This is a genomic window from Zoogloea sp. (assembly GCF_030157465.1).
Classification (GTDB): Bacteria; Pseudomonadota; Gammaproteobacteria; order Burkholderiales; family Rhodocyclaceae; genus Zoogloea.
On the sequence record NZ_JAOAUU010000131.1, the window covers coordinates 1 to 56224 of the forward strand.

Consider the following 56224-nt stretch of genomic DNA (forward strand, 5'->3'; position numbering starts at 1 on the left):
TCAAGGTGGCCGAAGCCGCCAAGGTCATCGAAAACACCCAGCGCGACCTCAACATTGCGCTGATGAACGAACTCTCGGTGATCTTCCACAAGATCGGCATCGACACCGTCGAAGTGCTCAAAGCCGCCGGCACCAAGTGGAACTTCCTGCCCTTCCGTCCGGGCCTGGTGGGCGGCCACTGCATCGGCGTCGATCCGTACTATCTCACCCACAAGGCCGACATGCTGGGCTACCACCCGCAAGTCATCCTGGCCGGCCGTCGCATCAACGACAGCATGGGCAAGTACGTCGCCGAAGAGACCGTCAAGCAGATGATCCAGAGCGGCCACAACATCAAGGGCGCGGATGTCATCGTGCTGGGCCTCACCTTCAAGGAAAACTGCCCTGACCTTCGCAACAGCAAGGTGATCGACGTGATCCGCGAACTGCAGAGCTACGGCTGCAACGTGATCGTGCACGACCCGGTGGCCGAATCGACCGAGGCCCAGCACGAATACGGCGTCAGCCTTACCGCCTGGAACGACCTGCCGCGCGCCTCGGCGATCGTGGCGGCGGTGGCCCACACCGAATACGCCGACCTGGGCGTGGGCCAGCTGTGCGAAAAGCTCGTCCCCAACGGTGTGTTCACCGACGTGAAGAGCTGCTACGACCCGGCTGCGCTGGAAGCGGCAGGGGCGAAGGTTTGGCGGCTGTAAGCGGCAACCGGCGTAGCATGGTGCGCATGAAGAAGATTCTTTCTGTTGTTCTGCTGGGCATTGGCCTGGCGGGCAGTGCGCACCTTGCGACGGCGGCAGAGGCAGATGTCGCCGATGGCCGGCAACTCGTCGAGCTGGCGCTTGCCTACGAGCATGGGGAAGGCGTGCCCCGTGATCCCGAGCGGGCGGCGGAGCTGTATTGCGATGCTGTCCGATCCGGCAGCGCCGAGGCGATGTACAACCTTGGCTGGATGTATGCCAATGGCCGCGGTGTCGGGAGGGACGACGGATACGCCGCAACCCTGTTCGAAATGGCCATGGTCAAAGGGCATGGCGGGGCTGAGAAGGCCCGTCGCCTGGTTGGCGATTACACCGGTGCGGTACCGGAGTGCCTGAAGGCACGTTCGGTCGAATGGGCTTTCAGTACGCGGGATGGCTGGGATACGCAAAAATATCTGGCCTCGCTTCCCGAGCGCAAGAAGCGTGTGGTCGAACTGGTCACCATGCTGGCGCCGCGGTTTTCCATCGAGCCCCGGCTGGCGCTGGCCATCGCCACGACCGAATCCAATTTCGATTCCAATGCGCTGTCGCCCAAGAATGCGATGGGCGTTATGCAGCTGATTCCTGAAACGGCCAGCCGTTTCAATGTGAAAGACAGTTTCGATCCGGTCGAGAACATCAAGGGCGGCCTTGCTTACCTGCGCTGGCTGCTGGCCTACTACCGCGGCAACGTGGCCCTCGCCGTGGCCGGCTACAACGCAGGCGAAGGCGCGGTGGATCGCTATCGTGGCGTTCCCCCGTACAAGGAAACCCAGAACTACGTGAAGCGTATCCTGGCTTTCTTTCCCCGTACGGAACACCCGTTCGACGCCCGGGTTGTGGGGGCGTCGCCGGCTTTGCAGGCACTCAAGGTGGTCAGCCCGTGATTCATTTCCCGGCGACGCAGCAGCGAATGCGCCGCGTGTTCGTTGCCGGGTTGTGTGGTTTTGCGCTGTTTTCGGCCGTGCCTGCACAGGCTGATTTTTCTGATACGGTTGCCGAAATCAAGCGTTCGGTGGTGGCTGTCGGAACGGTTTCAGTGCTTCGCAATCCGCGTTTTCGCTTTCTGGGCACCGGTTTTGTCGTTGGCGACGGCAATCAGATTGTGACGAATGCCCATGTGGTTCAGGCGGCACCGGAGGGCGACGAGAACGAGAAGCTCGTGATCGTCTTTCCGAATGCCGAACGTACTTCTGAACGGTTCATGGCGAAACCGATCAGGAAGGAAATGTCCGACCCGGATCATGATCTGGCGCTGCTGCGCTTTGACGGTCCGCCAATGCCGGCCGTGCGTCTGGGTGATTCGGATGCCGTACGGGACGGGCAGGATGTGGCCCTGACAGGCTTTCCCCTTGGTGGAAGCATTGGCATCGTGCCGGTAACCCACAAGGGCATCATCTCGGCGATTACTCCAGTAGGGCAGCCGCTTCCTTCCTCGCGCCAGCTGGACAGCCAGGCGGTGCGCCGGTTGTCCGGCGGACGCTATTCGGTGCTCCAGCTGGATATCGTTTCCTACCCGGGCAACAGCGGAAGTCCTCTTTACGATGCCAATACCGGCGAGGTGCTGGGCATCCTCAACATGGTGTTCATCAAGGGCAGCAAGGAAGCTGCGCTGACGAACCCGTCGGGTATCTCCTACGCAATTCCCGTGTCGTTTCTCAAGCTGTTGATCAAGCCCTGACGGCTGGCGGGTGCCCAATCAGTAAAAAGGCCCGGGGTCGATCGCGACGCTGGGCCTTTTGATTTCAGCGGTGCAGAATTCAGGCGATTTCGTCCATCGGCACGCAGGCACAGAACAGGTTGCGGTCGCCGTAAACGTCGTCGATGCGGTTCACGCTCGGCCAGAACTTGTTGTCACCCACCCACGGCAGCGGGAAAACGGCTTCCGTGCGGGAGTAGGGGCGAGTCCAGTCACCAATGAAGTCGGCCTGGGTGTGCGGGGCGTTCTTCAGGGGATTGTTGTCGGCCGGAATGCGTCCTTCCTCGATGGCGCGGATCTCGTTCCGAATGCCGATCATTGCAGCGATGAAGCGGTCCAGCTCGCCCTTGTCTTCGGATTCGGTCGGCTCGACCATGATGGTGCCGGCCACCGGGAAGGACATGGTCGGGGCGTGGAAGCCGTAGTCCATGAGCCGCTTGGCGATATCGACCTCGGAGATGCCGGTTGCCGCCTTGATCGGGCGGATATCAAGAATGCACTCGTGGGCGACGCGCCCCTGGCTGCCTGTGTAGACCACGGGGTAGTGGTCCTTCAGCTGGCTGGCCACGTAGTTGGCGTTGAGGATGGCCACTTCGGTGGCGCGGGTGAGGCCGCGACCGCCCATCATCGTGATGTACATCCACGAGATCGGCAGGATGCTCGCCGAGCCGAACTGGGCGGCGGATACCGCGCCCTGGCCGGCGTTGGGGCGGCTATCGGTGCCGGTGGCGGCGACCACGTGGTCGGCCATGAAGGGGGCGAGGTGAGCCTTGAGACCAATCGGGCCCATGCCCGGCCCGCCACCGCCATGGGGGATGCAGAAGGTCTTGTGCAGATTCATGTGGCTCACGTCGGCGCCGATGATGGCGGGGGAGGTGAGGCCGACCTGAGCATTGAGGTTGGCGCCGTCCATGTACACCTGGCCGCCGTACTGGTGCACGGTGGCGCAGATCTCGCGGATGGCTTCCTCGAACACGCCGTGGGTGGACGGGTAGGTGATCATCAGCGCGGCCAGTTTGTCAGCGTGCTGTGCGGCCTTGGCCTGGAGGTCGGCGAAGTCCACGTTGCCGTTTTCGTCGCAGTTGACCACCACCACGTCCATGCCGCACATCTGGGCGGTAGCCGGGTTGGTGCCGTGGGCCGACTTGGGAATCAGGCACACCGTGCGGTGGTGGTCGCCGCGGGCTGCGTGGTAGCGGCGGATCGCCACGAGGCCGGCGTATTCGCCCTGGGCGCCGGAGTTGGGCTGCATGCAGATGGCGTCGAAACCGGTGATCTCGCGCAACTGGGCGGCGAGGCCGTCGATCATCTCGAGGTAGCCGGTGGTTTGATCCGCCGGGGCGAAGGGGTGGATGTCGGCGAACTCGGGCCAGGTGACCGGGATCATTTCGCTGGTGGCGTTGAGCTTCATGGTGCATGAGCCCAGCGAGATCATCGAGTGATCCAGCGCGAGGTCGCGGTTCTGCAGGCGCTTGAGATAGCGCAGCATCTCGTGTTCGGTGTGGTGGGTGTTGAACACCGGGTGGGCGAGGATGGCATCGGTGCGCAGCAGGGCTTCGGGCAGGTTGCCGCCGCGGGCGGCGACGGTGGCGTCGAGCGCGGCAATATCGGCTGTGGCGCCAAAGGCCTGGAGGAGCGCGGCGATGTCATCAATGGACGTTTTTTCGTCGATGGAAATGCCGAGGGCGTGGCCATCGATGTGGCGGAGGTTGTAGCCGGCGGCCTGGGCGGCGGCATAAATGGCCGCGCTGCGTGTACCGGTTTCCACCTGCAGGGTGTCGAAGAAGGTGTTGCTGGCGAGGGCGAAGCCCGCCTGCTGCAGGCCTTCGGCCAGTGTGGCGGCGAGGCGGTGGACGCGCGCGGCAATGGTGCGCAGGCCTTCCGGGCCGTGATAGACGGCGTACATGCCGGCCATGTTGGCCAGCAGCACCTGTGAGGTACAGATGTTGGAGTTGGCCTTTTCGCGGCGGATGTGTTGCTCGCGGGTTTGCAGCGTCATGCGCAGGGCGGTCTTGCCGCGGGCGTCCTTGGAGACGCCGATGATGCGGCCCGGCATGGAGCGCACGTGGGCTTCGCGGGTGGCGAAGAAGGCTGCGTGCGGGCCGCCGAAACCGAGGGATACCCCAAAGCGCTGGGTGGAGCCGAGGGCGATGTCGGCACCCATTTCGCCAGGCGACTTGAGCAGCACGAGAGCCAGCAGGTCGGAGGCGACGGCGACGACTGCGCCTTTGGCCTTGAGGCCGGCGACCGGGGCCGAGAGATCGGCCACAGTGCCGCTTTCACCCGGGTATTGCAGCAGTGCACCAAACACTTCGTGATGGGCGGCTTCGGCAGCGGGGCCGACGATCAGCTCGAAACCGAAGTAGCCGGCACGGGTGCGGACCACGTCGAGGGTTTGGGGGAACACGCCTTCGTCGACGAAGAAGGACTGGCTCTTGACCTTGGAAATGCGCCGGGCCATGGCCATGGCTTCAGCCGCGGCGGTGGCTTCGTCGAGCAGCGAGGCGTTGGCGAGTTCGAGGCCGGTGAGGTCGATGACCATCTGCTGGAAGTTCAGCAGGGCCTCCAGGCGGCCCTGGGAAATTTCGGCCTGGTAGGGCGTGTAGGCGGTGTACCAGCCCGGGTTTTCCAGCACGTTGCGCTGGATGACCTTGGGCGTGATGGTGTCGTAGTAGCCCATGCCGATGAGGGACTTCTTCAGCACGTTCTTGCCGGCGATGGCCTTGAGGCGTGCCAGCGCGACGTGTTCGGGCGTTGGTTCGCCGAGTGCCAGCGGTGCGGGCAGGCGAATGCCGGCCGGTACGGTTTGCTGGATCAGGGTGTCGAGGGAATCGACACCGATGGCGGCGAGCAGCGCCGGCAGCTCGTTGGCACAGGGGCCGAGGTGACGGCGGATGAAGTCGTCGCCCTGTTCGAGCGTGGCGAGCGGGGCGGAAAGAAGGGTCTTCGACATGGGGGAACTCGGTTCTGGATTACGACAACAGCGGGGCGGGAGCGCGCTGGCCGGGCGCTCCCGCGAAACAGGCGCTCAGGCGATGGCGGCTTCGTAGCCGGCAGCGTCGAGGAGGGCGCTGACGTCGGCAGGGTTGGCCGGCTTGATCTTGAACAGCCAGGCGGCGTAGGCGTCGGCGTTAACCGATTCGGGCGCATCAACGGCATCCTGGTTGTTGGCGATGATTTCGCCGGCGACCGGTGCGTAGATGTCCGAGGCGGCCTTGACCGATTCGATCACCGCAACGGCTTCGCCGGCGGTAACGGCGCGGCCGGCTTCCGGCAGCTCGAGGAAAACCACGTCGCCGAGAGCTTCCTGTGCGTGGTCGGTGACGCCGATGGTGAGGGTGCCGTCAGCTTCGGTGCGAATCCATTCGTGGGAAGCGGTGTAACGCAGATCGGTGGGGGTCGTCATGGTGTGTCCTTGTTCAGGTCGAATTGGAAGGGATGGCGTAGCGGAAAAATTCCGGAAATCAGATTAGGCCTTTGCCATTGCGGACGAAAGAGGCTTTAACCGCCCGCGCCTTGAGGCGTTTGCCGCGGATGTCCACCTCGACGCTGTCGCCAGGCGCCACGCCAAGGGGCAGGCGGGCCATCGCAATGGATTTTTCGAGGGTGGGCGAGAAGCTGCCGCTGGTGGTTTCGCCTTCGCCCTGGGCGGTAAACACTTTTTGATGAGAGCGCAGCACGCCTTTGTCTTCGAGCACCAGGCCGAGAACCTGCCGCTGGGCGCCCTTGGCAACGAGGGCGGCCTTGCCGAAGAAGTCGCGGCTTGGGTCCTTCAAATCGACCGTCCAGGCGAGGCCGGCGTCGAGGGGCGACACGGTTTCGTCCATGTCGTTGCCATAGAGGGCCATGCCGGCTTCGAGGCGCAGGGTGTCACGGGCGCCGAGGCCGCAGGGGGCGACACCGGCGGCGGCGAGGGCGGCCCAGATGGACGCGGCCTGCTCGTTGGGCAGGGTCAGCTCGAAACCGTCTTCGCCGGTGTAGCCGGTGCGGGCGATGAAGAATTCGCCGAAGGCTGCGGCCTGGAAGGGCTTGAGGCTGCTCGATGCGGCTTCGGAGCCTGGAATGGCGGCCCAGGTTTTGGTACGGGCGTTGGGGCCCTGAACGGCGATCATCGCCAGGTCACGACGGACGGTCAGCGTAGCCCGGGTGCCGGTGGCGGCGAGGCGTTCCTTCATCCAGGCCACGTCCTTGTCGGCGGTGCCGGCATTGACGACGATGCGGTAGGACGTATCGGAAAGGTAATAGACGATCAGGTCGTCGATGACGCCGCCGTCGGCGTTGAGCATGCAGCTGTAGAGCGCCTTGCCGGGTTCGACCAGCTTGGCCACGTCGTTGGCGATGAGCCCGCGCAGGAACGCCTTGGCGTCGACCCCGTCGAGATCCAGCGCCAGCATGTGGGAGACATCGAACATGCCGGCGTCACGACGCACGGCGTGGTGTTCCTCGATTTGCGAGCCGTAATTCACCGGCATGTCCCAGCCGGCAAAATCGACCATGCGGGCGCCGGCGGCAACGTGGGTGGCGTGAAGGGGGGTGTGCTGAGGCATCTGGCTCTCCGGTGGGCAGTCCGTACAGTGTAGAAAAGCAATGGGGCCGACGCGACATTAAATCGCATCGGCCCCATCTGTCCTTTGTACCTGAGAGATTGCAGCGATGAAAGTCATCGGCTGCGTGCCCCTTCGGTGGATGCGGCCGGCACGTGGGCGGGCGGCATCACTCTCCAGATTGTTGATTTGTCGGCGGTCCTTTTGCCTGAGCGGTTCCGGGGGTTGCGCCTTCGGCGGCTCGCACACAAAACACGGGGCGAGCGCTCTCCCGCACGACGGCGCGCACCATACCATCCGGGGCGAGGGACGGCAAGGGTCTGCTACACTTGTACGGATGACGCCGTCCCGAAGTCGCTTTCTCAGCATCCGCGGTTTGCGCTACCACCTGCGCGAGTGGGGGCAGGAGGGCGCTCCGAAGCTCTTCATGTTGCATGGCTGGATGGATGTTTCGGCATCCTTTCAGTTCGTGGTGGACGAGTTCGCGGCAGACTGGCACGTGATCGCCCCCGACTGGCGGGGCTTCGGTCAGACAGAATGGCGCAGCGATGCCTATTGGTTTCCTGATTACCTGGCTGATCTGGATGCGATCCTGAGCGCCTGTTCACCCGACGAGGCAGTTACCCTGATCGGCCACAGCCTGGGCGGCAACGTTGCCTGTCTGTATGCCGGTGTCCGGCCTGCGAGGGTCGCCCGCCTGATCGCGCTGGACGCGTTCGGGCTGGCGGACAGCAGTGCCGAAGTGGCGCCTGGGCGACTCGAGAAATGGCTGAATGAACTGAGCGCGCCGGTGAGCTTTCGTACCTACCCCGACCGAGCCGCGCTGGCGGCGCGACTGAAGGCGGACAATCCACGCCTGGCCGACGCAAAGGCAGCCTTTCTCGCCGAACACCTGGGCGAACCCGACGGGCAGGGCCGTATCCGTCTCGCGGGGGATCCGGCCCATCGGCGCGTCAATGCCGTTTTGTATCGGCGCGCCGAGGCGGTGGCAGCGTGGAGGCGGGTCAGTGCGCCAACCCTCTGGATCGAGCCTGCCGAGCCGGAGTTGAGGCGCAAGCTGGGGGTGAGTGATGAAGCCCATGCCGAAGCGCGTGCGAGCTTCCAGGATTTCCGGGAGGTTCAGGTCGCCGACAGCGGCCATAACCTGCACCATGATCAGCCGGGCCGTGTGGCCCGGATCGTAGAGGCTTTCTTGTTGTCCAAGGAATCATGAACGCACTCAATGCCGATCTGCACTGCCACTCCACCGCCTCGGACGGCACGTTGGCGCCTGCCGCCGTGGTGCGCCGCGCCCATGCCAACGGTGTCGACCTGCTGGCACTCACCGATCACGACGAACTTCTCGGCCTCCCGGAGGCCATGACCACCGCGGCCGAACTCGGTCTGCGCTTCGTGCCGGGCGTCGAGGTTTCGGTGTCGTGGCTCGATCAGACCCTGCACATCGTCGGCCTGGGCTTCGATCCGTCCAATGGGGCGCTGATCGAGGGGCTCGGCAAGGTGCGTGGTGGTCGCGATGGACGGGCCGTGCTCATTGCCGCGGAGTTGGATCGCATCGGCATCCGCGGCTCTCTCGAGGGAGCGCTGAGCTATGCCGGCAATCCGGCTCTGGTGAGCCGTGCCCACTTCGCCCGCTATCTTGTCGAAATCGGAATTTCGAAGAACGTGCACGATGTCTTCCTGCACTATCTTGCGCGCGGCAAGCCGGGTTATGTCGAGCACGTCTGGGCAACGCTGGAGGATGCGCTGGGCTGGATCAAGGGCGCCGGCGGGCTGGCGGTTATCGCCCACCCCGGCCGCTACCGGCTGAGCCACGCCGAAATGGATATTCTCTTCGACAAGTTTCGTGACCTGGGCGGCGATGCCGTCGAGGTTTCCTGCGGCGCCCATGATGGCGGCCAGGTGCTGGCTTTTGCGCGCCTGGCGCGCAAGTTCGGCCTGATGGCGTCGCGGGCATCCGATTTTCACGGCCCGGAAGACAGCCCGATCGACCTCGGGCGTGCGCCTCCCTTGCCTCAAGACCTCACTCCGGTGTGGTCGCAACTCATCTGAACACTTCTTTTTTAGAATCATGGCCCAGTTCTTTACGCTTCATCCCGAACAACCGCAGCCCCGCCTCATCAAGCAGGCAGCGGAAATCATGCGCAGCGGTGGTCTCGTCGCCTTTCCCACCGATTCGGCCTATGCCCTCGGCGGCCATACCGGAGACAACCCGCTGCTGGCCCGCATCCGGCGCATCCGCGGGGTGGATGAACGGCATAATTTCACGTTGATCTGCCGCGATCTCTCCGAGATCGCCACCTACGCCAAGGTGGATAACGCCCAATATCGGCTGCTCAAGGCCACGACGCCCGGCCCCTACACCTTCATTCTCGAAGGTACGAAGGAGGTTCCACGGCGCCTCCTGCACCCCAAGAAGAAGACCATCGGCCTGCGCGTGCCGGATCATCCTGTCGTCGCGGCGCTGCTCGCCGAGCTGGGCGAGCCGCTGCTCAGCTCAACCTTGCTGTTGCCTGAAGAAGACCATCCCCTCACTGATCCGGAAGAAATCCGCGACCGGCTCGAGAAGGAAGTCGACCTCATCATCGAGGCCGGCCCCTGCCGCGGCGAGGCCACCACGATCATCGATCTCACCAGCGGCAGCCCCGTGCTGGTGCGCGAAGGGCGTGGCAGCCTGGCGCCTTTCGGGCTCTGAGCTGCGCCTGTTTTTTCAACTGTTCAGGAACGGATTGCGCGCGGCGGATGCCGGCGCGCCGGACTGATCGGCCAGGTCTGCTAGAATCGCGGCCCCCGCACGGACCTTTCCCATGCAAGAACTCATCGCAACCCTGACCATCTGGGCGCTCCCCGTGCTGTTTGCCATCACGCTGCACGAGGCCGCCCATGGCTACGTCGCGCGTTATTTCGGCGACTCCACCGCCGAGCGGGCCGGGCGGATCAGCCTCAACCCGCTGCGCCACATCGACCCGGTAGGCACCATTCTTGTGCCGGGCCTCATCCTCGCGATGAGCAGCCTGGTCGGCGCCGGCGCGATGCTGTTCGGCTGGGCCAAGCCGGTACCCGTCAATTTCGGCCGGCTGCGCAAGCCCAAGGCAGACATGCTGTGGGTGGCTGCCGCCGGGCCCTTTGCCAATCTGCTCATGGCGATCGGCTGGGCGCTGCTTTTCAGGCTCGCCTTTGCGGCCCCTGACAGCGCCTACGCGCTGCCGCTGGCCAAGATGGCCGATGCCGGCATCCAGATCAATGCGGTGCTGATGTTCCTCAACCTCGTGCCGCTGCCGCCCCTCGACGGCGGACGTATTGCCGTCAGCCTGCTGCCCGCCGGCCCGGCCTACAAGTTTGCGCAGATCGAGCCCTATGGCTTCCCGATCCTGCTGTTTTTGCTGTTCACCGGTATCCTTGGCGACATTCTCGGGCCGCTGGTGGCCATTTTCCGTTTTGTTCTTGCAACCGTTTTTGGACTCTGATATCCCATGTTCGCTGAACGCGTCCTCTCCGGCATGCGCCCCACCGGGCGACTCCATCTCGGCCACTACCACGGCGTCCTTAAAAACTGGGTCAAGCTGCAGGCCGAGTATCCGTGCCTGTTTTTCGTGGCCGACTGGCATGCGCTGACCACGTCCTACGACAACCCCAAGATCATCGCGGACAGCGTCTGGGACATGGTGGTCGACTGGCTCGCTGCCGGTGTCGATCCCTCCCAGGCATCGATCTTCATCCAGTCCCGGGTGCCCGAGCACGCCGAACTGCACCTGCTGATGTCCATGATGACGCCGCTCGGCTGGCTTGAGCGCGTGCCCACCTACAAGGATCAGCAGGAAAAGCTCGAGCACAAGGATCTGTCCACCTACGGCTTTCTCGGCTATCCGCTGCTGATGAGTGCCGACATCCTGATCTACCGCGCCGACAAGGTGCCGGTGGGCGAGGACCAGTTGCCCCACGTCGAGTTCACCCGCGAGCTTGCCCGGCGCTTCAATCACATGTATGGCCGCGAACCCGGCTTCGAGGAGAAGGCCCGCGAGGCCGTCAAGAAGCTCGGCTCCAAGCGCGCCAGGCTTTACGAGGAATTCCGCACCCGCTTCCAGCAAAACGGCGACGATGAGGGGCTTGCCCTCGGCAAGGCCTTGCTTGAAGAGGCCCAGAGCCTGTCTCTCGGCGACCGCGAACGTCTCTACGGTTACCTCGAAGGCAGCGGCAAGATGATCCTCGTAGAACCCGATGCGCTGCTGACCGAAGCGGCCCGCATGCCGGGGCTCGATGGCCAGAAGATGTCCAAGTCTTACGGCAACACCATCTTCCTGCGCGAGGAATCCGAGCCTCTCACCAAAAAAATCCGCACCATGCAAACCGACCCGGCGCGGGCGCGGCGCACCGATCCGGGTGATCCCGAGAAGTGCCCGGTGTGGCAATTCCACGTCATCTACTCCGACGACAGCACGCGAAACTGGGTTACCCAGGGTTGCAAGAGCGCCGGTATCGGTTGTCTCGAGTGCAAGCAGCCGGTGATCGACGCGGTGCTCAAGGAGCAGGACGTCATGCGCGAGCGGGCCCAGCCCTATCTCGACGACCCGAGCCTGGTTCGCAGCATCGTCGCCGATGGCTGTGACCGGGCCCGCAAGCTGGCCCAGGAAACCATGCGCGAAGTTCGTGACGCGATGGGGCTGAGTTACAACTGATGTCGCAGCGGGTGCCCGGTCATCGATTTATGCCTTGGATGCGGGAACCCGCCGTGTTAGCCTGCCGCGCTGGATTTGTGTGGTGACTACCGCCATTGTCGATCCGGTTTCGCCGGCCGCGCCGCTGGAAGTGATCCTCGGCCGTATGTATGGCCAGCCGATCTTCGACATGCCGAAGGATCTCTACATCCCGCCCGATGCGCTGGAAGTGATCCTGGATGCCTTCGAAGGTCCGCTCGACCTGCTGCTCTACCTGATCCGCAAGGCCAACATCAACGTCCTCGATATTCCGATGGTGCCGCTGACGGCCCAGTATCTGGAATACGTGGAAGCGATGCGCCAGCATAATCTGGAACTGGCCGCCGATTATCTGCTGATGGCCGCCACGCTCCTCGAGATCAAGTCCCGCATGCTGCTGCCGCGCCCGTCCCGGGCGGACGAGGCGGAAGAGCTCGATCCGCGTGCCGAGCTGGTGCGGCGCCTGCTCGAATACGAGCAGATCAAGCTGGCGGCCGCGCGTCTTGACGGGCAGCCCCGTATTGAGCGGAATTTCGAAGCGGTCGGGGTTTTTGTCGCCGAAAAGGTCGTGGAGCGTCTGCCGGGCGTGAGCCTGCATGACCTGCAACTGGCCTGGCTGAAGATCGCCCGCCAGAGCCGCCTGAAGCGGCATCATACGATCCAGCGGGAAGAGCTGTCGGTGCGTGAGCACATGACCCTGATCCTGCGAAAATTACAGGACGACGCCTTTGTGGTCTTCGAGTCGCTGTTCGATCCCGCCCTGGGCGTGGCCAGTCTCGTGGTGAGCTTTCTTGCCACGCTGGAGCTGGTCAAGGAGCGCCTGGTGGTGATTACCCAGAACGAGGCCTTTGCGCCGATTTACGTGAAGCGTGCCCATGGTGCAGCCGGAATCGAATAAGGGTTTCAAGCTGGTGCTGGAAACAGCCTTGCTTGCGGCCCCGGCTCCGCTCACGGTGAGCGAGTTGCGTCGCCTCTTCGAGGACGATCCGGGCTCCGATGAGGTTCGTCGTGTGCTGGGCGAGCTTGTGGAAGACTGGCAGGGCAGGGGGGTGGAGCTTGTACAGACGGCTGGAGGCTGGCGCTTCCAGACCCGGATCGAGTACCAGGTCTACCTCGACCGCCTCAAGCAGGAACGACCGCCGAAGTATTCGCGCGCAGTTCTCGAAACTCTGGCGATCATCGCCTATCGTCAACCGGTTACCCGGGGTGACATCGAGGACATCCGCGGCGTGGTCGTTTCGACAAACGTATTGAAAACCCTCGAATCGCGAGGGTGGGTGGACGTGGTGGGCTACCGGGATACTCCCGGCCGGCCGGGGTTGTACGCCACGACCCGTAAATTCCTGGAGGATCTCGGTCTGCGCAGTCTGACCGAGTTGCCTCCGCTGACTGAAATCGAAAGGATCATGGATCTTGTCGACCTCCCAAAAACCGAAGAACCGCCCGTTCAGGGCTAAGACCGGCAAGCCCGGTGGCAATGGTGCCAACCCGGGTAGTGCTGGAGCAGGGTCGCGCCCTGGTGGCGGTGGTCAGGGGCAGCCCCAGGGTGGGCGCCGTGGCCGTGGCAGACCCGAGACGGAGGGTAATCGCGCCGATCGCCCCGCGCGTGAGTCGAACGGTGAGCGTCAGCCCAAGAGCAATGCCTCTGCCATCGGTCTTTCCGATCTTGGTGGTGGTCGCGGCAACTGGCGTGCCCGTCGGCAGGGTGGGGCCGCAAGTCTCTCCGGCACCGACGGCGGGTATCCGCTGGCCAGTAGCGAGCTCCTGCCGCCGGCCGAAGGCGAGCGCCCGAAGAGGCCGCAGGATACGACCTACACCGAGCCCCAGCGTCTGCACAAGGTGCTGGCGGCCGCCGGTATCGGCTCCCGACGCGAAATCGAGGAGTGGATCGTTGCCGGCCGGATATCCGTAAACGGCGAGCCCGCCGATGTGGGCCAGAAGGTCGGTCCCGGCGATCGGGTACGCATCAACGGCAAGCTGATGCCGCTGCGCTTCGCGCCGCGGATTCCCCGGGTCGTGCTGTACCACAAGCCTGAAGGCGAGATCGTGTCGCGCGACGACCCGGAGGGGCGTCCGACTGTCTTCGACCGTTTGCCCGTGCTGCGCAAGGGGCGCTGGATTGCGGTCGGGAGGCTCGACTTCAATACCTCGGGCCTTCTGCTGTTCGTGAACGACGGTGATCTTGCCAACAAGCTCATGCATCCGCGCTATGAACTCGACCGGGAGTACGCTGTGCGCATCCTCGGCGAACTCGATGAAGCCCAGCGCAACGCGCTGCTGGCCGGTATCGAGCTGGAGGATGGGCCGGCAAAATTCAATACGCTGGTCGACGGCGGTGGCGAGGGTTCGAATCACTGGTACAGGGTTACCCTGTCCGAAGGCCGGAACCGTGAAGTGCGCCGGATGTTCGAGGCGATGGGCCTTACCGTGAGTCGCCTGATGCGTGTTCGTTACGGCCCGATCGTGCTGCCGTCGCGCCTCAAGCGCGGCATGTGGGAAGACATGACCGAAGACGAAGTGTGCGTCCTCGCAGGGCTCCCGAAGCCGGTCAATCCTGGCGGAAAGGGCAGGCGCACGACTCGCCAGCCGCGCAGTACGACACCGCGTTAGGTGTGCCATACAGGTCTGAAATTGCGCCCGCTGCGGCGGGCTGCTATAATCAGCGCGTTTTATCGGTTCGAAAGAGCCGACATCCGGTCAAATATTCAACAGGGATGGGCGTTTCGCCCATTTTTCATTTGTGGGCGAGAAAATGGATCTTCTGAAACTAATCGAACAGACCGCGGAAGGCCTCGGCTACGAGCTAGTTGATTTCGAGACATCGCCCCGGGGCCGGTTGATGCGGGTGTTCATTGATTCGCCGAACGGCATCACGGTGGATGACTGTTCCGCAGTGAGCAATCAGCTTACGCGGATTTTCGAAGTCGAGAACGTCGATTACGACCGCCTTGAGGTGTCTTCGCCTGGTCTGGACCGGGCACTCAAGAAGCCGGCCGATTTCGACCGTTTCGCCGGGCAGGAGGTGCAGGTCCGCCTCACCATGCCAATTGCCAATCAACGTAATTATGCCGGGGTGCTGCAGGGTCTGAAAGACGGCGTGGTCACCCTGGAAACGGAAAAGGGATCGATGGAGATCCCGTTTGAAGATATTGAGAAGGCCCGCCTGGTTCCCAGGTTTTAAGGAATTTGGAGGTTTGCAGGTATGAGCCGCGAAATTTTGTTGTTGGTCGATGCGCTGGCGCGCGAAAAGAACGTTTCGAAGGAAATCGTTTTTTCTGCGCTGGAGTCCGCGCTCGCTCAGGCGACCAAGAAACGCATTAACGACGAAGCCGATGTGCGCGTCGCCATCGACCGGGAAACCGGCGATTACGAGTCCTTCCGTCGCTGGCAGGTGCTGCCCGACGAAGATGTTGAAAACGATGAAGCCCAGATGGGGCTGATCGATGCCCGTGAAGAGTATCCGGACATCCAGGTTGGTGATTACGTTGAAGAGGGGCTGGAGGCGATCGATTTCGGTCGCATCGGTGCCCAGGCCGCAAAACAGGTCATTTTGCAGAAGGTTCGCGACGCCGAGCGGGAGCAGATTCTCAGCGACTTCCTCGAGCGTAAGGAATACATCATCTCCGGCGCCATCAAGCGCATGGAGCGTGGCAGCGCGATCATTGAAGTGGGACGCCTGGAAGCCGTGCTGCCCCGCGAGCAGATGATTCCGAAGGAAAATCTGCGTGTCGGTGACCGGGTCAAGGCCTATCTGCTGCGGATCGACCGCGGCGCCCGTGGTCCGCAGTTGATCCTTTCGCGGACCGCGCCCGAGTTCGTGATGCGCCTGTTCGAACTTGAAGTGCCCGAGATCGATGACGGCCTGCTGGAGATCAAGGCCTGCGCCCGTGATCCCGGCCTGCGCGCCAAGATCGGCGTCAAGTCGAACGATCCGCGGATCGATCCGATCGGTACGTGTGTCGGTTTGCGCGGCTCCCGCGTGACTGCCGTCCGTAACGAGATCGGCGGCGAAAATATTGACATCGTGTTATGGTCGCCCGAAGCGGCCCAGTTCGTGATTGGCGCCCTGCAGCCCGCGGAAGTTTCCTCCATCGTCGTCGATGAGGAAGCCCACGCGATGGATGTGGTCGTCGACGAGAACAACCTGGCTATTGCGATTGGTCGCAACGGCCAGAACGTCAAGCTTGCTTCCGAGCTGACCGGCTGGACCATCAATCTGATGACCGAAGCCGAATCGGAGCGCAAGTCCGAGGCGGAACACAGCTCGGTACGCCAGCTGTTCATTTCCAGACTGGACGTGGACGAGGAAGTAGCAGACATCCTGATCGACGAGGGTTTCTCGTCGCTGGAAGAAATTGCCTACGTTCCGCTGGCTGAAATGCTGGAAATCGAATCCTTCGACGAAGAAACGGTTAACGAGCTGCGCAACCGCGCCCGCAACGTGCTCCTGACCGAAGCCATTGTCACCGAAGAACAACTGGAAAGTGTCGCCGAGGATCTGCTTGGCCTCGAAGGCATGGACAAGCCCCTGGCAGCGAAGCTTGCCCAGGGTGGCGTACATACCCGCGACGAACTGGCTGATCTGGCGGTGGATGAACTGATGGAAATGTCGGGGCTGGATGAAGAGCGGGCCAAGAATCTGATAACCAAAGCGCGTGCGCACTGGTTCGAGTAATACCCCGGAGGGTTAATATGGGACAGACAACCGTTACACAATTTGCCGGCGAACTTAAAATGCCGGCCTCCGTGTTGCTCGAGCAGTTGCAAAAGGCTGGCGTTGACAAGGCACGGGAATCCGATCTGCTTTCTGAGCAGGATAAATCCCGTTTGCTCGACTTTCTCCGTCGCGCTCATGGAGATACCGCAGCAAAATCCAAAATCACGCTGACGCGCAAGGAAACCAGTGAGATTCGGGCAACCGACTCCACGGGGCGTGCCCGCACGGTGCAGGTCGAGGTCCGCAAGAAGCGAACCTTCGTGAAGCGCGATGAAACACCCGCGTCGGAGACCGCCGTCAGTGCAGCGGCTGAAGAAGTGGCGGTGCAGGCTGCCGTGCAGGAACTCGAGCCGGTTGTCGTTCCTGTGGTCGAGCCGATCGAGCCCGAGGTGGTGGTCGCTGCTCCGGAAGTCGAGCCTGCGGTCGAAGTTGTGCCCGAGCCTGAGCCCGTAGTCGTTGCCAAGGAGCCGGAACCGGAACCGGAACCCGTTCCGGAACCCGAGCCTGCTCCGGCTCCCGTCGAGGTGCCTGAGGTCAAGGTTGCGCCCAAGGCGGAACAGAAGCCTGCCGAGCCTAAAGCTGAGCGTCCGGCAACCCCGGTGCGCCGCGTCGTGGCTGGTTCGATCCTGAGTGTTGAAGAAAAAGCTGCGCGGGAACGCGAAGCCCAGCGCCACTCCGAACTGGCGGCCCGTCAGGCTGCGGATGTCAAGGAAAAGCAGGAGCGTGAAGCTCGCGCCCGTGCAACCATGCTGCAGCGCGCCGAAGACGAGAAGCAACGTCTGGCCGCTGTCGAAAAGGCCAAGGTCGAGGCCGAAGCTCCGCCCAAGACGGGTACGCTGCACAAGCCTGCCAAGACTGAAGACAAGGGCGTCCGCAAGGAAGTCAAAAAAGTCGTCAGCAAGGAAGCGCCCGGCGACGCCAAGCGTCGCGGTGGAATCAAGACCCGCGGTGATACGACCGGCGGTGCCGGTGGCTGGCGTGGCGGCGGCCGCAGTGGTGGCCGCAGTGGCGGTCGTCACCAGGACACCACTGCCTTCGTTGCTCCGACTGAGCCGATCGTGCGCGAAGTGCACGTGCCGGAAACCATCTCGGTTGCCGATCTGGCCCACAAGATGTCCGTCAAGGCCGTCGAGGTCATCAAGGCCCTGATGAAGATGGGTTCCATGGTTACCATCAACCAGGTGCTGGACCAGGACACGGCGATGATCATCGTCGAGGAAATGGGCCACAAGGCGCTGGCAGCCAAGCTGGACGATCCGGATGCTTTCCTTGAGGAAGACGTCGAGCATAAGGATATTCCGCTGGAGCCCCGCGCTCCCGTGGTCACCGTCATGGGTCACGTCGACCACGGCAAGACGTCGCTGCTCGACTACATCCGTCGCGCCAAGGTCGCCGCAGGCGAAGCCGGCGGCATCACGCAGCATATTGGTGCCTACCACGTGGAAACCGATCGTGGCATGGTTACCTTCCTCGACACCCCGGGTCACGAGGCCTTTACGGCGATGCGTGCCCGTGGCGCCAAGGCAACCGACCTTGTCGTTCTGGTGGTTGCAGCCGACGACGGCGTAATGCCCCAGACCAAGGAAGCCATTCACCATGCGAAGGCGGCCGAAGTGCCCTTGATCGTGGCGGTGAACAAGATTGACAAGCCGGGTGCCAACCTTGAGCGTGTTCGTCAGGAACTGATCACTGAAGGCGTCGTGCCGGAAGCCTATGGCGGCGATACGATGTTCGTCGAAGTGTCGGCGAAGACGGGGCAGGGCATCGACAGCCTGCTCGAAGGCATCCTGCTGCAGGCTGAAGTGCTCGAACTCACGGCTCCTCGCGAAAGCATGGCCAAGGGACTGATCATCGAAGCCCGTCTCGACAAGGGGCGTGGTCCGGTGGCAACCCTGCTGGTCCAGTCCGGCACGCTTCGGCGTGGTGACGTGGTGCTGGCTGGTGCGACTTTTGGTCGTGTCCGTGCGATGCTCGATGAAAATGGCAAGCCGATCGACGAGGCTGGTCCTTCCATTCCGGTGGAAATCCTAGGCCTGTCCGAGGTGCCGGGTGCCGGTGATGAAGTCGTGGCGCTGGCCGACGAGCGCAAGGCGCGGGAAATCGCGCTGTTCCGTCAGGGCAAGTTCCGTGACGTAAAGCTCGCCAAGCTGCAGGCAGCCAAGCTCGAGAGCATGTTCGAACAGATGGGCGAGGGCGAGGTCAAGACCCTGCCCCTGATCATCAAGGCCGACGTGCAGGGCTCCCAGGAAGCGCTGGCCCATTCGCTGGTCAAGCTGTCCAACGAGGAAGTCCGGGTTCAGGTTATCCACGGCGGCGTCGGGGCAATCAGCGAGTCCGACGTCAACCTTGCCCAGGCCTCGGGTGCTGTCATCATCGGCTTCAACATCCGTGCCGATGCCAATGCCCGCAAGCTGGCAGAGACTTTTGGCGTGGATCTGCGCTACTACAACATCATCTACGATGCAGTGGATGAAGTTAAGAGCGCCCTGTCCGGAATGCTGGCGCCCGAAAAGCGTGAGCAGGTTCTGGGTCTGGTCGAAATTCGCCAGGTCTTCACGATCTCCAAGGTCGGCACGATCGCCGGTTGTTACGTACTCGAAGGTCTCGTCAAGCGTAACGCGCAGGTTCGCGTGCTGCGCAACCACGTGGTCATCCATAGCGGTGAGCTTGAATCGCTCAAGCGATTCAAGGACGACGTCAAGGAAGTCAAGTTCGGCTACGAGTGCGGTCTGCAGGTCCGGAATTTCAATGATCTCCAGGAAAGCGACCAGCTCGAAGTGTTCGAAATCCAGGAAGTTGCGCGGACCCTGTAAGCCATGCCCAAGGAGTTTTCCCGTGGCCAGCGCGTGGCTGAGCAAGTCCGCCGCGAACTGGCCGAGCTGATCCGGCTCGAAGTTAAGGATCCTCGCGTCGGTTTCATTACCCTGACCGACGTGGAGATCACGCCGGACTACGCACACGCAAAGATATTCTTCACCTCGATGACGGGGCAGGAAGGGCTCGACGAAATCCTCAGGGGTTTGCGTAGGGCCAGCAGCTTCCTGCGTCGCGAGCTTGGCAAACGTATCCGTATTCATACGCTGCCCGAGCTGCATTTCGTCTACGACCCTTCTGTGGAAACCGGCAACCGGATTTCCGCGCTCATCGACAAGGCCATCGAGGCTGATCGTCACCGTGCCGACGAGACCGGCGATGTGGCGGATGAAGGCGATGCCGGTGGAGCGGAGCCGGATTCGTCCCGTTGAGATCCAGGCGCTGCGTTTGCAGCGCCTTTTCAGGAATTTTCCCGTTTGGCCAAAGCTCCTCAGCGACGCACTCCGCGTCGTGTCGTCAATGGCGTCCTGTTTCTGGACAAACCTGTCGGCATCAGCTCCAACAATGCCCTTCAGAAGGCCCGCTGGCTCTTGAACGCAGCCAAGGGCGGCCATACCGGCACGCTGGACCCGATGGCGAGTGGCTTGTTGCCGCTCACTCTTGGGGAGGCCACCAAGTTCTCCCAGACCTTGCTCGACGCAGACAAGGCCTATGACGCGACCGTGCTGCTTGGCGTGACAACGACGACGGCTGATGCCGAAGGCGAAGTGCTGGCCCGCTGCCCGGTTGACGTTTCCGACTCCGACATCGAACGGGCGCTGGTGCAGCTACGGGGTGATATCGAACAGGTTCCACCCATGTATTCGGCCCTCAAGCATCACGGGAAGGCACTCTACGAGTACGCTCGGGCCGGGGTCGAGATTCCCCGCGAGCCGCGTCATGTAAAGATCCATCGATTTGAATGTCTCGGCCGCGACGGTGACAGCCTCATGGTCCGGGTGGAGTGCAGCAAGGGCACCTATGTGCGTACCCTCGCCTCCGATCTCGGCGCCATGCTGGGCTGTGGCGCCCATCTCACCGCCTTGAGGCGCACGCGCATCGGCCCTTTCGTTATCGACGGCACGGTGCCGCTGGCGGATATCGAGGCCATGCCTCCCGAAGAGCGGGACAGCCTGCTTGCTCCTGTCGACTCGCTACTGGTGCATTTGCCGCGGCTCGATCTCGATGCGAACCAGACCCGCAGTTTCACCCATGGCCAGTCGGCGCAGGGCTGCATTGGTGCGGCGGGGGAGATGTTTCGGGTCTATCATGATGAAGGTTTTCTTGGCGTGGGAAGTCTCGATGACGCCGGCGCGCTGGTGCCGACACGCCTGATTTCGACCAGCAACCAATGAAATGTCTTGAGTAATCGGGCATCCGTTCGATATAATCGCGAGCTTCGCAAGGCTACAACTAACCGAGTTAAACAATGGCAATCTCCACTGAACAAAAAGCGCAAATCGTTGGTGACTACCAGCGCGCCAAGGGCGATACCGGATCTCCGGAAGTGCAAGTCGCTCTGCTTACCGCCCGCATCAACGATCTGACCGGCCACTTCAAGGCCAACGTCAAGGATCACCATTCCCGTCGCGGTCTGCTGATGATGGTTAGCCAGCGTCGCAAACTCCTTGACTACCTGAAGCGCAAGAACGTCGACAGCTATCGTGAGCTGATCGCTCGCCTTGGCCTGCGCAAGTAAGCGGATAGAAATAGCTTCGTTACTGAACGTGACAATCCTGCCAGTCGTGCAGGTTTGGTCATGGGCACAGCCGGTGTAAGCCCACGTGGCTTCGCCGGCTTTGTCACATCTGTGCGCCAGAGAAAACGGCGCTTTTACCTCGGCTACACGTGCGGTTGTGGTTTGCCGCCTGCCGATTGAATGAAAGGACATCCTTTGCCTACTGCAATCAAGAAAACTTTTACCTACGGCTCCCACACCGTCACCCTGGAAACCGGCGAAATTGCCCGTCAGGCTCATGGTGCTGTGCTTATTACCATGGACGACACCGTGGTGCTGGCGACCGTGGTTGCGGCGAAGAACGCCAAGCCGGGCCAGGATTTTTTCCCGCTGACCGTTGATTACGTTGAGAAGTTCTACGCGGCCGGCCGTATCCCCGGTGGCTTTTTCAAGCGGGAAGGTCGTCCGACCGAGAAGGAAACGCTGACTTCCCGACTGATCGATCGTCCGATCCGCCCGCTGTTTCCGGAAGGCTTCTACAACGAAGTGCAGGTCATTGCCCAGGTGGTGTCCCTGAATCCGGAAGTTGACGCCGACATCCCCGCGATGATCGCTGCGTCCGCGGCGCTGGCGATTGCCGGCATCCCGTTTGCCGGCCCGATCGGCGCCTGCCGCGTGGGCTACAACAACGGCGAGTACATCCTCAACCCGACCGCCACCCAGCTGCAGACCAGCAAGATGAACCTGGTGGTTGCCGGTACCGAAACCGCGGTGCTGATGGTCGAATCGGAAGCCCTCGAGCTGTCTGAAGAAGTGATGCTCGGCGGCGTGGTGTTTGGCCACACCCAGATGCAGGCTGCCATCCAGGCCATCAACGAGCTGGTTGAAGAAGCCGGCAAGCCCGAGTGGGACTGGCAGGCCCCGGCCAAGAACGAGGCCCTGATTGCCCGCGTTACCGAGATTGCCAGCGCCAAGGTTGACGAAGCCTTCCGCATCACTGCCAAGCAAGCCCGTTCGCAGCAGCTGTCGGCGATCGGCAAGGAAGTGCACGAAACGCTGGCTGCTGAAGGTGTCGTATTCGACGCCAACACTGTCAACAACATCATTTTCGACCTGGAAGCCAAGGTCGTCCGTGGCCGCATCCTGAGCGGCGAGCCGCGTATCGATGGTCGGGACACCCGCACCGTGCGTCCGATCGACATTCGTGTCGGCGTGCTGCCGCGTACCCACGGTTCCGCGCTGTTTACCCGCGGCGAAACCCAGGCGCTGGTTGTGACCACCCTCGGCACCGGCCGCGACGAGCAGATCATCGATGCAGTTGCCGGCGAGTACCGCGAGCGCTTCATGCTGCACTACAACTTCCCGCCGTTCTCCACGGGTGAGTGCGGTCGTTTCGGTTCGCCGAAGCGTCGCGAAATCGGCCATGGCCGCCTCGCCAAGCGTGCCTTGGCCGGCGTGCTGCCGAGCAAGGAAGCGTTCAGCTACACCGTTCGCGTGGTGTCCGAGATTACCGAATCCAATGGCTCCAGCTCGATGGCTTCCGTGTGCGGCGGCTCCCTGGCCATGATGGATGCGGGCGTTCCGCTGTCGGCTCCGGTGGCTGGCATCGCCATGGGCCTGATCAAGGACGGCGGCCGTTTTGCCGTGCTGACCGACATCCTTGGCGACGAAGATCACCTCGGCGACATGGACTTCAAGGTGGCGGGTACCGAAAACGGTGTTACTGCACTGCAGATGGACATCAAGATCCTCGGTATCACCAAGGAAATCATGCAGGTCGCCCTGGCCCAGGCCAAGGAAGGCCGTCTGCATATCCTCGGTCTGATGCAGGACGCCCTCGGCGGTGCCCGTGGTGAGGTTTCCGACTTCGCTCCGCGCATGATCACGCTGAAGATCAACCCCGAGAAGATCCGTGACGTGATCGGCAAGGGCGGTGCCGTGATTCGTGGCCTGCAGGAAGAAACCGGCACGATCATCGAAATCACCGACGACGGCAACGTGACGATTTCTTCCGTGAGCTCCGAAGGTGCCCAGATCGCCAAGAAGCGCATCGAGGACATCACCGCCGAAGTGGAGGTGGGCAAGGTCTACGAAGGCCCCGTGCTGCGTATTCTCGATTTCGGCGCGATCATCAACATCATGCCGGGTCGTGACGGTTTGCTGCACGTCTCCCAGATCGCCAACGAGCGCGTCAATGCCGTGTCCGACTACCTCAAGGAAGGTCAGGTCGTTCGCGTCAAGGTGCTCGAGACTGACGAAAAGGGTCGTGTCCGCCTGTCGATGAAGGCGTTGCTGAACGAACAAGCCCAGTAATCCGGGTTTGGTTCTTTGCAAAAACGGGCGCTTGGGCGCCCGTTTTTATTGGTGAGTGCGTTTCACCCGAATGTCGTCGCACGGTTTGGTGAGGCGGCCGATTTTCGCGGGAACCGCGGCAGGAAGTGGTCGTCAGACCGGAAAGGGCTCATGCTTTGCCCGGTATTGCAAAAATCAATTTCATTCCTGGAGGCTTTGATCGCTGATGAGCCGAGCTGCTTCGCTTACTCCGTCTCCGTGGGTTACCCGTTTTGCGCCACTGATTGCTGCCGATGGCGAGGTGCTTGATTTTGCCTGCGGCAGCGGCCGGCATGCGCGCTGGCTGGCGAGCAAGGGATTTCGCGTCGAAGCGGTGGACAGGGATGCGGTGGCGCTGGAGCTGCTGACGGGTACGCCCCATTTGACGACCCGTGAAGCAGATCTGGAGGAGGGGCCGTGGCCCTATGCCGGTCGCCATTTCGATGCGATCGTGGTGACCAATTATCTTTATCGGCCCCGTCTGCCTCTGTTGCTGACTGCGCTGAACCATGGTGGCGTACTGATCTACGAGACTTTCATGGTTGGTAACGAGCGCTTCGGCAAGCCGAGCAACGAGGCGTTCTTGCTCCGCTCCCACGAGCTCTTCGAGCGCGTCGCGGACGCGTGCACCGTACTTGCCTACGAGCAGGGTGAAGTCGCGGAGCCCAAGCCGGCGGTCATTCAGCGCATCTGCGCGGTTAAGGGGCACAACCCTTCCTTGCGCCTGCCATGAGAGGCAGAGCGAAATCGTCCGAGCGTTTCGCTCGAGGTGCTTCGGGGTTGATCAGGGCTCAGCGCAGCAGCGGCTTGAGTTCGCGCCAGATGGTATCGAGGATGAGGGGCTGGGCGTCGGCAACCGGATGGATGCCATCCTGCTGGAAATAGGCGCGTTGGTCGGCGAAGCCTTCCATCATGAAGGGCACGAGGCGCAGCTTGTTGGCCCTGGCCAGATCCTGGAAGGCTTTTTCGAAGCGGGTGGTGTAGTCCGGGCCGTAGTTGGGCGGCATGCGCATGCCGATCAGCAGCACCTTGGCGCCGGCCTGGCGGCTTGCGTCGATCATGGCCTGGAGGTTGGTGCTCATGGCCGCTACGGGAAGCCCGCGGAGCCCGTCATTGGCGCCCAACTCGATGACGACCAGCGAGGGGCGGTGGGTTTGCAGTGCCGCGGGTAGCCGGCTGCGTCCGCCGGCGGTGGTTTCGCCGCTGATGCTGGCGTTGATGACCTTGTGGGGAAGGCGCGCGTCAGCGATCTTTTTTTCAAGGAGGGCCGGCCAGGCCTGCTGGGGGCGCAAGCCGTAGCCGGCTGACAGACTGTCGCCCCAGACCAGCACGGTTCCTGCAAACGCCGACGCACTGGCAAGCAGCAAGCCTGCCAGTGCGTAGCGGAGAAGGGCCGCAATGGTCATCGGGCGGGTTGTCGGCCGTTCAGGCGGGCAGCTTGTCGGCGCAGTGGCCCTGGATTATCTGCATCAACGGCGGGAAGACCTTGGGTGTGGCGGCGACGATGTTGCCGCTGGCCAGGTAGCCGGATTCCCCGGACAAATCGCTCACCAGACCGCCGGCTTCACTGATCAGCAGGCTGCCGGCCGCCATGTCCCAGGGCGACAGGCCGAACTCCCAGAAACCATCGAGGCGACCCGCTGCGACGTATGCCAGGTCGAGTGCTGCCGCGCCGGGGCGACGCAGGCCGGCAGTTTTCTGGGTGAGTTCCTTGAAGATGGCCAGGTAGGTGTCGATGTTGGCGAACTGGCGGTAGGGGAAGCCGGTGCCGACCAGGGCCTCCTGCAGACGCAGACGCTTCGAGACGCGGATGCGGCGATCGTTCAGGAATGCGCCGGCACCCTTCGATGCGGTGAACATCTCGTTGCGGTTCGGGTCGAAGACCACCGCCTGCTCGACCACGCCCCGCCGGGCCAGTGCGATGGAGATTGCGTATTGGGGAAAACCGTGGAGAAAGTTGGTGGTGCCATCGAGGGGATCGATGATCCACTGGTACTCGGTGTCGGCCTCCGGGCCGGTCTCGCCGGACTCTTCTGCTAAAATGCTGTGGCTCGGATAGGCATCACGGAGTACCTGGATGATGGCTTCTTCAGCCGCCCGGTCTACTTCGGTTACGAAATCGTTGGGCGATTTTGTCTCGACGCGTAGCAGATCGACGTCGAGCGAAGCCCGGTTGATGACTGTGGCCGCACGGCGTGCGGCTTTGATGGCAATGTTCAGAGTGGGATGCATGGGTGTCTGGCAAGGTCTGCCGGCCCGGGCATGAATGGCCCACCGGTCGACTCTAATTCGGGAAACCGCATATTTTAATATGAACAACGATGGCGCGCTTGAGCGCGTGCGTGTCGTCCTCTCTCGGACCAGTCATCCAGGCAATATCGGAGCAGCGGCCAGGGCCATGAAAACCATGGGCCTGTCGCATCTTGTGCTGGTGAGTCCCCAGGCTTTCCCTGATCCTGTTGCCACCGCCCGTGCGGCGGGTGCGGACGACATCCTTGCCAATGCGCGGGTCGTCGGCAGCCTTGCCGAGGCGCTCGAGGGAACGGTTTTCGCTGCGGCGATGACCGCCCGGCGGCGTGAAATGGCGGTGCCGATGAAGTGGGCGCGGGAAGCGGCGGTCGATCTGGTCGAGCGGGCGGCGCATGGTGATGTGGCGCTGGTCTTCGGCAACGAGACGATGGGGCTTTCCAACGAGGACGTGGCCCTGTGTCACATGCCGGTCAAGGTGCCGGTCAGTGAAACCTACTCGTCGCTCAATCTCGGCGCGGCCGTGCAGATCCTCTGCTACGAGCTGCGCATGGTGGCGCTTGATCCCGGGCAGGCGCCGGGGCTGGAGTTCGAACCGGCGACCCACGAGCAGATCGAGGGTTTTTACGGGCATCTTGACAGGGCGATCACGGCCAGCGGCTTTTTCAATCCCGTGAATTCCAAGCGCCTGTGGCCGCGTTTGCGCCGGATGTTCGGGCGCATCCGGCTCGAGAAGGATGAAGTCAACATCCTGCGCGGAATGTTGACCGCCTTCGAGAAAAACTCAAAGTAGACTAAAATAGTCGGGATTAAAAACAAGAATTCCCCGTGCCTGCTGGCCGGGGCGAGAACAAGCACGAGTTAATTTCGGGGAGTCCTCTCTCATGTTCAGTCGTCTGCGTGAAGACCTGTCCAACGTTCTTGAACGGGATCCGGCTGCACGCTCCAGGTGGGAAGTGCTCACCTGCTATCCGGGAATGCACGCCCTTTGGCTGCACCGCTTCGCCCATGCCGCCTGGGTTCGGGGCTTTCGCTGGGTCGGGCGGTTCTCCAGCCACATCGGGCGAATGCTGACCGGTATCGAGATTCATCCGGGCGCGGTCATTGGCCGGAGGGTGTTCATCGACCACGGTATGGGCGTCGTCATCGGCGAAACCGCCGAAATTGGCGATGACTGCACGATTTACCAAGGTGTGACCCTCGGCGGAACGTCGCTTTACCGCGGCACGAAGCGCCATCCGACCCTTGGTCGCGGCGTTGTGATCGGCGCCGGTGCAAAAGTGCTGGGCGGTTTCGAGGTCGGCGATGGCGCCAAGGTCGGCTCCAACGCGGTGGTCGTCAAGCCGGTGCCGGCGGGCGCCACGGCGGTCGGCAACCCCGCGCGGGTTATCGATGCGGACAATGACGCCGCCGCGCAGGCGCGTGCGGCAAAGGCCGAGCAGATGGGTTTTACCGCCTACGGCGTGACGCGCGACATGGACGACCCGGTGTCCAAGGCGCTGCATGGCTTGCTCGATCACGCGGTCGAGACTGACCGCAGGATTCGCGTTCTGCTCGACAAACTGACTGAGGCGGGTATCTGCGTCGACGATGCCGTCAAGTCGGAGGATGCCTTCGATCCGCTCGGCCTTGGTAAAATGGTCGATTGAGCACGCTGGGTGTGCGCTTTGCCTGAAAATAGTTGATCGTTTTTGTCGGGTTTGGTAATCTTGACTGAAACGTTCAACTATTAACCAGTCAGGACCGGGAGCCCCCATGAGACTCACCACCAAAGGTCGTTTTGCTGTCACAGCAATGATTGATCTGGCGCTGCGCTGTGCCGAAGGGCCGGTTACGCTGGCGGGTATCGCGGATCGCCAGAAGATATCCCTGTCCTACCTCGAGCAACTTTTCGGCAAGCTGCGCCGCTTTGAGCTGGTGACCAGCGTGCGCGGCCCGGGCGGCGGTTATGCGCTGGCGCGCGAGACGGCAACGATCACGGTGGCGGACATCATCGCGGCCGTGGATGAGCCTCTCGATGCCACATCCTGCGGCGGCAAGGAAAACTGCAAGGACGAACATCGCTGCATGACCCACGATTTGTGGACCAACCTCAACCGGCGCATGTACGAGTACCTGCATTCGGTGACGCTGGCCAATCTGGTCGAACAGCAGCACGCAAAGGGCGGTCCGGTGGCCGTGCTGCACGACGAGCGCCCCGCGACGGCCTCCCGCGGCGCCGCCAAGCTTCCGCTGACGGCCTGAAACGGCTGGAGAGAATTCATGTTTGCGCCGGTTTACCTCGACCACAACGCCACCACGCCGATTGATCCGGCTGTGCGCGAAGCCATGCTGCCATGGCTGGGCGAGCGTTTCGGCAATGCGTCGAGCCGTCACGAATACGGCCGTGCGGCGCGCAAGGCCATCGACGAGGCGAGGGCGCAGGTGGCTGTGGCAGTCAATGCCCATCCCACCGAAGTCATTTTTACCAGCGGCGGCTCCGAGGCCAACAACCTCTTCATCAAGGGCGCCGCAGCCTCGATGAAGCCGGGGCTGGTGGCGGTCAGTGCCGTCGAGCATCCCTGCGTGCGCGAGCCCGCAACGCAGCTGGTGCGCAGTGGCTGGCGCTGTGTGGAAATCGGCGTCGATACGGATGGATTGATTGATTTGCAGGCCTTTGAAGGCGTGCTGGCTGAAAAGCCGAAGCTGGTTTCGGTGATGCTCGCCAATAACGAAACCGGCGTTATCCAGGATGTCGCCGCTTTGGCTGCCGGGGTGCGCGCGAAGGGCGGCTGGATGCATTGCGATGCCGTCCAGGCGCTTGGCAAGATCGATGTGGATTTTCGGGCGCTCGGTGTGCATGGCCTCAGCGTGTCGGCCCACAAGATTTACGGCCCGCTGGGTGCGGGCGCGCTGATCGTCGATAAGCGGGTCGAGCTGGCTCCCCTGATCGCCGGCGGCGGGCAGGAGCGCAATCTGCGTTCCGGCACCGAAAACGTCATGGCGATTGTCGGTTTCGGCAAGGCCTGTGAGCTGGCTGTGGCTGCCCGTCAAGAGCGCTCGCAGCGTCTGGCAGGCTTGCAGCTGCGGCTGGAAGCCGGGCTGGTGCAACTGGGTGGAAAGATTTTTTCGGCGGCGGCTCCGCGGCTTTCGAATACCAGCTTCTTTGCCTTCGAAGGTGTCGATGGCGAAACGCTTGTCGGCAAGCTCGACCGGGCCGGTTTTGCGGTGGCGAGCGGTTCGGCCTGCTCCAGCGCGAACCCGGAGCCTTCCCATACGCTCATGGCGATGGGTGTGGGCGAAAGTCTCGCGCGGGCGGCGGTGCGTGTCAGCTTTGGGGCCGGCAGCACGCAGCAGGATGTGGATGGATTTTTGAAGGCGCTCGGCGAGAATCTCGCCAGCCTTCGAACGCTGGCCGCGATCGCGGTCTAAGTTATTGGAACGATTTAAATTTTTGCAGCACGGAGAAGATGAAGATGCTCAAGTTTCCGATCTACCTCGATTACTCGGCGACCACGCCGGTGGATCCCCGCGTGGCGGAGAAGATGATTCCCTACCTCACGGAGCTGTTCGGTAACCCGGCATCCCGCAGCCACTCGTATGGCTGGACGGCCGAGAAGGCCGTGGAAGAGGCACGCGAGGAAGTGGCAAAGCTGGTGAATGCCGATTCCAAGGAGATCATCTGGACCTCCGGTGCGACCGAATCCAACAACCTGGCGATCAAGGGCGCGGCCCATTTTTATTCGGGCAAGGGCAAGCACATCATCACCCTCAAGACCGAGCACAAGGCGGTGCTGGATACCGTTCGCGAACTCGAGCGCCAGGGCTTCGAGGCAACCTATCTGGACGTCAAGGAAGACGGCCTGGTGGATCTCGACGTGCTCAAGGCGGCGATCCGTCCCGATACGGTGGTGATTTCAGTGCTCTTCGTGAACAACGAAATCGGCGTGATCCAGCCGATCGCCGAGATCGGCGAGATCTGCCGCGAGAAGGGCATCATCTTCCATGTGGATGCAGCCCAGGCCACCGGCAAGGTGGAGATCGACCTGTCGAAGCTGAAGGTCGATCTGATGTCTTTCTGCGCCCACAAGACCTACGGCCCGAAGGGCATCGGCGCCCTGTACGTGCGTCGCAAGCCCCGCGTGCGCCTCGAGGCGCAGATGCACGGCGGCGGCCACGAGCGCGGCCTGCGTTCCGGCACCCTGGCCACTCACCAGATCGTCGGCATGGGCGAAGCGTTCCGTCTGGCCCGCCTGGAAATGGCCGAAGAAAACACGCGCATCGGCGCGCTGCGTGATCGCCTGCTCACCGGCCTGACCGCCATCGAGGAAAGCTTTGTAAACGGCGACATGGCGCACCGTGTGCCGCACAACCTGAACATCAGTTTCGCCTACGTTGAAGGCGAATCCCTGATCATGGCGGTCAAGGACATTGCAGTGTCGAGCGGTTCGGCCTGCACCTCGGCCAGCCTTGAGCCTTCGTACGTGTTGCGCGCCCTTGGCCGCAACGACGAACTGGCCCACAGTTCCATCCGTTTCACCATCGGCCGCTTCACGACGGCCGAGGAGATCGACTATACAATCGACTTGCTGCAGCGCAAGGTCGGCAAGCTCCGCGAACTGTCGCCCCTCTGGGACATGTTCAAGGAAGGCATCGACCTTGATACCGTGCAGTGGGCGGCCCACTGACAGGAGAGCAAAAATGTCATACAGCGAAAAGGTTCTGGACCACTACGAAAACCCCCGTAACGTCGGTGCTTTCGGCAAGGAAGACGACGGCGTGGGTACCGGCATGGTCGGCGCTCCGGCCTGCGGCGACGTGATGAAGCTGCAGATCAAGGTTGGCAAGGATGGCATCATTGAGGATGCCAAGTTCAAGACTTACGGTTGTGGCTCGGCCATTGCGTCGAGTTCGTTGGTCACCGAATGGGTCAAGGGCAAGACCCTCGACCAGGCGCTGGACATCAAGAACACCGCTATTGCCGAAGAGCTGGCCCTGCCCCCGGTGAAGATCCACTGCTCGATCCTGGCCGAGGATGCCATCAAGGCGGCGGTCGAGGATTACAAGAAAAAGCACAACGGCTGAAAGGAACGCAATCATGGCAGTTACCCTCTCCGACAAGGCTGCAAAGCACATCGATAACTTCATCGCCAAGCGCGGCAAGGGCGTTGGTATTCGCCTCGGCGTGCGCACGTCGGGCTGTTCCGGGATGGCCTACAAGCTGGAATTTGCCGACGAGGTGCTGCCGGAAGACGTGGTGTTTGAAAGCCACGGCCTGAAGGTGATGATCGATCCCAAGAGCCTGCCTTACATGGACGGCACCGAACTGGACTTCGTGCGCGAAGGGTTGAATGAAGGTTTCAAGTTCAACAACCCCAACGTGAAGGACCAGTGCGGCTGCGGCGAGAGCTTCACCGTCTAGGATGCTCGATCTCAAGCAGGACTTCTTCACTCTGTTTGGTCTTGAGCCGGTCTTCGCAATCGACATGGAGCGGCTGGAGCAGGCCTACCTGGATATCCAGGGCAAGGTTCATCCCGATCGCTTCGCCCATCTTCCTGACGTTGAAAAGCGTTTGTCGATGCAGTGGGCGACCCATGCGAACGAAGCCTTCCGCACGCTGAAGAGTCCGCTCTCGCGGGGGCATTACCTGCTCGAGATGCGCGGCGTCGATCCCGCCTTCGACACCAACACCGCCATGTCCGCCGAGTTCCTGATGGAGCAGATGGAGTGGCGCGAAGCCCTCGGCGAGGCGCAGGACGCGGCGGACGAAGACGCGCTCGAGGATCTGGCACGGCGCATCCGGCACAGCAGCAAGACGCTGGTCGATGAACTGGGCCGGCAACTTGATGTGGCAGGCGATCTTGAAGGCGCCGCGGATACCGTCCGGCGCATGAAGTTTCTCGAAAAGCTGCAACACGAAATCAATGACGCCTTGACGGCGCTGGAATCCTGATGGCTCTGCTGCAAATTTCCGAACCCGGCATGTCCACCGCCCCTCACCAGCATCGGCTGGCGGTGGGGATCGACCTTGGTACCACCAACTCGCTGGTGGCGACGGTGCGCAATGGCGTAAGCCTGTGTCTGCAGGACGAAGACGGCAAGGCGCTGCTGCCGTCCATCGTGCATTACCTCCCGGACGGCCAGATCGTCGTCGGCCGCAAGGCCCAGGCGACGCAGGCGGTCGATCCGCGCAATACGATCATTTCGGTCAAGCGCTTCATGGGGCGCGGCCTGAAGGACGTGTCCCACGTTGAAACCATGCCCTACGACTTTGTCGATACGGAAGGCATGGTGCGTTTGCGTACCGTGCAGGGCGTCAAGAGCCCGGTCGAGGTTTCTGCCGAGATCCTCAAGGAATTACGCCTGCGCGCCGAGCGCAGCCTGGGCGATGAACTCACCGGTGCGGTGATCACCGTGCCGGCCTATTTCGACGATGCCCAGCGCCAGGCCACCAAGGATGCCGCCCGGCTGGCGGGCCTCAATGTGCTGCGCCTGCTCAACGAACCGACTGCGGCGGCTATCGCCTACGGTCTCGAGAACGCTTCGGAAGGCGTCTACGCGGTCTATGACCTGGGCGGCGGAACCTTCGACATTTCGATCCTGCGCCTCTCGCGCGGGGTTTTCGAGGTAGTCGCAACCAGCGGCGATGCGGCTCTTGGCGGCGACGATTTCGACCACCGGGTGTTCTGCTGGATTCTCGACAACGCGGGCATCTCGCTGCCGTCCGACCGGGATTCCCGCCGCATGCTGATGAAGGCGCGGGAGGTGAAGGAGCGTCTGAGCCTCGACGAATCGGCGCCCGTCCGCATGACCCTCGATAGCGGTGACGAGATCGATCTCGTCATCGAACGCCAGGTTTTTGTGGACATCACCCGGCCGCTGGTCGAAAAGACCCTCCGGCCCCTCAAGAAGGCGCTGCGTGACGCAGGTCTCGAGGCGTCCGACGTGAAGGGCGTGGTGATGGTGGGCGGCGCGACGCGCATGCCGCACGTGCAGCAGGCTGTTGGCGAATTCTTCGGCCAGACACCGCTTACCAACCTCGACCCGGATACCGTTGTGGCCATCGGTGCGGCCATGCAGGCCAATGTGCTGGCCGGCAACAGGGCCGCCGAAGAAGAGTGGCTGTTGCTCGACGTGATTCCCCTGTCTCTCGGCATCGAGACGATGGGCGGGCTGGTCGAGAAGATCATTCCCCGCAATTCGACCATTCCCACTGCGCGGGCCCAGGAGTTCACCACCTTCAAGGACGGCCAGACGGCCATGTCCTTCCATGTGGTGCAGGGCGAGCGCGAACTGGTGGCAGATTGCCGTTCGCTGGCCCGCTTCGAGTTGCGCGGCATTCCGCCGATGGTTGCCGGTGCGGCCCGCATCCGCGTCACCTTCCAGGTGGACGCCGACGGCCTGCTGTCGGTGTCGGCGCGGGAAGTCTCGACCGGTGTCGAGGCGCGGGTAGAGGTCAAGCCCTCTTACGGCCTTGCCGACGACGAGATCGCCGACATGCTGAAGGCAGGCTTCGAGCACGCCCAGCAGGACATGGAGCGGCGTGCTCTCAAGGAGCAGCAGGTCGAGGCCGAGCGGGTCATCGAGGCCACGGAGCAAGCGCTGGCCGTCGATGCCAGCCTGCTCGACGACGCCGAGCGGGCGGCCCTCGACGCAGCTATCGCCGCACTGCGTAGCGCCGCCCAAGGCCAGGATTCGCGGGCCATCAAGATTCAGCTGGAAGCCTTCAACCGGGCATCCAACGAATTCGCGTCCCGCCGCATGGACAAGAGCATCCGCCAGGCCCTGACCGGCCACAAGATTGACGAAATCCGGATCTGAACCGAGCAATGACTACACTGATTGTGCTGCCCCACGTTGAGCTGTGTCCCGAAGGTGCCGTGATCGAAGCCGAACCCGGCCAGACGATCTGCGACAGCCTGCTGGCCAACGGCATTGAAATCGAACACGCCTGTGAAAAATCCTGTGCCTGCACAACCTGTCACGTGATCGTGCGCGAAGGCTTCAACAGTCTCGAAGAGGCCGAGGAGCTCGAGGAAGACCTTCTCGACAAGGCCTGGGGCCTGGAGCCCCAGTCGCGCCTTTCGTGTCAGGCCGTGGTTGGCGCCACGCCGCTGACCGTCGAGATTCCCAAGTACTCCATCAACATGGCCCGGGAGGGCAAGCACTGATGAAATGGACTGAAGTTCAGGAAATCGCGATCCAGCTGTCGGATGCCCATCCGGATGTGGACCCGACCAAGGTGAATTTTGTCGACCTGATGCGCTGGGTGATGGCGCTGCCGGATTTCAACGACGATCCGAAGCATTGCGGCGAGCGCATTCTCGAGGGCATTCAGCAGGCCTGGATCGAGGAAATCGAGTAATGAGCGTTGAGGCCTCGCCCGCAGATATTCTGGGTTTCGAAGTCCGGGGCATCAAGGGCGAGCCGATCCGGTTTGGCGATTTTGCCGGGAAGGTCGTGCTGGCGGTGAATACTGCCAGCCGTTGCGGCTTTACGCCCCAGTACGCGGGGCTGCAGAAACTGCATGAAACCTTCGGCCCGCGTGGGCTGGTGGTGATAGGGTTTCCGTGCAACCAGTTTGGCGCGCAGGAGCCCGAAGGCGAGGCGGGCATCGCCCGTTTCTGCGAGTTGAATTACGGCGTCGATTTTCTGCTCACCGAGAAAATCGAGGTCAATGGGCCGGGCGCCCATCCCTTGTTTCGCTACCTGACATCGGCGTGTCCCGGTGTGCTGGGGACGCAGCCGGTCAAATGGAACTTCACGAAGTTCCTTATTGACAAGGCGGGTGTCCCGGTCAGGCGCTACGCGCCGACGACATCGCCCGCCGCTCTGGCGGATGACATCGAGGCCTTGCTTTAGCGCTTTGCCTTTCAGCGGGCCGTCGGATCGGACGGTTCGTTCAGCGACAGCCAGTACAGCCCGAGCTGGCCCACAGCCTGCAGGAAACGTTCGAAATCCACCGGTTTGCGGATGTAGCTGTTGGCTCCGAGGCGGTAGGCTTCGAAGATATCCTGGTGTTCCTTGGAGGTTGTGAGCACCACCACCGGCAGGAGCGCAGTCCGCTCGTCGGCGCGGATGCGGCGGAGGACTTCGAGCCCGTCGATGCGCGGGAGCTTCAGGTCGAGCAGGACAAAAGCCGGCATGATCAGGCTGTCACGGGACGAGAACTGCCCTGTACAGAAAAGGTAGTCCAGCGCCTCCACGCCGTCCCGGGCCACGACGACCTGATTGGCAATCTTGTTTTTGCTGAAAGCCCGGAGCGTGAGAGCCTCATCGTCAGGGTTGTCCTCTACGAGGAGGATGGGACGATCGGTCGCCATAAGTGTTCCTTGACCCTTTTTTATGTTTTTGCCTGATTTTTTGTTTTGAGCTCAAATCTGGTGGTTTTGGGCTCAGGCAAGATCATAAGTACGGCAGGCGATCGAATAGGTTGACCGATTTCTCACAGGCTGTCGGGTTTTACAACAATTGACCCGCTTGCAGGACAAATATCTTGTCCTCGCCACCGGGGGCCGAAACCCATGTCGGTGCAAGGGTCGGGAACGCTCCTTCGACGATGTCCCGGTTGTGGCCGACTTCGATGGCGAGCACGCCGTCGGGCTTCAGGAAGCGTGGTGCATCGGCCAGCAGCTTGCGCACCAGATCGAGTCCGTCTTCACCGGAGCCGAGCGCAAGGCCGGGTTCGTGGAGGTATTCGGCCGGCAGCGATTCCATGGATTCGCGGGTGACGTAGGGCGGGTTGCTTAGGATGAAGTCGAAGCCTTGTTCGGGAACTGCGGCGAAGCCGTCGGACAGCACGAGCTTGATGCGGTCTTCGAGGCCATAGGCGGCGATGTTTTCGGCCGCCACGTCGAGTGCGTCCTGGGAGATATCGACGGCGACGATCTCTGCATTGGGGAAGGCGTGGGCCATCAGGATCGCGAGGCAGCCCGATCCGGTGCACATGTCCATCGCTGCGGTGACTTCTTCTGGATCCTGGATCCACGGGCTGAAGCCGTCCTCGAGCAGCTCGGCAAAGTAGGAGCGGGGGATGATGACCCGCGGGTCTACCTTGAAGCGGAAGTCGCCGAGCCAGGCTTCGCCGGTGATGTAGGCGGCGGGCAGGCGTTCGGTGGCGCGCTTTTCGATGACTTCCAGAATCTCCTCGCGCTCGTCACCGGGGATGCAGGCGTCGAGGAAGGGTTCGAGCCTGTCGAGGGGCAGGGACAGGGTGTGCAGGATCAGGTAGACGGCTTCGTCGTAGGCGTCGGTGAGGCCGTGGCCGAAGAAGCAGCCGGCGCGGTTGAAGCGGGTCACGGCGTAGCGCAGCCAGTCGCGAACGGTGACGAGTTCGGCCAGCGGGCCGTGCTCGTGTTCGTGATCGTGTTCGTGTTCGTCTTCGAGGTGGTCTTCGTGGGTCATGCCTTGTCCGATGCGGTCAGGAGGTTTTCGAGGGTGCGCCGATAGATCGCCGAGAGCGGTTCGATGGCGTCGAGGGCGATACACTCGTTGAGCTTGTGGATCGTGGCGTTTACCGGGCCGAATTCGACCACCTGCGGGCAGATGTCGGCGATGAAGCGGCCGTCCGAGGTGCCGCCGGTCGTGGAGAGTTCGGGCGTGATGGCCAGGGTGCCCTGGATGGCCGATTCCATCGCCGCGACCAGGTTGCCGCGGGGGGTCAGGAAGGGCCGGCCGCCGAGGGTCCAGGCGAGGTCGTAGTCGAATCCGTGGCGATCGAGGATTTCATGCACGCGGCGCTTGAGTTCGTCGGCGGTGTGAACCGTGGCGAAACGGAAGTTGAACATGACGTCCAGGGTGCCGGGAATCACGTTGGTGGCGCCGGTGCCGGCCTTGATGTTGGACATCTGCCAGGAGGTGGGCGGGAAGTATTCGTTGCCTTCGTCCCAGGTTTCGGCAGCCAGTTCGGCCAGGGCCGGGGCGGCGAGGTGGATCGGGTTTTTGGCCAGCTGCGGGTAGGCGATGTGGCCCTGGATGCCTTTCACCGTGAGCTTGCCGGAGAGGCTGCCGCGGCGGCCGTTCTTGATGGTGTCGCCGAGGGTGGTGCTCGAGGTGGGTTCGCCGACGATGCAGTAGTCGAGGGTTTCGCCACGGGCGCGCAGGGTTTCGACGACCAGGGTGGTGCCGTGGGTGGCGTCGCCTTCCTCGTCGGAGGTGAGGAGCAGCGCAATGGAGCCGGGGTGCGCCGGATTGGCGCTGACGAAGGCTTCGATGGACGTGACGAAGGCCGCCAGCGAGGCCTTCATGTCGGCGGCGCCGCGACCGAACAGGAAGCCGTCGCGTTCGGTGGGCACGAAGGGGTCGGAGTTCCAGTCGGCGAGCGGGCCGGTGGGGACGACGTCGGTGTGGCCGGCAAAGACGACCAGCGGGCGGCTGGTGCCGCGGCGGGCCCACAGGTTGCTGACGCCGCCGCCGTCGATGCGTTCGCAGACGAAGCCCAGCGGTGCAAGGCGCGCGGCGATGAGTTCGAGGCAGCCGGCATCTTCGGGGGTGACCGAGGAGCGGGCGATCAGGTTGCGGGTGAGTTCCAGCGTGGGGCTTCGGGATGCGTTCATGCGGTGTGGTTTTCAGTCGTCTTCGTCGTTCAGTTCGAGGGTGAATTCGCGGAAGGAAGAGCCGTCCGGCTGGGTGCTTTCGAAGTCGATGGAGGACGAGGGCGTGCGGCCGGATTTTTCGCCGCCGCCGCTGCCGGTGCTGAACTGGGCGTTGTTGATGAGCCAGGACAGGTTGGTCGGCGAGTCGGAGTTGCCGAGCGCCTCTTCGAGGGTGATCACCTTGTCCTTGTAGAGGCGGAAGAGATCCTGCTCGAAGGTGCGCGAGCCCTGGGTCAGGCTTTGCTCCATCGCTTCGCGGATACCCGAGATTTCACTGCGCTCGATCAGCTCGGCAACTTGCCGGGTGTTGAGCAGGATTTCCACGGCCGGGACACGCCCGCCGTCCGGCCGCTTGACCAGCCGCTGGGAAACGATGCACTTGAGCGTTGCGGCCAGGTCGAGGGACAGCAGACCCCGCCCGTCGAGCGGGAAGAAGCTGAAGATCCGGTTGAGGGCGTGATAGGCGTTGTTGGCGTGCAGCGTGGCGAGGCACAGGTGGCCGGTCTGGGCGTAGGCCAGCGCGGCCTGCATGGTTTCGCGGTCGCGGATTTCGCCGATGAGGATGCAGTCGGGCGCCTGGCGCATGGCGTTCTTCAGCGCGTTGTGCCAGTCGTTGGTGTCCTGGCCGATCTCCCGCTGATTGACGATCGACATCTTGTGCTTGAACAGATATTCGATCGGATCTTCGATGGTCAGGATGTGACCGGAGCGGTTTTCGTTGCGGTGATCGAGCATCGACGCGATGGTCGTCGATTTGCCGGAGCCGGTGGCGCCGACGACGAGGACCAGGCCCCGCTTTTCCATGATGAGTTCGTTGAGCACCGGCGGCAGGCCGAGGGTGTCCAGGCGGGGAATGTCGCCGGCGATGTAGCGCACGACGATGGCAATGCTGCTGCGTTGCCAGAAAATGTTGACCCGGAAGTTGCCGAGATCGCGCCGGCCGAAGGAGAGGTTCATCTCCCGGCTGGTCTCGAAGCGCTCGGTCTGCTCGGGCGTCATCATTTCGTAGGCCATGCGGTGGACCATCGCCGGGTCCATGGCCTGCTGGTTGATGGGCACCGTGTTGCCATCGATCTTGATGTGGATCGGGGTGCCGACAGTAATGAAGATGTCCGAGGCTTTTTTCTCGGCCATCAGGGCGAATAGCTTGTCGATGATCATCGGGCAGCCCGGGGAAACTTGGGCCGCCATGAAGGCGGCCCGGTGTCGCGGTTAGTCGCGCAGCAGCTCGTTGATGCTGGTCTTGGCGCGGGTCTGGGCGTCGACCTTCTTGACGATGACGGCGCAGTACAGGCTGTACTTGCCATCGGCCGAGGGCAGGTTGCCGCTCACCACGACGGAGCCGGCCGGGATGCGGCCGTAAGTGACTTCGCCGGTGGCGCGGTCGTAGATCTTGGTGCTTTGACCGATGTATACGCCCATGGAGATGACGCAGTTGTCTTCGACGATGACGCCTTCGACCACTTCGGAGCGGGCGCCGACGAAGCAGTTGTCGCCGATGATGGTCGGGTTGGCCTGCAGGGGCTCGAGCACGCCGCCGATGCCGACACCGCCGGAGAGGTGAACGTTCTTGCCGATCTGGGCGCAGGAGCCGACGGTGGCCCAGGTGTCGACCATGGAGCCTTCACCCACGTAGGCGCCGATGTTCACGTAGGAGGGCATCAGCACGACGCCCTTGGAGATGAAGCTGCCCTTGCGCACGATGGCGTTCGGCACGACGCGGAAGCCGCCGTGCTGGAAGTCGTGTTCGTTGTAGTCGTCGAACTTGGTCGGGACTTTGTCGTAGTAGCGGGTGTCGCCGCCGGACATGACCTTGTTGTCGTGGGTGCGGAAGTACAGCAGCACGGCCTTCTTGATCCACTGGTGGGTGACCCACTCGCCGTTGATCTTCTCGGCGACGCGCAGTTTGCCCTGGTCGAGTTCGTTGATGACGTGCTCGATGGCGCGCAACTGCTCGCTCGTCGCCGTGGCGGCGGAAAGCTCGGTGCGGCGCTCCCAGAGGTCTTCGATGATGGCGGTAAAGGGGTTTTCGTGGTGGGGCATGATATGAATGAGTGCGCTCATGAATTGTTCGAAAGTTGTTGGGCGAAGGTGGCGATGCGGCTTGCGGCCTCGACGCACTCTGCCAGGTCGGCCACCAGTGCAATACGCACGAAACCTGCGCCGGGATTGACCCCGTGGGCTTCGCGGGCGAGGAGGCTGCCGGGCAGAACCGTCACATTATATTCAGCCTGCAGCCGGCGGGCGAACTCGGTGTCGGAAACGCCGAGGTGCGCGACGCCGGCCCACAGGTAGAAGCCGGCGTCCGGCAGCTCGACGTGCAGATGGGCGGCAATCATCGGGGTGATGACATCGAATTTCTCGCGGTACAGGCGGCGGTTCTCGATCACGTGGGCTTCGTCGTTCCAGGCGGCAGCCGAGGCGGCCTGCACCGACGGGCTCATGGCACAGCCATGATAGGTGCGATAGAGCAGGAAGCGCTTGAGGATGGCCGCGTCACCGGCAACGAATCCGGAGCGCATGCCCGGTACGTTGGAGCGCTTGGAGAGGCTGGAGAACATCACGATGTTGCGGAAATCACTGCGGCCGAGGCGATGGGCGGCTTCGAGTCCGCCGATGGGCGGGTGCTCGTCGTCGAAGTAGATTTCGGAATAGCACTCGTCGGCGGCAATGATGAAGCCGTAGCGGTCGGAAAGCTCGAAAAGCTGCTGCCATTCGGGCAGCGACAACAGCTTGCCGGTCGGGTTGCCCGGCGAGCACACATAAACAAGCTGGATGCGCTGCCAGGTGGCCTCGGGCACGGAGCTGAAATCCGAGGCGAAGCGGTCGGCCGGCAGGTTGTTGATGAAGTAGGGCTGGGCGCCGGCGAGATAGGCCGCGCCTTCGTAGATCTGGTAGAACGGGTTCGGGCACAGCACCAGCGCATCCGGTCGGGTGCCGTCAATCACGCACTGGGCGAAGGCGAAAAGGGCTTCGCGGGAGCCATTGACCGGCAGTACCTGGGTGGCCGGGTCGATCTTGGGCAGACCGAAACGGCGCTCGAGCCAACTGGCGATGGACTGACGCAGCGCGTCGGAGCCCTGGGTCGTCGGGTAGCTGGCGAGGCCGTCGAGGTTGTCCACCAGCGCCTGGCGAATGAGCGCAGGTGTGGCGTGCTGGGGCTCGCCGATTGACAGGCGGATCGGAGCGAGTCCGGCCGGCGGCACGATGCCTTCGAACAGTTTGCGCAGCTTTTCGAAGGGGTAGGGGTGCAGGCTCTGGAGATGCGGGTTCACGTTCGGGGGATTTCCTGTATTCGGCCCGGGGCGGGCTGCTCGAGAAGTGGGGCAAAACAACCCCCTGGCCTGATTTTCGACCAGTGCTATTATAACGTCCGCGGTTAATGCGGCAGTGCAGCATCGCTATGGCTGCATCTTTTTTCCCACTTCTGATTCCTCTAGCGTTTTTCCGGATTTTCGTGCGTCTCGCCAAACTCAAGCTCGCTGGTTTCAAGACCTTCGTCGACCCGACGACCGTGCTCACGCCCGGCAATCTGGTAGGCGTTGTGGGGCCGAACGGCTGTGGCAAGTCGAACATCATCGACGCGGTGCGCTGGGTGCTGGGCGAATCGCGGGCATCGGCGCTGCGCGGCGGTTCGATGATGGACGTCATCTTCAATGGCTCGACGACCCGCAAGCCGGTGTCGCGGGCCAGCGTCGAGCTGGTTTTCGACAATGCCGAAGGCAAGGCAGCCGGGCAGTGGAAGCCTTACGCCGAAGTGGCCGTGAAGCGCGTGCTCGACCGCAGCGGCGAGTCGACTTACTACATCAACGGCCTGCAGGTTCGCCGCAAGGACGTGATTGATCTCTTCCTTGGCACGGGCCTCGGGCCGCGGGCCTACGCGATCATCGAGCAGGGCATGATCTCGCGCATCATCGAGGCCAAGCCTGAAGAAGTGCGCGGTTTTCTCGAAGAAGCCGCCGGCGTGACCAAGTATCGGGAGCGGCGCAGGGAAACCGAGGGCCGGCTTTCCGATGCCCGCGACAACCTGACCCGCCTCGACGACATCCGCAACGAACTCGGCCAGCAGCTCGGCAAGCTCGAGGCGCAGGCCGCGGTTGCCGAAAGATATCGCCAGCTGAGCAGCAGCCTCGCCGAGCGCCAGAACCTGTTGTGGCTGTTGAAGCGCAATGAAGCGCGCGCCGAGCGCACCCGCCTGTCTGACGATCTGGCCGACGCTACGCGTCGCATCGAAGCCGATTCGACTCGCCTGCAGGAACTCGAAGGCCAGCTCGAAACGGCCCGCGACGCCCAGTTCGCGGCCAACGAAGGTGTCCAGCAGGCCCAGGCTGCGTTGTTCATGGTCAGTTCCGAACTGACCCGCCTCGAAGGCGAGCTGGCTCGTCTGCGCGACAGCCGTCGGGTGCTCGAAAGCCGGCTCGCCCAGCTCGAACGGGATGACGCCCAGTGGCGCAGCCAGCAGGAAAGCCTTGTCGCCGAAGGCGAGCGCTGGCAAGGCCTGCTCGAAAATGCCGCGCTGCGTGCCGAACAGTCCGCGGCGCGCCATGCCGAGGTGAGCGAGCGCCTGCCCGAAGCCGAAGAGGCTCTGCGCACCGCCGATGCGGCGGCCGCTGCGGTACGTCGCGAGCTTAACCAGGCCGAGCAGCAGATTCGCGTCGAAGACGCCAACCGGGTGAGCAGCGAACGCACGCTGGATACGCTGGGGCAGCGTCGCGCACGCTTGCAGCAGGAGCAGGCCTCCATACAGGCGCCGGATCTGCGCGCGCTGGCCGAACGGGAGGCGGCGCTTTCCGAGGCCGAAGACACGCTGGCCCAGCGTCAGGCCGATATTTCCGATGCCCAGGGCCAATTGCCCGGCGCCCAGCAGGCCCTCAAGCAGGCGCTGGACGCAGAGCGCCACGCTCAGCGCCACGCCACCGAGCTGCGTGCCCGCCGCGAGGCGCTTGTCCAGTTGCAGAACAAGGTGCAGGTTCAGGGGCAGCTTGGCGACTGGCTCAAACGCCATCGCCTGGACGGGCTCAAGCCCCTGTGGCAGCGCCTCCGCGTGGAAGCGGGCTGGGAGCTGGCGCTGGAAGCCGTGCTGCGCGAGCGTCTCGCCGCGCTGCCGGCCGATGACGGTCGTGTCGCGCTCGCGGCGCTGAGCGACAAGGTGCCGGGCGCGTTTGCCTTTTTGCTTGCCGATTCGCCCGCCGTTGCCGACGATACCTGCCCGACGCCGGAGGGTCTGCAGCCGCTGGCTTCCCTGGTGGGCGCCGACAGTGATCTGGCCGGCGTGCTGGCGGGCTGGCTGGCGCGCGTCTTCGTGGCCGACGAGCTTGGCGCCTGGCTCGACCGGCGTGCCGAACTGCCGGCGGGTGCCATGCTGGTGTCCCGCGACGGGCGCCTCTTGAGCCGCCACGCATTGGTTCACTACGCGCCCGATTCGCGCACCCATGGCGTTATCGAGCGCCAGCGGGAGATCGATCATCTTGGCGCCGAAGTCGATGCCGCCCAGGACGAAGCGGCGCTTGCGCATGAAAGCGTCGGCGAGGCGGAAGCGCTGGCCACACGCTTGCAGGACACGCTGGGCACTCTGCGCCGCGACGCCCAGGCGCTGCAGGCGCGGGTTCATACCGAGCAGGTCGAGGTGCTCAAGCTCAATCAGGCGCGGGTGCGCTATGAAGAGCGCTGTGGCCAGATCGACCGGGATCTGGGCGAAATCACCCATGCCGAGCAAACCGAGCGCGACCGTCTGATGCGTTCGGAAACCGAACTCGAGCGCAGCCGCGAACTGGCCGAGTTGCAGCGTGGCCGGCTGGATGCCGCCGAAACGGTGCGCAGTGAGCGGGAGAGCAGCCTGCGCGAAACCCGCGCGCTGGATCAGGCGCTGTCCCGCGACCTCCAGGAAGCCCGCCATTCCGAGCGCGAATGCGCCAGCAAGCTCGACGACATTGCCCGCAACCGCGCCCTGGCCGGCGAACAGCTCGAGCGCATTGCCGAAGAACTCACCGAGCGGCGTGAATCGCTGCTGGAAATCGACGAAGTGTCGGTGGCCGCCGCGCTGCAGGATGCGCTGGCCCAGCGTGAAACGCGGGAGACCGCGCTGGCCGCAAGCCGTAACAGCCTGGAAAGCGTCAATGGGCTCCTGCGCGGGCTGGAGGAAGATCGTCAGCGTACCGAGCATGCCGCGGCACCCCAGCGCGAACGTGTCGCCGACCTGCGCCTGCGCGTGCAGGCTTCCGAGATGGCTGAAGCCCAGCATGTCGCGCGCCTCGAAGAAGCCGGGGCCGACGAAGCGGCACTGCTGCCGCTGCTCGCGCCGGACCTCAAGGAAACCTCGCTACAGCGGGAGGTCGGTCGGCTCGGCCGCGAGATTGCCGAACTCGGGCCGGTCAACCTGGCCGCGCTGGACGAGTTGAAGGCGGCTGCCGAGCGCAAGAATTACCTCGATGTGCAGACCGAAGACCTGCTCGGCGCCATCGAAATCCTGGAAGATGCGATCCGCCGGATCGATCGTGAAACGCGAGAGCAGCTTCAGGAGACGTACAATACTGTCAATCATCATTTCGGCAGCCTGTTTCCCATGCTGTTCGGCGGTGGTGAAGCGCGGCTGGTGTTGACCGGCGACGAAATCCTCGATGCCGGCATTTCGATCGTGGCCCAACCGCCGGGCAAGAAGAACAGTTCCATCCAGCTGCTTTCGGGCGGTGAAAAGGCCTTGACGGCCATTGCGCTGGTGTTTTCGATGTTCCAGCTCAATCCGGCGCCGTTTTGCATGCTGGATGAAGTAGATGCGCCGCTCGATGATTCGAACACCGAGCGCTACTGCCAGATGGTCAAGCGCATGTCGTCCCAAACCCAGTTCGTGTTCATCAGTCACAGCAAGATCACCATGGAGATCGCGCAGCAACTGGTGGGGGTGACGATGCAGGAGCAAGGTGTGTCACGGGTGGTTGAAGTAGATATCGAGGAAGCGCTGCGCCTGGCCGAAACGGTCGCAGCCTGATTCAGGGAAACAAGGGAATTCGATGGCAATCAGTGAGTTGCAGGTGGGTCTGATCGGTGCGGGCGGCGTTGTCGTCGTCGGCATTTTTGCGTTCAACAAGTGGCAGGAGCGCAAGCACCGCAAGCAGATGGATGCGCTCGCCAGCGTGGAGCCGCTCGGCAATGATTCGCCGGGACGGTCGTCGTCCGACCGGCTGGAGCCGGTCATCGGCGCCGACGCGCCGGTGCGAGCCCAGCCCAGTGCGCAGGATGTGCGGGACGCCAGTGCCCGCAGGGTCTCGCCCGCGCTGCCGCTTGAGGTGGACGAGCGTGCCGACTGGGGCGTGCGCATCGAGGCCATCAAGCCCGTGGTGGCCGGCCGGCTGTGTCAGGCTGCCACAGAGCAGCTCGACGGGATCGCCAAGCCGCTGCGCTGGTTCGGGTTTTCCGATTCCGACAACCGCTGGGATGCCATCGACGTCCATAGTGCCGCCAGCTACCACTGGGTTTGCGTGGCGCTGCAGCTGGTGGATCGCCGCGGTCCGGCCACCGACGCGGACATGACCCGCCTCGCTGCGGGGCTGCAACGCCTGTGCGACAACTTCATGGCAATCCCGTCGCTGCCGGCCAAGGGCGATGCACTTGATCAGGCGGCCGAGCTGGATCGCCTGTGCGCTGGCGTGGACATCCAGATCGGTGTGAACGTTGTTGCCCGCGATCACGCTTTTGCCGGCTCCAAGCTGCGTGGCCTGGCCGAGGCGGCAGGGCTCGAATTGCTTGGCGACGGTTGTTTCCATGCCCGCAACGAGCTGGGTGTGACCCAGTTCGTGCTCTCCAACCTCGAGCCGGTGCTTTTCGAGGCCGATGCCATGCGCACCCTCACCACTCAGGGCGTGACCCTGACGCTCGACGTGCCGCGGGTGGCGGATGGCGTGCGGGTCTTCGAGCGCATGATGAGCTTTGCCCAGCAACTCGCCGACGGGCTCAACGGTGCCGTCGTGGACGATAACCGCTCGCCTTTCGGCGACAAGGCGGTAGGCCTGATCCGCGCCCAGATCGACCAGTACCAGGGGCAGATGGTGGAGCAGGGCATCGCCCCGGGCTCTTCGCTGGCGCTGCGCCTGTTCTCCTGAGCGAGGCTTCCGAATGGTGGCAAGCACGGAAATCCGTGCGCAGGCAGATGCGCTGCGCACGGAGCTGGAGCGTCATGATCACGCCTACTATGTGCTCGACGCGCCGACAGTGCCGGACGCCGAGTACGATCGTCTGTTTCGCGAACTCCAGGCGCTGGAGTCCGAGCACCCCGAACTGATCACCCCTGCATCACCGACCCAGCGCGTCGGCGGCCAGCCGTCTGCCGAGCTGGCGGCCGTGCATCATGCGGTGCCGATGCTGTCGATCCGCACCGAAACCGACACCACCGATGAGGGCGCGGTCGCCTTCGACGCCCGCGTGCGCCGTGCCCTGGGGCTGGACGACACTGCGCCGCCCATCGCTTACGCGGCCGAACTCAAGTTTGACGGCCTCGCAATCAGCCTGCGCTATGAATCGGGCGTGCTCGTGCTGGCAGCCACCCGCGGCGATGGCAGCACCGGCGAGGACGTGACCCGCAACGTGCGCACGCTGCGCCAGATCCCGCTGCACCTGCACGGCGATGCCCCGCCGGTGCTTGAGGTGCGCGGTGAAATCTTCATGCGGCGGGACGATTTCGAGCGCCTCAATGCCGCCCAGGAAGCGGCCGGGCAAAAGATATTCGTCAATCCCCGCAATGCGGCCGCAGGCAGCCTGCGCCAGCTCGACCCGACCATCACCGCCCGGCGTCCGCTGTCCTTCTTCGCCTACGGTCTTGGCGAGGTTAAGGGCTGGGCCCAGCCGGACACCCACAGTGGCGTGCTGGATGCGCTGGCGGCTTTCGGCTTGCCGGTCTGCGAACACCGGGACCGGGTTGTCGGCCCGCAGGGGCTGGCTGCGTTTCATGCCCGTATGGCCGTGCTGCGCCAAAGCCTGCCCTTCGACATCGACGGCGTGGTTTACAAGGTGGATTCGATTGCCCGGCAGCTGGAGCTGGGCTTCGTCTCCCGCGAGCCGCGCTGGGCCGTTGCGCACAAGTATCCGGCCCAGGAGGTGGCAACCCGCCTTCTGGGTATCGACGTGCAGGTCGGACGCACCGGCGCGATCACGCCCGTGGCCCGGCTCGAGCCGGTTTTCGTGGGCGGCGTGACGGTCACCAACGCCACGCTGCACAACCAGGGCGAGATCGATCGCAAGGATGTGCGTATCGGCGACTGGGTGATCGTGCGCCGGGCAGGCGACGTGATCCCCGAAGTGGTCGGCCCGATCGTCGAGCGGCGCGAAGGAGATCCGGCGCGTTTCGACCTGCTGGCGGCCATCGACCATGCCTGCCCGGAATGCGGCTCCCATGTGGTGCGCGGCGAGGATGAAGCGGTTGCGCGCTGCACCGGCGGGCTGTTCTGCCCGGCCCAGTGCAAGCAGGCCTTGCGGCATTTTGCCGGCCGGCGCGCGGTGGATATCGACGGGCTCGGCGAGCAGATCGTCAATCAGCTCGTCGCTGCGGGCATCGTCAAGACGCCGGCCGACCTTTACGACAGCGCCCGCGTTAACGCTGAAGTGCTGGCGGGGCTGGAGCGCATGGGCGAAAAGTCGGCGCTGAATCTTGTCAAGGCGATCGACCAGAGCCGCGAAACCACGCTGGCCCGCTTCATTTTTGCGCTGGGAATCCGGAATGTGGGCGAAACGACGGCCAAGGATCTGGCGCGTTATTTCGGCAAGCTCGACGGTCTGCTCGAGGCTGACGAAGCCGCCTTGCTGCAGGTGCCGGACGTGGGCCCGGTGGTGGCCCGCTGCATCGTCGAATTCCTGGCCGAAGCCCATAATCGCGAAGTGATCGCGGCGCTGCGGCGGGCCATGCGCTGGCCCGAAACCGAAGCCGCCGCACGTCCGGAAGCGGGGCGTTTCGCCGGCAAGACTTTCGTGCTGACCGGAACCCTGCCCAGCTTGCGGCGCGACGAAGCCGCCTCCATGATCGAGGCCGTCGGCGGTAAGGTTGCCGGATCGGTGTCCAAGAAGACGGATTACGTTGTGGCCGGCGCCGATGCCGGCAGCAAGCTCGACAAGGCAAGGCAACTGGGGCTTGTCGTTCTGGGTGAAGACGAGTTGCTGGATTTGCTGCGCCCGGCGGATACTTCGCCGCCCGATAGCCAGGCTGTATTGTTCGAGGACAAACGATGAAAAAAGTAACAAAGGCCGTATTCCCGGTGGCGGGGCTGGGGAGTCGCTTCCTGCCCGCCACCAAGGCGAGTCCCAAGGAAATGATGCCCATCGTCGATAGGCCCCTGATCCAGTACGCGGTCGAGGAGGCCGTGGCGGCGGGGGTGACCGATCTGGTCTTCATCACCGGCCGCTCGAAGCGGGCTATCGAGGATCACTTCGACAAGGCCTACGAGCTCGAAACCGAGCTCGAGATGCGCGGCAAGATGGATCTGCTGAAGATCGTCCGCGATACGGTTCCGTCCCACGTCAATTGCATCTACATCCGCCAGGCGGAAGCCCTCGGACTCGGGCATGCCGTGCTGTGTGCCGCGCCGGTGGTTGGCGAAGAGCCTTTCGCGGTGCTGCTGGCCGACGATCTGCTGGACCCGCAGGGCGATCTGCCGGTGATGCGCCAGATGGTGGATGTGTATAACTACAACCGCTGTTCGGTGCTCGGTGTCATGAACGTCGACCGCGAGCAAACGAAGAACTACGGTGTTGTCAGCACCGAGCGCGACTCCGGTGAGATTCAGCGTGTGACGGGCATCGTCGAAAAGCCGAAGCCCGAGGATGCGCCTTCCACCCAGGCGGTGATCGGACGCTACATCCTGACCGGCCGGATCTTCGATCATCTGCGCCAACTCAAGCCGGGCGCCGGCGGCGAGCTCCAGCTGACCGATGCGATTGCCTCGCTGCTGCAGGAAGAAGCCGTGCTCGCCTACCAGTTCAAGGGTGTTCGCTACGACTGCGGATCGAAGCTGGGCTACCTGCAGGCAACGGTCGAACTCGGCTTGAAGCACCCTGAAGTGGGGGCCGAGTTTGCAGCCTTTCTGGCGTCGCGGGGCTCGTAAGCGGAAAAAAGCAGGACAGAAAAAAACGCGGCTCAATGGCCGCGTTTTTTATGGGCACCGGGGTTTTCTCCGGCGTTTTCCGTTTTCCTGTTAGGCGTCGGCACGGGACGCGCGCTTGCGGTCCTGTTCCTTCAGGTGACGCTTGCGCAGGCGGATGTTCTTCGGCGTGATTTCCACGATTTCGTCATCGGCGATGAATTCGATGGCGGATTCGAGGGTCAGCGAGATCGGGTTGATCAGGCGGACGGCTTCGTCGGTGCCGGAGGCGCGCACGTTGGTCAGCTGCTTGCCTTTGATCGGATTGACCACGAGGTCATTGTCACGGGTGTGGATGCCGATGATCATGCCTTCGTACAGCGCATCGCCCGGGCTCACGAACATGCGGCCGCGATCCTGCAGGTTCCACAGGGCATAGGCCACGGCTTCGCCGTCGTTTTGCGAGATCAGCACGCCGTTGCGACGCTCGGCCATCTGGCCGGCCATCGGACCGTAGTCATCGAACACGTGGCTGGCCAGACCGGTACCGCGGGTCATGGTCAGGAATTCGCCCTGGAAGCCGATCAGGCCGCGGGCCGGGATGCGGTACTCGAGGCGCACGCGGCCCTTGCCGTCCGGCTGCATGTCCTGGAGTTCGCCACGGCGACGGCCGAGTTCTTCCATCACGCCGCCCTGGTGGTCTTCTTCCACGTCGACGGTGAGCATTTCGTACGGCTCGCACTTCACGCCGTCGATTTCCTTGAACACCACGCGCGGACGGCCGACAGCCAGCTCGTAGCCTTCGCGACGCATGTTTTCAAGGAGGATGGTCAGGTGCAGTTCGCCACGGCCGGCAACTTCGAACACGTCGGAGTCACCGGTGAAGTTCACGCGCAGCGCGACGTTCTTGAGCAGTTCCTTTTCGAGGCGCTCGCGAATCTGGCGGCTGGTGACGAACTTGCCTTCGCGGCCTGCCAGCGGGGAGGAGTTGACCATGAAGTTCATGGTCAGGGTCGGCTCATCCACGGCGATCGGGGTCATGCCTTCGAGGCATTCCGGATCACACAGGGTGACGCCGATGTTGACCTGGGGAATACCGGCCACCAGCACGATGTCGCCGGCTTCGGCCATTTCTGCGGGTGAGCGCTCGAGGCCCTTGAAGGTCAGGATCTGGCTGACCTTGCCCTTGCCGCGGTTCTCGTCGCCGTACATCACGACCACTTCCTGGTTGGGGCGGATGCGGCCGCGCTTGATGCGGCCGATGCCGATCTGGCCCATGTAGGTGGAGTAGTCGAGGGAGCAGACCTGCATTTGCAGCGGGCCGTCGGAATCCACGTGGGGAGCCGGAACGTGCTTGAGGACGGCTTCGAAAAGCGGACGCATGTCGGTGCGCTCGTCGTCGATGTTCTCGATCGCGAAGCCGTTCAGGCCGGATGCGTAGATGACCGGGAAGTCGAGCTGCTCTTCGGTGGCGCCGAGCTTGTCGAAAAGATCGAAGGTGTGGTTGATCACCCAGTCAGGACGGGCGCCCGGACGGTCGATCTTGTTGACCACGACGATGGGCTTGAGGCCCAGGGCCAGCGCCTTGCGGGTCACGAAGCGGGTCTGGGGCATCGGGCCTTCGACGGCATCGACCAGCAGCAGAACGCTGTCGACCATCGACAGCACGCGCTCGACTTCACCGCCGAAGTCGGCGTGTCCCGGGGTGTCGACGATGTTGATGTGGGTGTCGCCGTACTGGATCGCACAGTTCTTCGACAGGATGGTGATGCCGCGTTCCTTTTCGATATCACCCGAGTCCATGACTCGTTCGCTGACCTGCTGGTTCTCACGGAAGGTGCCCGACTGGCGCAGGAGCTGGTCGACGAGGGTGGTTTTGCCGTGGTCAACGTGAGCGATGATGGCAATGTTTCGAATGGAACGGGACATGTGTATGGATACCGAAAGTACTTGTATAGCTTGACATTTTAGCACGTATTTGCGCATTGCAGCATGGTCAGCTTGCGGCGGCGAGCGTGCTAACATCGCGCCCCATTGCGTTTTTCTAGGAGTAGCGCGGCATGCTGGCGATTATTGGCGGTAGCGGCCTGACCCAACTGGCCAACCTGAGCGTGATCCGCCGCGAGGTGGTACGCACGCCCTACGGCGAACCTTCCGGTGCGCTGACCTTCGGGCAGTTGTGCGCCCAGCCGGTGGTTTTTTTGGCTCGTCACGGCTACGGCCACACGATTCCGCCGCATCGGGTCAATTATCAGGCCAATCTCTGGGCGCTGCGCGAGGCCAGGGTCAGCGAAATCATTTCGGTGGCGTCGGTGGGTGGCATCCGTAGCGATCTGTGCCCGGGCTCGCTGGTCGTGCCCGACCAGATCATCGATTACACGTGGGGGCGCAAGAGCACCTTCCACGAGAACTCCGATGAGCCGGTGGTGCACATTGACTTTACCGAGCCCTACGACGAAGGCGTGCGCCGGCGCATCCTGGCCGCAGGGGTGACCGCCGGTCAGCCCATCGTCGATGGCGCGGTGTACGCCGCAACGCAGGGGCCGCGCCTTGAAACGGCCGCCGAGATCAATCGCCTGGAGCGCGATGGCGCCGATCTGGTCGGCATGACCGGCATGCCCGAGGCTGCGCTGGCGAGGGAGCTGGGCATTCCGTACGCGGCCATCAACGTGGTTGCCAACTTTGCGGCCGGGCGTGCATCGAGCGAGCATGAAATCTGTTTTGACAGCATCGACGCGGTGCTGCGCGAGGCGATGGGGCGCGTGCGCAACGTGCTCGATCACCTCTGCGAAGCATGATCCGCGAGGTCTTGCGCATGGGCGACGGGCGTCTGCTGCGCCGTGCCCAGCCGGTCGAAGCCTTCGGAACGCCCGCGTTGGCTGCGCTGATCGAAGACATGCGCGACACCATGCGTCACCTCACCGGCGCAGGTCTGGCCGCTCCGCAGATCGGTGTGGATCTGCGTGTCGTGATCTTTGGTGGCGGGCCAAGCCCGCGCTATCCGGATGCGTCGGTGGTGCCGGACACGGTGCTGATCAATCCTGTGCTGACGCCGCTGTCGAATGAAGAAGAGGGCGGCTGGGAAGGCTGCCTTTCGGTGCCGGGGCTGCGCGGCTGGGTGCCGCGCTGGACGCAGCTCCACTACACGGGCTTTGACGCGTCGGGGGCGGTCATCGAGCGCGTCGCCACCGGTTTTCACGCCCGCGTGGTGCAGCATGAATGTGATCACCTGGATGGTGTCCTGTACCCGATGCGGGTGCGGGATTTCTCGCGCTTTGGTTACACCGACGTGCTGTTTCCGGATGCCCAGGTGGCTGACGACTGAGCATCCGTACGCAGTTGTCTGACTATATGGCGAGTTTTTCCAGCAGTTCGGATTCGATCTTCAGCACTTTGGCGTTCTGGGTGAGATCGGAACCGCTGATCAGGAAAGTGTCTTCCGCCCGTTCGCCGAGGGTGGCGATCTTGGCTGTGTGAAGGTTGATGTGATAGTTCACGAGCGTCTGGGCGACCCCGAACAGTAGGCCGGGGCGGTCGGCGGCGGTTACCGACATGATGTAGTACTGCCCGCGCTCGTCGGGGCGGATGTTGACCTCCGGCGTGATCGGGAAATGCCGCACCTCCCGCGACAGCCGGCCGGTGGCGGGCTGGTCGATGGGCGTGTTGCTTTGCAGGCGCTCGGTGAGGTCGTGTTCGAGCAGGTTGATGAGGTCGCGGTAGTGGATTTCCTGGCCCGGATCGAGCAGAACGAAGCTGTCAAGCGCGAAGCCGTGGCGGGTGGTGTGGATCTTGGCATCGGCGATCGAGAAGCCTAGGCGGGCGAAAAAGCCGCATAGCCGCACGAAGAGATCCGGCTGGTCTTTCATGTAAACCATTACCTGCAGGCCTTCGCCGTTGTGGCTGGGGCGGGCCTTGACGACCGGCTCGTCGGATTCGATCCGGTAATAAAGCATGCGGGCGTGCCAGGCGATTTCCTCGGCTTCATGGCGCATGAAGTAAACGGTGTCGAGCTGGGCCCACAGGCTGTCTTCGGTGCCGGGGCGCAGGCCGTAGTAGCGCAGCAGGTTGCGTGCGTCGTCCTGGCGAAGGGGAATGCCGAGGGCCTGCTGGGGTGTCGCACCGCGCAGCAGGCGCTGGGTGGCGAAGAAAAGGTCCTCGAGCAGCTTGCCCTTCCAGCCGTTCCACACCTTCGGGCTGGTGCCGCGAATGTCAGCGTGGGTCAGAATGTAGAGCGCGGTAAGGCGACGCTCGGTTTTGACCAGATCGCCGAAACGGCGGATTACATCGAGATCGGACAGATCCTGCTTTTGCGCCACGTTGGACATCGAAAGATGCTGCCCGACCAGCCATTCGACCAATGAGGTGTCGGTTTCGTCGATGCCGTGGGAGGTGCAGAAATCCCGCGCGTCCTTCATGCCGAGCTTTGAATGGTCACCGCCGCGGCCTTTGGCGATGTCGTGAAAGAGCGCCGCGATGTAGATCAGCCAGGGCTTCTCGAAGCTGGTGGCGAGCCGCGTCATGAGCGGGTACTCGTGGGCGTGCTCGGCGACCATGAGGCGCCGCACGTTGCGCAGTACCTGCAGGATGTGCTGGTCTACGGTGTAGACATGGAAGAGGTCGTGCTGCATCTGGCCGACGATGCGCCGCCAGGCGGGCAGGTAGAAGCTCAGGATGCCGTACTGGTTCATCCGGCGCATTTCGTGCACGACGCCGCGTTTTTGTTGCAGCAGGCGCAGGAACAACGCGCGATTTGCCGGGTCATGGCGAAAATCGGCATTGATGAGCTTGCGGCCGCGCCAGAGTGCACGCAGGGTGCGTGCCGTCATGCCCTTTAGCTCGGAGCGTTGCTGGAGTATCAGGAAACATTCGAGCAGGGCGCTCGGATGACGATCGAAGACGCCTTCGTCGCGTACGTCCAGGAGTTCGCGGACGCACTGGAAGCGCTCGTTGATGTTGATTGCCGCCGGGTAGCGGTTCGGAAAGAACTCGACGCCAAAATTGAGCAGCAGGATGGTGTTGAGCTGGGTGACCTTCTTTGCCGTGCGGTAATACTCCTGCATGAAAACTTCGGAGGCGCGACGGTTCTCGCTGGCCTCGAAGCCGAACTTGCGGGCGAGTTTTTCCTGGTGGTCGAAAAGCAGACGATCCTCGCGGCGTCCGGTCAGGTGGTGCAGGCGGATTCGGGCGTGCTGCAGGAAGCGCTCGAGCTCGCGCAGTTCGGTGGCTTCTTCTGCGGTGATCAGCGCGTGCCTGGCCAGATCGCGCCAGTGCGTGCCAAAACCGGCTGCGCGGCTGATCCAGCCGATTAATTGAAGATCGCGCAGGCCGCCGGGGCTCTCCTTGCAGTTGGGTTCCAGCGAGTAGGGCGTGTCGGCGTGGCGCGTGTAGCGCTGTTCCTGTTCAAGGCACTTCGCCTTGAAGAACTGTCCGGGGTTGAGGTGGCTGCGCAGACTGGTGGTGAAGCGTTGGAACAGCCTCCCGTTGCCGCCGATGAGGCGGGCTTCGAGCAGGTTGGTCATCACGGTTACGTCGCGCCCGGCCTCTTCAAGGCATTCATCGACCGTACGCACGCTGTGCCCGATCTCGAGGCCCACGTCCCAGATCAGACTGATCATCTGGGTCAGGCGCTCGCCGAGTTCGTCATTCGGCGGGCTATCGAGCAGGAACAGCAGGTCCACATCCGAGCACGGGAAGAGTTCCTCGCGCCCGTAGCCGCCGACCGCCACCAGTGCGGCGGATGCGGGCAGACTGAAATCCTTCCAGATTTCAACAAGTACGTCATCCACCAGTTGCGAGCGCCCCTTGAGTATGGGCTCGGTCAGGGGGCGGGCTTCATAGGCGGTGCGTAGCGCCTCGCCGCCGCTCTTCAGGCGGGCCTTGTAGCGGGTGATGAGCTCACGGGCTGAGTCGGGCGGAACGAAGGCGGGCGCGTTGTCGGGCATTTTTTGGGATGGCTTGGGCCGGTCGGTGCTGGCGGTAATGCTCAGGGCAGCAGGTTGGCGACGATGTCCGGGCGGGCAGGGCTGCCGGCGGAAAGGGTCAGGACTTCGACGCCGGTTTCGGTAACCAGCACCATGTGCTCCCACTGGGCCGACAGGCTGCGGTCGCGGGTGACGATGGTCCACCCGTCGGGCAGCTCTGAAATGGCCGGCTTGCCGGCGTTGATCATCGGCTCGATCGTGAAGATCATGCCCGGCTTGAGTTCGATGCCGGTTCCAGCCTTGCCGTAATGCAGCACCTGGGGATCTTCATGGAAGTTGGCCCCGATGCCGTGTCCGCAGAACTCACGTACAACCGAGAAACCATTCGCTTCCGCATGCTTCTGGATGGCGTGGCCGATGTCGCCGAGATGAGCGCCCGGCTTGACCTGGGCAATGCCGAGCCACATGCATTCGTAGGTGATTTCACACAGGCGCCTGGCGCGGATAGAGGTTTCGCCGACGATGAACATGCGGCTGGTGTCGCCGTGGTAACCATTCTTGATTACGGTGATATCCAGATTGACGATGTCGCCTTTCTTGAGAATCACCTTTTCATTCGGCACCCCGTGGCAAACCTGATGGTTGACCGACGTGCATATTGATTTGGGGTAGGGTACGTAGCCCGGCGGGGCGTAGTTCAGGGGGGCGGGAATGCAGCCCTGAACATCGACCATGTAGTCATGGCAAAGCTTGTCGATTTCGGCGGTGCTGACGCCGGCCTTGACGAAAGGCGTGATGTAATCGAGGACTTCCGAGCCGAGCCGGCCCGCAATGCGCATCTTCTCGATTTCGTCCGGCGTTTTTATGGTTACGCTCATGGAGGCTTGATCTGCTGGGTTTTTTGAGCCCGTTAGGCTAGCTCATGCAGCCTGTTCGGGCAATGCGCGATGCGCAGCTCCGCCCGGGAATGGTATGCCGGTCTTGAGGGGCGCGGTCGGATACTGCTACAATCTGCGGCTTGGCTGGCAAGGGTGCCAGTCAAAATACACACGTCCGGCCCATTGGGGTCCGGCGGGCGTCTGAAAGGATGTCTGCGGCGTAGCCTGATTCTGCACTGGCAGGGTCGGCAGGCCGGGCGGCGGTCAAACCTCAGTATTGGAGTCAAAAATGTCTGTCACCATGCGTCAAATGCTCGAAGCGGGCGTCCACTTCGGCCACCAAACCCGTTTCTGGAACCCGAAGATGGCGCCGTTCATCTTCGGTCAGCGCAACAAGATCCACATCGTCAATCTGGAAAAGACCCTCGTCAAGTACAACGAGGCGACTGCCTTTGTGCGCAAGCTGGCTTCCAATCGCGGCAACATCATGTTCGTTGGCACCAAGCGCCAGGCTCGCGAAATCGTGGCTGAAGAAGCCCGTCGCGCCGGCATGCCCTACGTTGACGAGCGCTGGCTCGGCGGCATGCTCACCAACTTCAAGACCGTCAAGGTTTCGATCAAGCGCCTGAAGGACATGGAAGCCATGGTGGAAGACGGCTCCATCGAGCGTCTGTCCAAGAAGGAAGCCCTGATGGCCTCCCGCGAACTCGAAAAGCTGCAAAAGAGCCTTGGCGGTATCAAGGAACTCGGCGGCCTGCCGGATGCGCTGTTCGTCATCGACGTCGGCTACCACAAAATTGCCATCACCGAAGCCAACAAGCTGGGAATCCCGGTTGTGGCCGTGGTCGATACCAACCACTCTCCGGAAGGCGTCGATTTCGTGATCCCCGGTAACGACGACTCGTCCCGCGCCATCCGTCTGTACGCCCGCGGCATTGCCGACGCTGTGCTGGAAGGTCGCAACCAGATTCTCCAGGAAATCGTGGGTGCCGGCTCCGACGAATTCGTCGAAGTGGAAGACGGCGCCGAAGAGCAGGCCTGATTTTCCAGGCGGGCGCCAGGTGCGCCCGCCGTGCATCACGACTGAATCCAATTCAATAGAATTATCTAGGAGCAAGCATGGCGGAAATTACCGCAAGCATGGTCAAGGAGCTGCGCGAGAAAACCGACGCGCCGATGATGGAATGCAAGAAGGCGCTGTCCGAAGCCGCTGGCGACATGGCGAAGGCGGAAGAAATTCTGCGCGTCAAGCTGGGCAACAAGGCTTCCAAGGCTGCCACCCGCGTGACCGCTGAGG

General features: G+C 63.0%; 53 protein-coding genes and 1 riboswitch (1 of these 54 cut by a window edge). Of the genes, 39 read left to right on the forward strand and 14 right to left on the reverse strand.

Annotation, left to right across the window (positions count from 1 at the left end; genetic code table 11):
* From Q1W26_RS15240 to Q1W26_RS15250, 3 genes are all read left to right on the forward strand, one after another.
* Positions 1-695: nucleotide sugar dehydrogenase (locus tag Q1W26_RS15240; protein WP_300441966.1), on the forward strand; the 695-nt coding region annotated here is incomplete at its 5' end.
* 26 nt (positions 696-721) lie between these two features.
* Positions 722-1621: a transglycosylase SLT domain-containing protein gene (locus Q1W26_RS15245; protein ID WP_300441969.1), complete on the forward strand. Its 900-nt coding sequence runs from the start codon at positions 722-724 to the stop codon at positions 1619-1621.
* A complete protein-coding gene (locus tag Q1W26_RS15250; protein ID WP_300441971.1) occupies positions 1618-2415 on the forward strand; it encodes a serine protease in 798 nt (265 codons plus the stop codon). The genes Q1W26_RS15245 and Q1W26_RS15250 overlap by 4 nt, the downstream gene beginning before the upstream one ends.
* Before the next feature lie 79 nt (positions 2416-2494).
* Here the strand turns inward: Q1W26_RS15250 and gcvP are convergent, their stop codons facing one another.
* The 3 genes from gcvP to gcvT all read right to left on the reverse strand — a co-directional run bounded on the left by gcvP (position 2495) and on the right by gcvT (position 6980).
* Entirely contained in the window at positions 2495-5386 is a 2892-nt protein-coding gene (gene gcvP, locus Q1W26_RS15255; RefSeq protein ID WP_300441974.1) for an aminomethyl-transferring glycine dehydrogenase, read from the reverse strand.
* Positions 5387-5461: 75 nt separating this feature from the next.
* A complete protein-coding gene (gene gcvH / locus Q1W26_RS15260) occupies positions 5462-5839 on the reverse strand; it encodes a glycine cleavage system protein GcvH (RefSeq protein WP_300441977.1) in 378 nt (125 codons plus the stop codon).
* Positions 5840-5897: 58 nt separating this feature from the next.
* On the reverse strand, positions 5898-6980 hold the full coding sequence (gcvT, locus tag Q1W26_RS15265) for a glycine cleavage system aminomethyltransferase GcvT (protein WP_300441979.1): 1083 nt from the start codon (positions 6978-6980) through the stop codon (positions 5898-5900).
* A gap of 184 nt (positions 6981-7164) precedes the next feature.
* A riboswitch (glycine riboswitch) is annotated at positions 7165-7261 on the reverse strand.
* 53 nt (positions 7262-7314) lie between these two features.
* Here gcvT and Q1W26_RS15270 point away from each other — a divergent pair.
* The 16 genes from Q1W26_RS15270 (at position 7315) to Q1W26_RS15345 (ending at position 23980) form a co-directional block, all read left to right on the forward strand.
* On the forward strand, positions 7315-8190 hold the full coding sequence (locus tag Q1W26_RS15270) for an alpha/beta hydrolase (protein ID WP_300441982.1): 876 nt from the start codon (positions 7315-7317) through the stop codon (positions 8188-8190).
* Positions 8187-9026, forward strand: coding sequence for a 3',5'-nucleoside bisphosphate phosphatase (locus Q1W26_RS15275; RefSeq protein ID WP_300441985.1), 840 nt, complete (start codon positions 8187-8189; stop codon positions 9024-9026). Before Q1W26_RS15270 ends, Q1W26_RS15275 begins: the two co-directional genes overlap by 4 nt.
* Before the next feature lie 19 nt (positions 9027-9045).
* Complete coding sequence (locus Q1W26_RS15280) at positions 9046-9669, forward strand: L-threonylcarbamoyladenylate synthase (RefSeq protein WP_300441987.1); 624 nt, start codon at positions 9046-9048, stop codon at positions 9667-9669.
* A 112-nt stretch (positions 9670-9781) separates the two neighbouring features.
* A complete protein-coding gene (locus Q1W26_RS15285) occupies positions 9782-10441 on the forward strand; it encodes a site-2 protease family protein (RefSeq protein ID WP_300441990.1) in 660 nt (219 codons plus the stop codon).
* 6 nt (positions 10442-10447) lie between these two features.
* Positions 10448-11650, forward strand: coding sequence for a tryptophan--tRNA ligase (locus Q1W26_RS15290; protein WP_300441993.1), 1203 nt, complete (start codon positions 10448-10450; stop codon positions 11648-11650).
* An 82-nt stretch (positions 11651-11732) separates the two neighbouring features.
* Positions 11733-12566 carry a segregation/condensation protein A gene (locus tag Q1W26_RS15295; RefSeq protein WP_300441995.1) on the forward strand — a complete coding sequence of 278 codons (834 nt, stop codon included), beginning with the start codon at positions 11733-11735 and terminating at the stop codon, positions 12564-12566.
* Positions 12544-13125: an SMC-Scp complex subunit ScpB gene (gene scpB, locus Q1W26_RS15300; RefSeq protein ID WP_300441998.1), complete on the forward strand. Its 582-nt coding sequence runs from the start codon at positions 12544-12546 to the stop codon at positions 13123-13125. Before Q1W26_RS15295 ends, scpB begins: the two co-directional genes overlap by 23 nt.
* A complete protein-coding gene (rluB, locus tag Q1W26_RS15305; RefSeq protein WP_300442001.1) occupies positions 13082-14278 on the forward strand; it encodes a 23S rRNA pseudouridine(2605) synthase RluB in 1197 nt (398 codons plus the stop codon). Before scpB ends, rluB begins: the two co-directional genes overlap by 44 nt.
* Before the next feature lie 142 nt (positions 14279-14420).
* Positions 14421-14849: a ribosome maturation factor RimP gene (gene rimP, locus Q1W26_RS15310; protein ID WP_300442004.1), complete on the forward strand. Its 429-nt coding sequence runs from the start codon at positions 14421-14423 to the stop codon at positions 14847-14849.
* 21 nt (positions 14850-14870) lie between these two features.
* Positions 14871-16343 (forward strand): transcription termination factor NusA, encoded by a 1473-nt coding sequence (nusA, locus tag Q1W26_RS15315; RefSeq protein ID WP_300442007.1) that lies wholly within the window; start codon positions 14871-14873, stop codon positions 16341-16343.
* Positions 16344-16360: 17 nt separating this feature from the next.
* A complete protein-coding gene (gene infB, locus Q1W26_RS15320; RefSeq protein ID WP_300442011.1) occupies positions 16361-19198 on the forward strand; it encodes a translation initiation factor IF-2 in 2838 nt (945 codons plus the stop codon).
* 3 nt (positions 19199-19201) lie between these two features.
* Complete coding sequence (gene rbfA, locus Q1W26_RS15325) at positions 19202-19630, forward strand: 30S ribosome-binding factor RbfA (protein ID WP_300442014.1); 429 nt, start codon at positions 19202-19204, stop codon at positions 19628-19630.
* Between the two features lie 45 nt (positions 19631-19675).
* Complete coding sequence (truB, locus tag Q1W26_RS15330) at positions 19676-20593, forward strand: tRNA pseudouridine(55) synthase TruB (protein WP_300442016.1); 918 nt, start codon at positions 19676-19678, stop codon at positions 20591-20593.
* A gap of 74 nt (positions 20594-20667) precedes the next feature.
* On the forward strand, positions 20668-20937 hold the full coding sequence (gene rpsO / locus Q1W26_RS15335; protein ID WP_141349014.1) for a 30S ribosomal protein S15: 270 nt from the start codon (positions 20668-20670) through the stop codon (positions 20935-20937).
* Positions 20938-21117: 180 nt separating this feature from the next.
* Complete coding sequence (gene pnp, locus Q1W26_RS15340) at positions 21118-23229, forward strand: polyribonucleotide nucleotidyltransferase (RefSeq protein ID WP_366143683.1); 2112 nt, start codon at positions 21118-21120, stop codon at positions 23227-23229.
* A gap of 205 nt (positions 23230-23434) precedes the next feature.
* On the forward strand, positions 23435-23980 hold the full coding sequence (locus Q1W26_RS15345) for a class I SAM-dependent methyltransferase (protein ID WP_300442022.1): 546 nt from the start codon (positions 23435-23437) through the stop codon (positions 23978-23980).
* A 58-nt stretch (positions 23981-24038) separates the two neighbouring features.
* Here Q1W26_RS15345 and Q1W26_RS15350 read toward each other — a convergent pair whose 3' ends face one another.
* Both Q1W26_RS15350 and Q1W26_RS15355 read right to left on the reverse strand, forming a co-directional pair.
* Entirely contained in the window at positions 24039-24653 is a 615-nt protein-coding gene (locus Q1W26_RS15350; RefSeq protein ID WP_300442025.1) for an arylesterase, read from the reverse strand.
* A gap of 19 nt (positions 24654-24672) precedes the next feature.
* On the reverse strand, positions 24673-25479 hold the full coding sequence (locus tag Q1W26_RS15355; RefSeq protein WP_300442028.1) for an inositol monophosphatase family protein: 807 nt from the start codon (positions 25477-25479) through the stop codon (positions 24673-24675).
* 79 nt (positions 25480-25558) lie between these two features.
* Here Q1W26_RS15355 and Q1W26_RS15360 point away from each other — a divergent pair, with 79 nt between their 5' ends.
* The 12 genes from Q1W26_RS15360 (at position 25559) to Q1W26_RS15415 (ending at position 34336) form a co-directional block, all read left to right on the forward strand.
* Positions 25559-26287 carry an RNA methyltransferase gene (locus Q1W26_RS15360; protein WP_300442031.1) on the forward strand — a complete coding sequence of 243 codons (729 nt, stop codon included), beginning with the start codon at positions 25559-25561 and terminating at the stop codon, positions 26285-26287.
* A gap of 91 nt (positions 26288-26378) precedes the next feature.
* Positions 26379-27143 (forward strand): serine O-acetyltransferase, encoded by a 765-nt coding sequence (gene cysE, locus Q1W26_RS15365; protein ID WP_300442034.1) that lies wholly within the window; start codon positions 26379-26381, stop codon positions 27141-27143.
* A 106-nt stretch (positions 27144-27249) separates the two neighbouring features.
* The gene (iscR, locus tag Q1W26_RS15370) at positions 27250-27738 is read left to right on the forward strand and encodes a Fe-S cluster assembly transcriptional regulator IscR (protein ID WP_300442037.1); all 489 of its coding nucleotides are present in this window, start codon (positions 27250-27252) and stop codon (positions 27736-27738) included.
* An 18-nt stretch (positions 27739-27756) separates the two neighbouring features.
* Complete coding sequence (locus Q1W26_RS15375) at positions 27757-28905, forward strand: cysteine desulfurase family protein (protein WP_300442040.1); 1149 nt, start codon at positions 27757-27759, stop codon at positions 28903-28905.
* 44 nt (positions 28906-28949) lie between these two features.
* The gene (locus Q1W26_RS15380) at positions 28950-30161 is read left to right on the forward strand and encodes an IscS subfamily cysteine desulfurase (RefSeq protein ID WP_300442043.1); all 1212 of its coding nucleotides are present in this window, start codon (positions 28950-28952) and stop codon (positions 30159-30161) included.
* A 13-nt stretch (positions 30162-30174) separates the two neighbouring features.
* On the forward strand, positions 30175-30558 hold the full coding sequence (gene iscU, locus Q1W26_RS15385) for a Fe-S cluster assembly scaffold IscU (RefSeq protein ID WP_300442045.1): 384 nt from the start codon (positions 30175-30177) through the stop codon (positions 30556-30558).
* A 13-nt stretch (positions 30559-30571) separates the two neighbouring features.
* The gene (iscA, locus tag Q1W26_RS15390; RefSeq protein WP_300442047.1) at positions 30572-30895 is read left to right on the forward strand and encodes an iron-sulfur cluster assembly protein IscA; all 324 of its coding nucleotides are present in this window, start codon (positions 30572-30574) and stop codon (positions 30893-30895) included.
* A 1-nt stretch (position 30896) separates the two neighbouring features.
* Entirely contained in the window at positions 30897-31427 is a 531-nt protein-coding gene (gene hscB / locus Q1W26_RS15395) for a Fe-S protein assembly co-chaperone HscB (protein WP_300442049.1), read from the forward strand.
* On the forward strand, positions 31427-33295 hold the full coding sequence (gene hscA / locus Q1W26_RS15400; protein WP_300442051.1) for a Fe-S protein assembly chaperone HscA: 1869 nt from the start codon (positions 31427-31429) through the stop codon (positions 33293-33295). Before hscB ends, hscA begins: the two co-directional genes overlap by 1 nt.
* Before the next feature lie 8 nt (positions 33296-33303).
* Positions 33304-33645 (forward strand): ISC system 2Fe-2S type ferredoxin, encoded by a 342-nt coding sequence (gene fdx, locus Q1W26_RS15405; RefSeq protein WP_300442053.1) that lies wholly within the window; start codon positions 33304-33306, stop codon positions 33643-33645.
* Positions 33645-33839 carry a Fe-S cluster assembly protein IscX gene (gene iscX, locus Q1W26_RS15410; protein ID WP_300442056.1) on the forward strand — a complete coding sequence of 65 codons (195 nt, stop codon included), beginning with the start codon at positions 33645-33647 and terminating at the stop codon, positions 33837-33839. The genes fdx and iscX overlap by 1 nt, the downstream gene beginning before the upstream one ends.
* Complete coding sequence (locus tag Q1W26_RS15415; protein ID WP_300442059.1) at positions 33839-34336, forward strand: glutathione peroxidase; 498 nt, start codon at positions 33839-33841, stop codon at positions 34334-34336. The genes iscX and Q1W26_RS15415 overlap by 1 nt, the downstream gene beginning before the upstream one ends.
* Before the next feature lie 11 nt (positions 34337-34347).
* Here Q1W26_RS15415 and Q1W26_RS15420 read toward each other — a convergent pair whose 3' ends face one another.
* The 6 genes from Q1W26_RS15420 to dapC all read right to left on the reverse strand — a co-directional run bounded on the left by Q1W26_RS15420 (position 34348) and on the right by dapC (position 40343).
* Positions 34348-34797, reverse strand: coding sequence for a response regulator (locus tag Q1W26_RS15420; protein ID WP_300442062.1), 450 nt, complete (start codon positions 34795-34797; stop codon positions 34348-34350).
* Positions 34798-34936: 139 nt separating this feature from the next.
* Positions 34937-35878, reverse strand: a complete 942-nt coding sequence (gene prmB, locus Q1W26_RS15425; RefSeq protein WP_300442065.1) for a 50S ribosomal protein L3 N(5)-glutamine methyltransferase — start codon at positions 35876-35878, stop codon at positions 34937-34939.
* Positions 35875-37029, reverse strand: a complete 1155-nt coding sequence (gene dapE, locus Q1W26_RS15430; RefSeq protein WP_300442068.1) for a succinyl-diaminopimelate desuccinylase — start codon at positions 37027-37029, stop codon at positions 35875-35877. The genes prmB and dapE overlap by 4 nt, the downstream gene beginning before the upstream one ends.
* 12 nt (positions 37030-37041) lie before the next feature.
* Positions 37042-38229, reverse strand: coding sequence for a PilT/PilU family type 4a pilus ATPase (locus tag Q1W26_RS15435; RefSeq protein ID WP_300442192.1), 1188 nt, complete (start codon positions 38227-38229; stop codon positions 37042-37044).
* 51 nt (positions 38230-38280) lie between these two features.
* Positions 38281-39132, reverse strand: a complete 852-nt coding sequence (gene dapD, locus Q1W26_RS15440; RefSeq protein ID WP_300442071.1) for a 2,3,4,5-tetrahydropyridine-2,6-dicarboxylate N-succinyltransferase — start codon at positions 39130-39132, stop codon at positions 38281-38283.
* Complete coding sequence (dapC, locus tag Q1W26_RS15445) at positions 39129-40343, reverse strand: succinyldiaminopimelate transaminase (protein WP_300442074.1); 1215 nt, start codon at positions 40341-40343, stop codon at positions 39129-39131. The genes dapD and dapC overlap by 4 nt, the downstream gene beginning before the upstream one ends.
* Before the next feature lie 182 nt (positions 40344-40525).
* Here dapC and smc point away from each other — a divergent pair, with 182 nt between their 5' ends.
* From smc to galU, 4 genes are read left to right on the forward strand one after another with little or no spacing between them, the layout of a single operon-like run.
* On the forward strand, positions 40526-44053 hold the full coding sequence (smc, locus tag Q1W26_RS15450; protein WP_300442077.1) for a chromosome segregation protein SMC: 3528 nt from the start codon (positions 40526-40528) through the stop codon (positions 44051-44053).
* Between the two features lie 22 nt (positions 44054-44075).
* Positions 44076-45164 carry a cell division protein ZipA C-terminal FtsZ-binding domain-containing protein gene (locus Q1W26_RS15455; protein ID WP_300442080.1) on the forward strand — a complete coding sequence of 363 codons (1089 nt, stop codon included), beginning with the start codon at positions 44076-44078 and terminating at the stop codon, positions 45162-45164.
* A gap of 13 nt (positions 45165-45177) precedes the next feature.
* Entirely contained in the window at positions 45178-47280 is a 2103-nt protein-coding gene (gene ligA, locus Q1W26_RS15460; RefSeq protein WP_300442083.1) for an NAD-dependent DNA ligase LigA, read from the forward strand.
* Positions 47277-48152, forward strand: coding sequence for a UTP--glucose-1-phosphate uridylyltransferase GalU (galU, locus tag Q1W26_RS15465; RefSeq protein WP_300442086.1), 876 nt, complete (start codon positions 47277-47279; stop codon positions 48150-48152). Before ligA ends, galU begins: the two co-directional genes overlap by 4 nt.
* A gap of 90 nt (positions 48153-48242) precedes the next feature.
* On the opposite strand, the gene typA is transcribed toward galU, so the two are convergent.
* Positions 48243-50057: a translational GTPase TypA gene (gene typA, locus Q1W26_RS15470; protein ID WP_300442089.1), complete on the reverse strand. Its 1815-nt coding sequence runs from the start codon at positions 50055-50057 to the stop codon at positions 48243-48245.
* 131 nt (positions 50058-50188) lie between these two features.
* Here typA and Q1W26_RS15475 point away from each other — a divergent pair, with 131 nt between their 5' ends.
* A complete protein-coding gene (locus Q1W26_RS15475; RefSeq protein WP_300442090.1) occupies positions 50189-50926 on the forward strand; it encodes an S-methyl-5'-thioinosine phosphorylase in 738 nt (245 codons plus the stop codon).
* Entirely contained in the window at positions 50923-51453 is a 531-nt protein-coding gene (gene def / locus Q1W26_RS15480) for a peptide deformylase (RefSeq protein WP_300442092.1), read from the forward strand. The genes Q1W26_RS15475 and def overlap by 4 nt, the downstream gene beginning before the upstream one ends.
* Before the next feature lie 22 nt (positions 51454-51475).
* Here def and Q1W26_RS15485 read toward each other — a convergent pair whose 3' ends face one another.
* Together Q1W26_RS15485 and map are read right to left on the reverse strand one after the other, a co-directional pair.
* Positions 51476-54070, reverse strand: coding sequence for a [protein-PII] uridylyltransferase (locus tag Q1W26_RS15485; protein WP_300442095.1), 2595 nt, complete (start codon positions 54068-54070; stop codon positions 51476-51478).
* A gap of 41 nt (positions 54071-54111) precedes the next feature.
* The gene (map, locus tag Q1W26_RS15490) at positions 54112-54927 is read right to left on the reverse strand and encodes a type I methionyl aminopeptidase (protein ID WP_300442097.1); all 816 of its coding nucleotides are present in this window, start codon (positions 54925-54927) and stop codon (positions 54112-54114) included.
* Between the two features lie 289 nt (positions 54928-55216).
* Between map and rpsB the strand changes: the two genes are divergently transcribed.
* Together rpsB and tsf are read left to right on the forward strand one after the other, a co-directional pair.
* Complete coding sequence (gene rpsB / locus Q1W26_RS15495) at positions 55217-55969, forward strand: 30S ribosomal protein S2 (protein ID WP_300442100.1); 753 nt, start codon at positions 55217-55219, stop codon at positions 55967-55969.
* A gap of 77 nt (positions 55970-56046) precedes the next feature.
* A protein-coding gene (gene tsf, locus Q1W26_RS15500; RefSeq protein ID WP_300442103.1) for a translation elongation factor Ts crosses the window boundary here: on the forward strand, positions 56047-56224 show its 5' end (the start). It continues 719 nt past the right edge of the window; 178 of the gene's 897 nt are visible here — the first part of the coding sequence; it begins with the start codon at positions 56047-56049; its stop codon lies off the right edge, out of view.

Excerpts from the sequence above, each read along its gene's own strand:
- Q1W26_RS15245 (WP_300441969.1), top strand. The coding sequence starts at position 722 with ATGAAGAAGATTCTTTCTGTTGTTCTGCTGGGCATTGGCCTGGCGGGC.
- gcvP (WP_300441974.1), bottom strand. The coding sequence starts at position 5,386 with ATGTCGAAGACCCTTCTTTCCGCCCCGCTCGCCACGCTCGAACAGGGC.
- gcvH (WP_300441977.1), bottom strand. The coding sequence starts at position 5,839 with ATGACGACCCCCACCGATCTGCGTTACACCGCTTCCCACGAATGGATT.
- gcvT (WP_300441979.1), bottom strand. The coding sequence starts at position 6,980 with ATGCCTCAGCACACCCCCCTTCACGCCACCCACGTTGCCGCCGGCGCC.
- Q1W26_RS15270 (WP_300441982.1), top strand. The coding sequence starts at position 7,315 with ATGACGCCGTCCCGAAGTCGCTTTCTCAGCATCCGCGGTTTGCGCTAC.
- Q1W26_RS15275 (WP_300441985.1), top strand. The coding sequence starts at position 8,187 with ATGAACGCACTCAATGCCGATCTGCACTGCCACTCCACCGCCTCGGAC.
- Q1W26_RS15280 (WP_300441987.1), top strand. The coding sequence starts at position 9,046 with ATGGCCCAGTTCTTTACGCTTCATCCCGAACAACCGCAGCCCCGCCTC.
- Q1W26_RS15285 (WP_300441990.1), top strand. The coding sequence starts at position 9,782 with ATGCAAGAACTCATCGCAACCCTGACCATCTGGGCGCTCCCCGTGCTG.
- Q1W26_RS15290 (WP_300441993.1), top strand. The coding sequence starts at position 10,448 with ATGTTCGCTGAACGCGTCCTCTCCGGCATGCGCCCCACCGGGCGACTC.
- scpB (WP_300441998.1), top strand. The coding sequence starts at position 12,544 with ATGGTGCAGCCGGAATCGAATAAGGGTTTCAAGCTGGTGCTGGAAACA.
- rimP (WP_300442004.1), top strand. The coding sequence starts at position 14,421 with ATGGATCTTCTGAAACTAATCGAACAGACCGCGGAAGGCCTCGGCTAC.
- nusA (WP_300442007.1), top strand. The coding sequence starts at position 14,871 with ATGAGCCGCGAAATTTTGTTGTTGGTCGATGCGCTGGCGCGCGAAAAG.
- infB (WP_300442011.1), top strand. The coding sequence starts at position 16,361 with ATGGGACAGACAACCGTTACACAATTTGCCGGCGAACTTAAAATGCCG.
- rbfA (WP_300442014.1), top strand. The coding sequence starts at position 19,202 with ATGCCCAAGGAGTTTTCCCGTGGCCAGCGCGTGGCTGAGCAAGTCCGC.
- rpsO (WP_141349014.1), top strand. The coding sequence starts at position 20,668 with ATGGCAATCTCCACTGAACAAAAAGCGCAAATCGTTGGTGACTACCAG.
- pnp (WP_366143683.1), top strand. The coding sequence starts at position 21,118 with ATGAAAGGACATCCTTTGCCTACTGCAATCAAGAAAACTTTTACCTAC.
- Q1W26_RS15345 (WP_300442022.1), top strand. The coding sequence starts at position 23,435 with ATGAGCCGAGCTGCTTCGCTTACTCCGTCTCCGTGGGTTACCCGTTTT.
- Q1W26_RS15350 (WP_300442025.1), bottom strand. The coding sequence starts at position 24,653 with ATGACCATTGCGGCCCTTCTCCGCTACGCACTGGCAGGCTTGCTGCTT.
- Q1W26_RS15355 (WP_300442028.1), bottom strand. The coding sequence starts at position 25,479 with ATGCATCCCACTCTGAACATTGCCATCAAAGCCGCACGCCGTGCGGCC.
- Q1W26_RS15360 (WP_300442031.1), top strand. The coding sequence starts at position 25,559 with ATGAACAACGATGGCGCGCTTGAGCGCGTGCGTGTCGTCCTCTCTCGG.
- cysE (WP_300442034.1), top strand. The coding sequence starts at position 26,379 with ATGTTCAGTCGTCTGCGTGAAGACCTGTCCAACGTTCTTGAACGGGAT.
- iscR (WP_300442037.1), top strand. The coding sequence starts at position 27,250 with ATGAGACTCACCACCAAAGGTCGTTTTGCTGTCACAGCAATGATTGAT.
- Q1W26_RS15375 (WP_300442040.1), top strand. The coding sequence starts at position 27,757 with ATGTTTGCGCCGGTTTACCTCGACCACAACGCCACCACGCCGATTGAT.
- Q1W26_RS15380 (WP_300442043.1), top strand. The coding sequence starts at position 28,950 with ATGCTCAAGTTTCCGATCTACCTCGATTACTCGGCGACCACGCCGGTG.
- iscU (WP_300442045.1), top strand. The coding sequence starts at position 30,175 with ATGTCATACAGCGAAAAGGTTCTGGACCACTACGAAAACCCCCGTAAC.
- iscA (WP_300442047.1), top strand. The coding sequence starts at position 30,572 with ATGGCAGTTACCCTCTCCGACAAGGCTGCAAAGCACATCGATAACTTC.
- hscB (WP_300442049.1), top strand. The coding sequence starts at position 30,897 with ATGCTCGATCTCAAGCAGGACTTCTTCACTCTGTTTGGTCTTGAGCCG.
- hscA (WP_300442051.1), top strand. The coding sequence starts at position 31,427 with ATGGCTCTGCTGCAAATTTCCGAACCCGGCATGTCCACCGCCCCTCAC.
- fdx (WP_300442053.1), top strand. The coding sequence starts at position 33,304 with ATGACTACACTGATTGTGCTGCCCCACGTTGAGCTGTGTCCCGAAGGT.
- iscX (WP_300442056.1), top strand. The coding sequence starts at position 33,645 with ATGAAATGGACTGAAGTTCAGGAAATCGCGATCCAGCTGTCGGATGCC.
- Q1W26_RS15415 (WP_300442059.1), top strand. The coding sequence starts at position 33,839 with ATGAGCGTTGAGGCCTCGCCCGCAGATATTCTGGGTTTCGAAGTCCGG.
- Q1W26_RS15420 (WP_300442062.1), bottom strand. The coding sequence starts at position 34,797 with ATGGCGACCGATCGTCCCATCCTCCTCGTAGAGGACAACCCTGACGAT.
- prmB (WP_300442065.1), bottom strand. The coding sequence starts at position 35,878 with ATGACCCACGAAGACCACCTCGAAGACGAACACGAACACGATCACGAA.
- dapE (WP_300442068.1), bottom strand. The coding sequence starts at position 37,029 with ATGAACGCATCCCGAAGCCCCACGCTGGAACTCACCCGCAACCTGATC.
- Q1W26_RS15435 (WP_300442192.1), bottom strand. The coding sequence starts at position 38,229 with ATGATCATCGACAAGCTATTCGCCCTGATGGCCGAGAAAAAAGCCTCG.
- dapD (WP_300442071.1), bottom strand. The coding sequence starts at position 39,132 with ATGAGCGCACTCATTCATATCATGCCCCACCACGAAAACCCCTTTACC.
- Q1W26_RS15455 (WP_300442080.1), top strand. The coding sequence starts at position 44,076 with ATGGCAATCAGTGAGTTGCAGGTGGGTCTGATCGGTGCGGGCGGCGTT.
- ligA (WP_300442083.1), top strand. The coding sequence starts at position 45,178 with ATGGTGGCAAGCACGGAAATCCGTGCGCAGGCAGATGCGCTGCGCACG.
- galU (WP_300442086.1), top strand. The coding sequence starts at position 47,277 with ATGAAAAAAGTAACAAAGGCCGTATTCCCGGTGGCGGGGCTGGGGAGT.
- typA (WP_300442089.1), bottom strand. The coding sequence starts at position 50,057 with ATGTCCCGTTCCATTCGAAACATTGCCATCATCGCTCACGTTGACCAC.
- Q1W26_RS15475 (WP_300442090.1), top strand. The coding sequence starts at position 50,189 with ATGCTGGCGATTATTGGCGGTAGCGGCCTGACCCAACTGGCCAACCTG.
- def (WP_300442092.1), top strand. The coding sequence starts at position 50,923 with ATGATCCGCGAGGTCTTGCGCATGGGCGACGGGCGTCTGCTGCGCCGT.
- Q1W26_RS15485 (WP_300442095.1), bottom strand. The coding sequence starts at position 54,070 with ATGCCCGACAACGCGCCCGCCTTCGTTCCGCCCGACTCAGCCCGTGAG.
- map (WP_300442097.1), bottom strand. The coding sequence starts at position 54,927 with ATGAGCGTAACCATAAAAACGCCGGACGAAATCGAGAAGATGCGCATT.
- rpsB (WP_300442100.1), top strand. The coding sequence starts at position 55,217 with ATGTCTGTCACCATGCGTCAAATGCTCGAAGCGGGCGTCCACTTCGGC.